The sequence below is a fragment of the Collinsella sp. wc0583 genome (genome assembly GCF_046116915.1).
GTDB lineage: Bacteria > Actinomycetota > Coriobacteriia > Coriobacteriales > Coriobacteriaceae > Collinsella.
In genome coordinates this window covers 345,397-389,521 of sequence record NZ_JBJXBN010000001.1, presented here as the reverse complement: position 1 = coordinate 389,521, position 44,125 = coordinate 345,397, and the positions used below count along the sequence as shown (strand labels likewise).

The window sequence follows — 44,125 nt, the reverse complement described above, 5'->3', positions numbered from 1 at the left end:
CGCCGGGCGCCTGCCGCTCGGGCCCGCTCCGCTTGCGGCCGCCTGGGCGGGCATCGTGCTGGGCAGCCTGCCCCTCTACGCGCTGGGGCTCGGCGTGGCCCTGCGCCTCGGCCGCAACGCCGCCATCGGCGCCGGCGCGGCGGGGGTGCTCCTCGCGTTCTTCTCAGTGGGCGGACTTGCGCACGGCCTCATGACCGGCGAGCTCACCGGTGCCCTGGCGACGCCCCTGAGCTGGGTGCCGCTCGCCTGGCCCGCGCGCCTGGGGTCGCTCGGGGTGGAGGCCTTCATCGACGCCGCACGCGCGGCGGGCCCTCTCCTCACGACTGCGCTCGCTGGCCTCGTGCTCGCCCTGGCAGCCGACGTCGTCCTTCTCGCCTGGTTCTGCCGCTTCGAGGACGGGAGGGCAGATGCGTAGGAGGCCGCTCGCCGCCGTGCTCGTCCTCCTCTCCGCAGCGCTCGTCCTGGGCGGGAATGCCCTGCTCGACGCCGGCTGGGGGTGGGCGCTGCACTCGATCGCCGACCGCGTGCTGCCCAACCCTGAAATCGCCATGTGGGCGCCCGCGCCCGAGCCCGGCAGCCACGCGAGCTCCTACGCCGACGCCACCGGGGCGGGGGCGAACTACGCCTACCTGGTGGACGCGGCGGACGACAGGGGCAATGTCCGAGAGCTCCAGCTTATCTTCTTCGGGCGGGAGTCGGACGGCGAGGGCTGGCTCGAGATCGAGGCGCGCGGCGGCTCGGGCGTGCGCTACCGCGCGTGCGACGCGGCCGAGGCGCCCGCGGCTGCGCGCGGGGCTCTGGACCGCTGAGCGCGGCGCTAGTACAATTCCGACGAGAGTTTCAGGAGGTCGAACATGGCGAGGATACTGGCAGTGGATGACGAACGGGCGATCCTCGACGCGCTCGCGCGCGTCCTCGGCCGCGACGGCCATGAGGTCGTCAAGGCGGCGGACCCGACGGCGGTCCCGGGGATGGACCTCTCGCGCTTCGACCTCGTGCTCTGCGACGTCATGATGCCGGGTCTCGACGGCTTCGAGCTCGTGCGGCAGATCCGCCCGGACTTCGACGGGCCCATCATCTTCCTGACCGCGCGCGTGGCCGAGGAGGACGCCGTGGCCGGCTACGGCCTGGGCGCCGACGACTACGTCCGCAAGCCCTTCGGGGCCGCGGAGCTGCGCGCCAAGGTCGCGGCCCATCTACGCCGTGAGCGCCGGCCGCGCTCGCACGCCCTCTCCTTCGGGGAGGTGCGGATCGACCTCGGGGCGCGCGGCCTCGCCGTGGGCGGCAAGGCCGTGCCGCTCACGCCCACCGAGTATGCCATCTGCGAGTACCTCGCCCGCCACCCCGGGCAGGTCATGAGCCGCGCGCAGATACGCGAGGCGGTGCTCGGCTGGGAGAGCGACGCCGACGACTCGGCCATATCCATGCAGGTCAGCCGCGCCCGGAGGAAACTCTCCGAGGCCGGCGCCGATCCGATCGCGACCGTCTGGGGGATGGGGTACAAGTGGCAGCTCTGAAGATCTGGGCGCGAGGTCGCGGGGGCATGCCGCTCTCCTTCGTCATCGCGCGCTACTTCGCCTACGCGTTCGCGGCGGTCGCCGCGGCGTGGCTCGCCTCGTTCATGGCGCTCTCCGCGGCGATCAACGCGGGCTTCGTCTACGAGGCAAGCTGGGGGCCGGCCAATGCGCGCGAGGTCGCGGAGGGCCTGGCACGCGACGGCGTCTGCGGGCAGCAGGACGTGCCGACGGCGTACCGCTACCTCATCCTGAACAAGGACGGATACGTGCTGATGACAGACCTCGAGGGCACGCGGCTCGAGGACGCGACGGAAATGGCCCGTGCGGCACTCGCCGCTGATCCGGGCACAGTGGAGATCGAGGGCGGGGGCTCGGGCCTCACCTACGCCGCGTTCCCGCTCAAGGGCGGCGGGGCCTGCGCGCTCGTCAGCGAGTACCTGCCGCAGTGGGTCTCGCGCGACCTCGCCGGCCTGCTTCCCAACCCGCAGAACCTCATGCTCGTCGGCGCCGCTGCGGGAAGCGCGCTCGCGCTCGCGCTCGTGGCGCGCCGCGCGAGCCGCGTGATCTCGCGCAAGATGGCGCCGCTCGCGGAGGCGGCGGGGCGCGTCGGCGCGGGGGAGCTCGACTTCGCGGTCGGCAGCACCAACGTGCGCGAGGTGAACGACGTCCTCGCCGCGATGGACGCCATGCGGACCTCCCTCGCCGAGTCGCTCGAGGCCCGCTGGGCCGCGGAGCGGGGGCAGCGCGAGCAGGTGGCGTCGCTCGCCCACGACCTCAAGACGCCGCTCACCGTGCTGCGCGCCAACGCCGACTTCGTGGCGGAGGAGCTGGAAGACGAGAAAGACGCCGACCTCGCGGCCGCCGCGCGCGACATAGCCGGCGGTGTCGAAAGGCTCGACGGCTACGTGCGCCTGCTCATCGAGGCCTCGCGCGGGTCCGGCGGGGCGGAGAGGGTCCCCATGCGGCCGGCCGAGCTCTGCGAACAGGTCCTCGCCGAGGCCGCCCAGATCGCCCGGGCGCGAGGCGTGACGCTCGACGCGGCCACGGGCCCCGCTGTCGCGGGCGCGCCCGAGGCCCCGCTCGACCGAACCGCCCTGGCGCGAGCCGCCGCGAACCTCGTGGCCAACGCCGCCGAGCACGCGCGCTCGCGCGTGGCTGTCTCCTGCGACGTCGCGGGCGGGCAGCTCGTCATCGAGGTTGCCGACGACGGACCGGGCTTCTCTCCCGCCGCCCTCGAACGCGGCTGCGAGCGCCTCTTCACAGACGACTCCTCCCGCTCCTCGCGCGACGGAGGCCGCCACTACGGGCTCGGCCTCCACGCCGCTTCCGAGGCCGCGAGCGCCCACGGGGGCTCCGTCTCGCTCGCCAACAGCCCCTCGGGCGGCGCGGTGGCCACCATCGCGGTCCCCCTGTGCGGGGCCTGACGACTCAGGCCCCGCGCACCGGCGTGGCTCGCAACCAAACGCTTCCCGGATAATTCATGAGGCCGTACTCGTATTCGAGCCTGCCTATCTCTGCGGCAAGCGCCTCCGTCATGTAGAAGGTTTTCGTGCGGCCCGTCGACTTCGCCAGGCGGTCGTACCTGTTCGCGAGGTCCTCGGGGGTTCTCAGGGCTGCGGTGGCGGTTGCCATGATGCACCTCCCGGTTAGATGTAATACGTGTATTACTTTCTATCACATCACCCGAACCCCGCACCGGCGTACGGTCGTATCTGCTTTTTTACCTTACATTTTGTCAACCGGCCCATGCTCGGCTTGTTCAGCCGGATTAAATCAACTGTTAAATCAATCCAGGCCTGTAGGGGGCGGTGGAAATCTTTCGAGGACTGGGGGCGCCGTCCCTGGGTCGGCTCCTCGATGGCCGCGGCTGAATTCCCCTGCCATCGGCTGCGTGGGTTCCGGCACGGGGTTCTGGCGCTGCTCGAACTGGGCGCAAGACTCGGCTGTTGGTCGTACCGGACGGCATACGTTTTGAGACCGGCAAGCTGATGCCGGCTCGAGGACAGCGGCCCGGTGCACCGGGCCGATCGATAGCGGTCTCAGGTTCACAGCGCAGCTTCTCAGGGCTCGCATATATAGGAAGACTTGATTGGCAATCGATTTTAATGAAGTCGGCAGCGCATGTCAGAGTTTTCAACAAATTTAACATGCCACCCTTTATATCCGCACGCGCGTAATTCAACTCATAAGGACCGGCTATCCCTTACCTGTGACACAATCTCAAACGCACAGAACAGAATCATCAGTCCAATCATCGCATAAGAGGCAGCCGAACCTTCAAGCACTATTCCACAAAGAACAATCTCCGCGCCGCCAATAAGAACTGTTATCAGGCGCTCTGCCTTTTTGCTCTCGCCGCTCGCATAAAAAGGCGGCAAAGCGCACAAGATCACATATAGCCCGGGAAGGGAATACAGGATCGATAGTCCAAGCCCCCCATCAACCGCAGTGTTTTGCGTAAGAATCAACTGAACCCAAACGGCAATTATCACTGAGCAGGTTGTCGATAAAAGAAGACTAGAAATATAGCACGCAACAAAGTCCCGTCGCATTCGAACAGAGAAATCCGCGAACTCTCTTCGCCGCGTGGAAACAATAAGGTACACAGAAATTGCAATAGAACCAATCAGAGAAAACAGCGGAACAACCAGCAATTCAAGCTTATTACCCCATCGATCAACCACACCCCCACTCCAATGAGCGGGAATTGTATCAGGGAGGACTGACCAAGCCGCCCATAGAATCAGAAATGGAAGAATAGAGAGGATGAAAGATGATAACACTGCAGTAATTTTTTTTGAGGCTCTCATCGATTCCGCATCTCCTTGCGCGCCCACATTCCACTCCGCCTTAAATCAAGTATACGTTTTGAGACCGGCAAGCTGATGCCGGCTCGAGGACAGCGGCCCGGTGCACCGGGCCGATCGATAGCGGTCTCAGGTTCACAGCGCAGTTTCTTGGGGCTCGCATATATAGGAAGACTTGATCGGCAATCGATTTTAATGAAGTCGACAGCGCATGTCAGAGCTTTCAGCAAACCGCAGGTAAATTCGTATACCAAAAATTGGTACACGGATTTACCTGCGATGTTCATGCTTGGTCAAAAGCCCATCAAGCGATATATCCATTATTTTAATGCGCGCGCCTGAGCTTTTGGCTGAAGTGGCAGTCCGACCGCCGGCAGGCGGCCACGCTATGTCCAAAGGCCACGCCTACTCCCAGTGCCCGGCTACGTCGACGACCCAGTGCTGCCCGTCGAGTTCCTGCCGCAGAGCTACATCAGGGACGTCTTATTGGGGGACGACCACATGGAACCCCGGGAGATCAAGCTGTACGGCTGATCCATCCGTCAACAACATGTCAAAGCCCCAAAATCCAACAGGATCGCGAACGAGGGGATGAATTGACCGCCCGGGTATTTGCGCCCGGGCGGTCAATTTTATCAACCATGGGTTCGATTCTGTGAGGCCATTTTTCTGACATCCGCCGTCTGCTCCGGTCTCAACGCACCCATCGACCGTTCAGTAATCTTTGCGAACGCGACCACGTGCGCATTTGTCGAACAATCAAATGTCCGACAATGTCTGACGGAGCTGTCAGGCATTCACGCACGAACAGGCGAGCTTCGCGAGCGATTGTAGGCAACTAGTAGCCCCAGCTGCGTCTTTGGCGCAGGTTCGACGTCTGACATCTTGAATGTCTGACGTTGAACGAAGCTGGTTGATAACAAGCAGGTGGAATAAACATGGAGCCCGACACCTCTCGCCCATTCGGCGCGCGGCAAGGGTCTGGCCCATCTCATATGTTGCCAACGCTAACGGTGAACCTGAGCACCAGGGCACATTCTTTGTTGGCTGAAACCGGCATAGCAACTAGCGGAAGGCATCATCGAAGGAGTGTGCTGGAAAGCACCCGTCTCCTTAACTGTTAGAAATGCAAGTAAATAATCTATGTGGTCAATATAATACCGTTGAACCCGCATATCGATACCGCTCAGCCATTCGCCTCGCCCCCATCGCACGCATCTTCATTCGGTCTGTCATTATTAATCTAACGATGCTTTGAGAAATGTAGGTGCTTCTAAATGTACTGTCGACTTCTTCTCAAACTAATCCTAAGAGACAGGGCCGTATGGATCTCTACGCTCGTTCTTGCCGCAGCCTTCTCCATCCCCATTGCGTTCAATTCACCCATTTACGGCCCCTTCTTTATGAAGCAGGGCATGCAGGGCTTTGTCGACGCATTCAATACGCGCGCACCCCAAGCCAACGGCATAGATCTATCGCCAGAGCAGCAAGTCGACGCGGAGCTTGCAAGATACGCGAACGCCGCCCTTGCCGCTCAAACCGACGCCGCCTTTCTCGACTCTGCCGAGAGCTACTACGCGCTCATGGACGAAGGCTTCCAATCCGGATCCATCGTGGGAGACCGAGAGACCAATGACGCGGAGCTCGCATATTGCCGTGCCCTGAGCAGCTCCGGCATCACGGATATCCCGGCCTCCGCAAACGACCTGCCATTCCTTTCCTTCCTGCCTTACGCCATTGCCACGGCGCCGTCTTTCCTCCCCTTCATCCCCTTCCTTCTCTCGTCGATACTCGTGCTCGGCGCCACAAGGCCCGGGACCCTGGCGGCGAAGGCGCCCGTGCCCAAATTCCGGCGCCTTATCCAGACCGTGTTTTCGATAATCGCCGCGGGGACCGCGATGCTCCTCGCCAGCCTCGCACCCGGGGGCATTTACGCCTTGGCCCTAAACGGCTTCGGGCAAATTGGGTACCCGATCGCCTTCTTCCATGACGGCGCGCTTGCCACCACGACCGCGGGAAACGTCTTCACAGCCCTGCTTATCGCGCTGCTTGCGGGCGGAACCTTGATATCCGTTTGCTCCGCCGTCCTATCGACCGCAACGAGGCGCGTCCTCGCGGGCCCCCTTACCTCCGCGCTGCTTGTCGCGGCCCCGGCATTCCCGTTACTGTCCGATTCGGCACTGGAGCATAACGCCGCGCTCAATCTCCTGCCGCTGGCCGTATTCTCGCCTATCGAGGCAACGGGTTACGTAGGATGCTTCCCGACAGAATTCATTGGCTCCGGTTCAGGCAGCGCATCGATGCTTGCCGTGGCCCTGGCATACGTCGCGGTCCTTTTTGCGGTCGGCGCCGTTGCGACACGTTCGCCCAAACAGCCTGGACCCGCGAAAAAGCACCATGGGCTCGAGCTTCTGGACGCGAGCGTGGGATACGGAAGCACGACGATACTTTCAATCGGATCGCTTTTCCTGAGCCCGGGAACGGCGGCGGGCCTCGTTGCTCCCAACGGCTCGGGGAAAACCACCCTTCTTGAAGCGCTGTCGGGCCAATTTCCCACCCGCATCCGCTCGGGAAGCCTGGCGGCAGACGGAATCTGCCAACGTCGATCAGCCGAATTTGCAGAACTCGTCTACCTGAGCTCTTCGGGCAGCGCGGATCTCTATCCCACGCTATCGGCCATCGAGCACCTTGCTTTCGTTAGGGAGGCGTGGAAATCGGCCGCCGACATCGACTCGCTCTGCAGCTCCCTCGGAATCTCCCCATATCTCGACAAGCCGACCCGTAAACTCTCGACAGGAATGAAGCAGCAGGTAAAGCTTGCCATGGCGATAGCGACCGATTGCCCGTACCTCATCCTCGATGAACCGCTGAACGGCCTCGATCCGGGAAAACGGAAAACCTCCTGCGACGCGATGCGCAGCGAAGTGGCGCGGGGACGCAGCGTGCTCATTTCAAGCCATCTACTCGACGACCTGGCAGACCTCACCAACTCGTTCTACTTCATCGAGGCCGGCACGCTCGTGGAAAAGATCAAGTCGTCCTCGCAGACGCTCAAGCAGGAATACCTCGATACATACGAGGGAGGTGAATGACATGATAGGCAAGAGCTATGCAAAGATAGCGATTGTTGGCTTTGTACTTTGTCTTGCAATGGTGCTATGTGCATCATTTGCGAGGTATAGGTCCGAGCAGTCGTTCATCGATGGCGCTGAAAATGGGTTTGGCATAGACGGGATGTATGTCAACGATGGCGCGACCAGGCCGTCTATGGCGATTCTTGCAGGCGAAGACATGGAATGGCAAATCTGTAATGACGATGGCTCTTGTCTGAGTGGTCGTTTGGCCGCAACGAGCGACCCGAATTCGTTTGATCTTCTCGACAATGATGGATCGGATTGCGGTTCAGTTCACCTGTCGTATGCATCACGAGATGGGATGGACGGCATTCTCTACGTCTCCCATGAGTCTGGCGATTTCAAGATGCGCAGGACTAACCGAGTGCCGGCTTTTTTCGAGGAGTGAGAATTCCCGGCGGTCTGCCGATCAGGCCGCCGGGGTATTGAACCCCGCATTCATCCGTACACACACGGATGAATGCGGGAAGTGTCCGGATGAAGTTGATAATCAAGGAAACAAAGTCGTTCTTCCTGGGACGGCTTTGGCCTGGACTTTAACTACAACATCGCAATCGACACTTATCAGCTCGCGCAACGCGCATGGCCAGATCTCGGACGCTGGTGCATGGAGGACCTTCGAGATTTGCTGGACATCCAAAACGACGACGCACACCGCGTGCTCGCCGACTGCGAAGACGAGATGGCTGTCTACAATGCGATCAGAAACGGCGTGAAGTCGGGAGAGCTTTCTGTGGAACCGCCGCGCCGTCACGCGAGCCGACCGGGCAACCCGGGCAATCTGGTCCCGGCTCTCCCGGTCGTATTCCTACGATATCGCCCCTAGATCACCAATGTGTCAGATAAAGAATGAGGCAATGGTTATGATCACGCCTACGGCAGATGCAACGACTACGCCTTTTTTCCTCTCCTTTAGTCCGACGAATAGGGTTGCCGTAAAGTAAAGGGCGGAAATGCAGTCTATGGCAAGCAAAACGAGTTCCTTGGGCGGTTTCAGCAAAAGGTCGCTAGCAAAGAGTAATGCAAGCAGGGCAAAGCCGATTGTGTTCAAGTATCTCGATTGATTTTGCGACAACATGGCAACTTCCTTTCAGAACATGCAAATGAAAAGTCGGTACGATGTCATTGCGGTTGCAAAAAAGCCGCCGCTAGGACCGGTTGTCACGAGACCGGCGATAACTTCAGCGGTGCCAACAAGCTAGAGATCGCGCAGGCAAGCCTCCTCCTTCGCGTTCAGCTTGACCTTGTGAGGGACGGGGCGGTTATTTGCAGATCCGTGAGAAACGCCCACGCCTTGGAATATGAATCCGCGCAGCGCTCGCGCTCAAAAAAGGGATATATCGTAATTTTCGTCGTAATTGACTCCGACGTAGATCTCGCTGCTCTCGGCGGGAGATCCCTCGTCGGCATGGGCTGCCGCAACGGGTACAAATGGTGTCATGACAAGGGCGGGGCAAAGAGTTGCTGAGACGATGGAGGGTAGGCATTTCTTCATGGCTGGCTCCTTAATCTGGCCTTTGATAGTTACTCGATGTTGCCTCCTTCCGCTTTATATCCGTTGTATTCGGCGTATTTCTTTAATAAGGCAAGAGGTTCTTCCTCTCCTTCGGATGGGCCGATGATGTTTCCTTGATCATCCAGTATGAATACGGACGGAATATGCTCAAGTTCATATTGGTCATACACGGTCTTATCTTAATCTATGTATATGGGAAAGTCTCCTTCATGGACCGAGGCTTCGTTTTGAAATGGGGTGCCGCTTCGATTCGTTCCGGACGCGGATGTGGACGTAGCTGGTCTCAGTGCCAAGTGCGATTTCAGTGCTGTATATGACTTAACGGGAATGTCCGAGCAGTGCCGGAGTCTCCATCTGGATTGTTCCGACTGGAACATCAGCCCGAATACACTGCATAGCGACTCCGACAAGAACGTCCCCGGCGTAATCCTTCCCAAGGCATGGCAATAGCCAAGATGCCGCAGCGGCAAGACAAAGACAGATTCCCGCGATAACCCTACGCTCAGCTCGTTTCTATTCACCCTGAGCGAAGGGAGTGTCGCATATGCATGCAGCGGCGCAGAACCTCCGGGGGGGGGTATCTCCTAGAGGTATCCGCCTCCGGAGGCCAAGGAATCATCGAGTACGTCCTGATCATCGCGGTCATCGGCCTGGTGATCGTGTTCGCGGGACCCGGCGTGGCCGGAGCCATCCGCAACCAGTTCAACCTGGTCGGCAACACGGTGAACAATGGGACGGTTGGCGGCGTCGAGGGAGGCGCATCCGGCGGAGGGTCTGCAGGTACCGATTCCGCGACCGTCCAGGCGGCTATCGCCAAGGACGCGAAGGACTGGACCCTCGAAGAGCAGAAGGCCGTGGCCGAGGACATCGCCGCGAAGGGCGAGGCATCGTCCGCCTTCGCCAAGGCGGAGGCCGCGATGAATGCAGGGACGAAGTTCTCGATGAAGCTCACCGATGGTCAGACGCTCGAGTACAAGATTATCGGCATCAACCACGATGACTTGGCCGATGGTAGCGGCAAGACGGGCCTGACGTTCCTCGCCGCCTCGACGGGTATCAAATCTCGCGTGAACGCCACCAACACCAATGCCGGTGGCTGGGAGAAGTCGGAACTCCGCGCGAAGATTAACTCCGGCGAGATCTGGAACCTGATGCCCTCCGATTTCCAATCCAAGGTGAAGCCGGTCAGGAAGCTGACGAACAACGTTGATGGAACCGACAAGAATGCCGCCGTGACGGCGACCTCGGACAAGCTGTTCATGCTCAGTTATTCCGAAATCGTCGAGACCCCTTATAGCGGCTGGTCTGGTTATTCTTGGATCGGAAACGAAGGAACCCAGTACGAGGCCTTCAAGGGTAAGGTGACGAACAATTATTCGGGTAACGATTGCCTGAGTGTTGGCGTCGCTTGGTGGGAGCGTTCCTTGAATCCGAGCGCCTCTGCGCTCTTCCTCTATGTCAACAGCAACGGCGATCCGTCGTACAACTACGTCGCGACGAACTCGAATCGCGTCTGCCCAGCTTGGTGCTTCTAGATTCATCTGTTAAGCCCGCACGGCCTGTGCGGGCTTTTCTTTTGGCGGTTACTCGAACGGTTTGATGTTTGTGGCATAGGTTATCGGTTTGAGGAGAAATGGGGTCACACAGCGGCTCTCAGAGCGCCTGCCGCACTCCCCCGCCATTACTCCTGCGGCATCCTCGTATAGAGCCCATCCCGCTTGGCGTTTCGTTGCAACAGCTCACTTGTCCATCGATCAAGTGAACTACTGGAATAAATACAGCGACACGCTTGTTCGTTACAGTCGCTATATCTACGTAAATCGCCGCGATAAATACAGCCTGTATTCGGCTGTATACCAGCTACGCGTATGTAGATTCATATCGCGTTAATAAATCGGCTCAAGCGCGTGCAAAACGCGCAAGTAGCCGCAAAAGGCGATTATCGCGTAGGTAGATTTTTGGCACCCTATTGCTTACTGAAAATTAAACAATTGCTTAAAACAAAAAAGGTCAGGCACTAGGTGCCTGACCTGCAAACTTCTGGTCGGGACGACTGGATTCGAACCAGCGACCCCTTGACCCCCAGTCAAGTGCGCTACCAAGCTGCGCCACGTCCCGAAGCTTTTGTTTGTTGCGCTGCTCTCGCTCGCAACAGGGAGTATATTAACCCGAAACTTTGCCCTTGTGCAAGAACTTTTTTACAAATTTTGAAGCAAGTCCAAAATTGTATCCGCGAGCTGGGGTTTTGTTAGAACGGGAAGTTCTTGCGTACCCGCTGTGCTCACGATCCAGGCCTTGTTGGTATCGGTTCCAAAGCCCGAATCGGCGCGCGAGACATCGTTGGCGATAATGGCGTCGCAACCCTTGCGGGCGAGCTTTCGCCGAGCGTACTCCACGACGTTATCGGTCTCAGCCGCAAAGCCGATCACGCACCGCTCCCCCTTTTGGCGCGAAAGCTCGGCCAAGATATCGACTGTCTCGACCAGTTCAATGCCATCCAGGCGCTCGTTAGCCTTTTTGAGCTTATGGTCGGCAGGGGCTGCGGGGGTGTAGTCGGCGACGGCTGCGGCACAAATGGCCGCATCGGCCGTCTGAAAGGCGCCCAGCGCAGCCTGCAGCATCTCTGCGGCGGTCTGCACGCGCACGCACTCCACGCCGCGGGGAACATCGAGCGATGTCGGGCCCAGCACAAGCGTGACCGCAGCTCCGCGGCGAGTGGCCTCCCCCGCCAGGGCGATGCCCATCTTGCCCGATGACCGGTTGCCGATAAAGCGTACGGGGTCGATCGGCTCGTGCGTGGGGCCGGCGGTAATCACGATGCGCTTACCTGCCAGGTCCTGAGGCGCGGGGGCGAGTACCTCGCAGACGGTCTCGACGATGTCCTCGGGCTCGCTCATGCGTCCCGTGTCCACGTCGCCGCAGGCAAGGTAGCCACTGCCGGGTCCCACCACATGGACGCCACGGTCGCGCAACGTGACCATGTTGGCCTGCGTCGCCGGCGCCTTCCACATGCCGTTGTTCATAGCGGGTGCGATCACGATGGGTCGCGGCGTGGCAAGCAGCGTGGTGGAGATGAGGTCATCGGCGATACCGTTTGCCATCTTGGCGATGATATTGGCCGTCGCGGGCGCCACGACCACCAGATCGGGCTCCTGCGCGAGCGAAATGTGGTGGATGGGGTCGGAGGGGTCGTCGAACAGACCTACAGCGACCGGCTCGTTGGTGAGCGCGCGGAAGGTGAGCGGGCCTACAAACTCGGTGGCATGCTCGCTCATAACGACCTTGATGCGTGCGCCGCGCTTTTGCAGCAGGCGCACGATATTGCACGACTTATAGGCGGCGATCCCGCCGGTAATGCCCAGCAGGATCGTTTTTCCCTCAAGTTGCATTGAATTGTTGGGTGCCGCCGTCATCGTTAGGCTTCCTTGTTGGGGAGTACGAGCAGGCGGTGGCAGTACGGGCAGTGCGTAATCTCACTACCGTCGTGGTTGAGGTCGCTCATGGACGACGCCTGCAGCGCGGTGTGGCAGACCGTGGGGATGTTGCCCTTGATGGTCTCGACGGCCAGGCCGCGGAACTGCTTGAGCAGGTGCTCGTAATCGGCGAGCACATCGGCGGGCAGCGTGGCGGCAAGCGCGGTGCGCTCCTTGGTGGCGGCATCAATCTGAGCCTGGAGGTCGGTGGCCTTGGCGCGGGCGGCCTTGGTATCGGCCTTCACGCCCTCCTCGAACTTGGCGATGATGGCCTGCGCGCGAGCCTCGCGGTCGAGCGCCTCCTTGTGGGCGACGACGACATCTTTGCGGGTGTGCTCAATCTTGTCCAGACGCTTGGCCAGGGTGGCGAGCTCGTTTTCCAGGTCCTGAACCTCGCGGTAGTCAGATCCGTCAACGTGACGCTTCTTGGCGGCCTCGATGGCGTTATTGGTCTGGATCTCGGTAGTGTTGAGGTCGTCGAGCTCAATGTCCAGATCCTTGCGCTGGGCGTAGAGCTTGGTCATCTCGGCCTTGAGCTTAACGTAGGTCTTACGCTTGGAAGCGAGCTCCTTGAGCTCCGGCATATTGGCAAGTTCGCTCTTGTTGCGGGCGAGCTCCAAATCGATCTGTTGCAGCTTGAGTAGCGTAGCGCCGGCGCTCATAAGTTCTCTCCTTTTGTCACAGTCCACCATTGGCAAGGGTTCAGTATTTTAATCGCATGACGGGGGTCGACCCCGGCATCAACTGCAGAGTTCATCAATATATCAACGAACGGCTCCTCGGAGCGGTCGTGGCCGAGCAAGATTACCGGTAGCCCGCGCAAGGCCAGGTCCTGCGCCACGTGGTAGCCCGTCTCGCCCGTCACGACAACGTCTGCGCCCGCGGCGATGGCGAGCTCTCCGAAGTCGCCTAGGGAGCCGCCCAAAATGGCGACGGTCCTGCACGGGCGATTGGCCTCGCCCCACACGCGGGGGTCACTGCCAAACGCCGTAGCGGCGCGCGCGGCAAGGTCGCGCAGGCTGCAGGGGTCGTTGAACGCCGCAAGGGCGCCCAGGCCGCAAGCCTCGGGGTCGTCCACATGCTCCAGCGAGCTCATGGGCTCAGCGCCCAGCAACTTACTTAGGCGAACACGCGCTTCGTGCGAGCGGTCCAGGTTGGTGTGAAGCGAGATGATGCTCACGCCGCAACGAGCTGCCTCGTACAGCGCAGCGCTGCACTGGGGTCGCGCGGAATCGGCCGGACAAAAGGCCTCGGGCGCCTTGATATAGATGGGATGATGCGTCAGCAGCACGTTAGCGCCGGCCTCGAGAGCGCGATGCACGTTGGCCTCGGTCGCGTCGAGTGCGCAGGCAACACCGGTGATCTTGGCAGCAGGGTCTCCCACAGATAGCCCAACATGATCCCAGCCCTCGGCGTACGCCTTGGGGTAGCGCGCCAGCAGGGCACGTTCAAGCTCGGAGACGATCATGCGGCACCTACGATCGAGAGCAGCGTCTGGGCAAATTCGTCCAGATCGGCCGGATTCACGCGGTCATCGAAGGAGATACGCAGTGCGCCCAGAGCCTGCTCGCGACCGATGCCCATCGCGCTCAAAACGTGGCTGGGGTCCATGCTGCCACTCGAGCATGCCGAGCCTGCCGATACCTCAAAGCCGGCGGCGTCAAGCTTGATGATGAGCTCCTCGGAGTCCATGCCGTCAATGTAGATCGATACCATGCCGGGCAGACGGTCGGCCTGTGCGTAGTCGCCCATGGTGGCGTGAATGCGCGGATGGGCCGTAAGCATGGTGTAGAGCTTGTCGGAAAGGGCTTGCAGCTTCTCGCGCTCCTGGGCCACATGGGGCGCGAGCGTGCGAGCGGAAGCGGCAAAGGCCAGCTGTGTGCGCAGGTCCTGCGTGCCGGCGCGACGTCCGGCTTCCTGTCCGCCGCCAAAGATGCGGGGGCGCAGCGGCGTGCGGGTCTTAACGTAGAGCGCGCCGGAGGCAACGGGACCGCCAATTTTGTGGGCTGCGACGGACATGGCGTCGACGCCCAGCTGGGTGACATCGAGCGGAATATGCAGATAGCCCTGGATGGCATCGGTATGGAACAGTGCGCCCACGGTATGCGCGGCGGCGGCAAGCTCGCGGATGGGCTGCACCACGCCGGTCTCGTTGTTGGCGACCATGATGCTCACGAGCGCCACGTCGTCGCCGAGCAAGTCACTCAGCGCGTCAGGCTCGATGTAGCCCGCGCGGCAGGGCTGCACCAGGTCGACGGTAAAGCCGGCGGCACGCAGCAGCGGCAGGTTGTCCAGGATCGAATCGTGCTCGATGGCAGATACGATAACGCGGTTACGCTTGCGGTCGCGCTGACGAGCGCCCTCGGCAAGACCGAGGAGCGCCAGCTGGTTGGCCTCGGTGCCGCCGTTGGTCAGGACGATCTCGGACGGGCGAACGCGTGCGCCAAAGCTGCGGGCGATCTCGCGACGTGCGGCCTCCAGGCGTGCGGCGGCCTTGCGACCGAGCGAGTGCAGCGAGTTGGGGTTGACGCCCGCAAGCTCACTATCGTCGTATTCGCGCTGCGCAAGGAGCGCCTCGGCGCGCATGGGCGTCGAGGCGGCATAGTCAAGATTCACGGGTATGCGGTTTTGACCTGCGGTCATAAGGATTTATGCCTCCTGTGCAGCCTCATTGCCCAGCTTCTGCAGCAGCGCAACTTCGGCGGCGGGATCTTCGGACTTAAATACAGCGGAGCCGGCCACGAGGACGTTGGCGCCGGCCTTGACGACCTCGGCAATGTTCTTGGAAGAAATGCCGCCGTCGACCTCGATGAGGGGCGAAACGCCGTGACGCTCGCACATGGCCTTGAGCTCGTGCAGTTTGGCGATGGTACCGGGGATAAAGCTCTGGCCGCCAAAGCCGGGGTTCACGCTCATGAGCAGTACCATGTCGACAACGTCGATGATGCTCTCGAGCACGCAGACGGGCGTGGCGGGGTTGAGCACCACACCGGCCTTGACGCCGCGCTGCTGCAGATGGGTGAGCGTGCGGTGCAGGTGCGTGGAGGCCTCGTAGTGAACGGTGATCATATCGGCACCGGCGTCGGCATACCAATCGACGGTCTCGTCGGGGTTCGACACCATGAGGTGCGCGTCGACCGGCACGTCGGTGGAGCGCTTGACGGCCTTGAGGATATCGACGCCAAAGGTGAGGTTGCCGGTAAAGTGACCGTCCATGACATCGAAGTGCACAAAGTCGGCACCGGCGATCTTGTCGAGGTCGCCCTTAAGGTTGGCCATATCGGCCGAAAGGATGGACGGAGCGATTTTAATGGAACCCATGGTAGTAGCCTTTCTGCACTAGTCGGTGAGTCCGTAGAACTCTTGCGATGGGACGCGGTCGGTGAGAATTTCGAGCGCCCTATCCAAAGTAACACCGTTGTAGAGCGTTTGCTCCACGGCAAAGGTGAGCGGAATGTCTACGCCCAGTGAACGGGCGAGCTCGCTGACGCTGCGGGCCGCAACGGCGCCCTCGACCACCATGTGCGTGCGTGCCTGGTACTCGTCGAGCGACACGCCGTGGGCAAACTCGTAGCCAAAGGTGCGGTTGCGCGAATGCTCGGAGGTGCAGGTGGCAATGAGGTCACCCATGCCGGCAAGGCCCATGCAAGTCATGGCCTGCCCGCCGCGGGCATGCACCAGTCGGCTGATCTCGGCCAGGCCGCGCGTCATGATAAGGGCGAGTGTGTTGTCGCCCGCACCGGTACCGGCGGAGATGCCGCACACGATGGCGATGACGTTTTTCATGGCGCCGCATACCTCGACGCCGGTCATGTCCTGCGACAGGTAGATGCGGAAGGCCGTGGATAGAAGCAGGTCCTTAAAGGTCTCCCCTATCTGCGGGTCTTCGCTGGCGATGACGGCGGCAGAAAGTCCGCCGCGGCAGATCTCCTCGGCATGGTTGGGTCCCGAGAGCGCCGCCACGCGCCGCTCGTTGCCGATCTCGCTGGCGATGACCTCGCTCATGAGCAGGCCGGACTCGGGCTCAATGCCCTTGGTGAGGCAGAGCACCGGGGTGTAGGCGGCGATGAAGGGTGCTGCCTGATGGCATACGCTGCGCAGGTGCGTGGAGGGCACGGCAAAGATGACGGCCTCGGCGCCGTCGAGCGCCTGCGTCAGGTCCGTCGTGGCGACGACGTTGCCGGGCAGCTCGTAGTCCACCAGATAACGGGGGTTACGGTGCTCGCCATTGATGCCGGCGGCCGTCTGCTCGCTATGGGCCCACATGATCACGCGCTCGGCTCGTGCGGCAGCAAGGCCGGCGACGGCGGTTCCCCAGGAGCCGGAGCCAATCAGCGCAACATTCATGACTCTCTCCTACTTATCGTCGGGCACGGTCACGCGCTTGGTAAACGAGAGCTTGGACTCCTTGCCCGTCATGAGCTTTTTGATGTTCGCACGATGGGCCCACACCACGGTGATGCCGATCAGCGCCATGCAAAATTTGAGACCCAGGCTGCAGTACGGAAAGACCGCGCAGACGGCGATGGGAAGACCGATGGCCGCGGCAAGCGAGCCCACCGACACAAACTTGGTGATGGCGACGGCCACGATAAACATGCCCAACAGCGAAAGTCCGATGGGCCAGTACCAGGCGAGGATGACGCCCAGGCCCACGGCGATACCCTTGCCGCCATGGAAATTGAGGTAGGGCGAGAAGATGTGGCCCCATACCGCAGCCAGGCAGATGACGCCGAGCATCCAGTCGCCGGGGGCTCCAGGCGCCATGATGCTCACAGGGAAGCCATAGCCCACGCCCGCGATGAGCGGACGGGCGATAAGGACGCAGATAGCGCCCTTAAGGCAGTCGAGCAGCAGCGTGAGCGCGGCCACCTTGGGGCCGGCTACGCGCAGGGCGTTGGTGGTGCCGATGTTGCCGGAGCCCGCCTTGCGAATGTCGGTGTGGTTGAACACGCGGCCCAGGATCAAGCCAAACGGAATCGCTCCGATAAAGAACGAGACCACGGCGCAGATGGCGGTCAGCAGAATCGGATTATGCATCCTTTTGCTCCTTCTTCCTAAAGAAGAGTCGAATGGGCGTGCCGGAAAAATCGAAGGTCGAGCGCATACGGTTCTCCACGTAGCGCTGGTAGGTGTCGTTTACCAGGTCGCTGTGGTTGACGAAGAACGTAAACGTCGGCGGGTTGACGCCCGTCTGGGTCACGTAGTGCATGCGCAGGCGACGCTTGCCGTCCACCACGGTGTGGCCGAACTCGCGCAGGTCAGTGAGGAACGTGTTGAGGCGCGAGGTGGTGATCTTTTGCGAGCGCGTCTTTTCGGCTGCGTCGACCATCGCCCAGATCTTCTCGACGCTGCGGCCGGTCAGGGCCGAGATGCGCAGGTACTGGGCCCAGGGAGCCATGACGCCCAGACGGCGGTCGACGGTCTCCATGCAGGCCTCGCGCTTGCGGTCGTCGTCGAGCAGATCCCACTTGTTGAGCAGCACCACGATGGCGCAGCCGCGCTCGATGGCCAAGCCCATGACCTTCTGGTCCTGCTCGGTGACGCCCACGGAGGCGTCGACGACAAGCAGCGCCACGTCGGCGCGGTCGATGGCACGCAGGCCGCGAACCATGGAGTAGTACTCGATGTTCTCGTACACGGTGCTCTTCTTGCGAATGCCCGCAGTGTCGACCATGCGGTAATGCTTGCCGTCGCGCTCGACGACGGTGTCGATAGCATCGCGCGTAGTGCCGGCGATGTTGGACACGATGGAGCGGTCGGCGCCCAGGATGCGGTTGAACAGCGACGACTTACCGGCGTTGGGGCGGCCGATGATGGCAACGTTCAGCGCGTCGGGGAACTCATCGGCGACCTCGTCCTCTTCTTCCGGAAGCAGGGCCACGATATCGTCGAGCAGGTCGCCCGTGCCATGGCCATGCAGGGCCGAGAGCGGCGTGGGCTCACCGATGCCGAGCGAATAGAACTCCCAGATGCTGTCGTTCTCGCGATCGGGATTGTCGAGCTTGTTCACCAGCAGAAAGACCGGCTTGTCGCAGCGCTTGAGCATGCGAGCGACCGACTCGTCCTCCTCGGTGACGCCGGTGCGGCCGTCGACCACAAACAGGATGACGGCGGCTTCCTCGGCGGCGGCGAGGGCCTGGTCGCGAATGGACGTGGCAAAGACGTCATCGCTCTTGAGCGGCTCGATGCCGCCCGTGTCGACGATGGTGAACTCGCGGCCGTTCCAATCTGCCGTGTGATACGAGCGGTCGCGCGTAACGCCGCGGGACTCGTGGACGATGGCGTCCGAGGTCTGGGCCAGGCGGTTAACGAGCGTGGACTTGCCCACGTTGGGGCGTCCGACGACGGCGACGATAGGTTTCATCTGCTCTCCTTTAATGGGTAGGGTCAGCGGGAATAGTTGAATTGGCGGGCGTTATGCCAAGGATGTGCTCCAGGGTATCGAGCAGCTCATGTGGCATGGTCGATACCACATGAACCTCGGCGCCGCGACCGGTAAGGCTTGCGAGTAATTCGTCACGATGATACTCGTCAAGGGTCATACCGTCGGCGTTGAACATGAGCTTAGGCACAAAGAGCATAACCCCCGACAGGTCCTGCGGCAGCTGCTCCAAGATGTCGCAGGCGACGATGAGGCCGGTCACGTCCACGTTGCCGCCAAAGTAGTGGTTTTTGATGGCCGTGACGGTACCGGCAAGGCCGTGCGGCGATTCCACAAAGCGGGCCACGGTGTCGCGCGCGCTGGCGCCCGAGAGGCACAGCAGGCGCTGGCCACGGGCGGCGATTGCCTCGCGAACGCGGCGCAGGCGCTCGGCGTCGGCGGCGAGCACGTTGTCGGTCTCGTCCAGATAGGAGCGGATCATGCCGATGCCGTCGTAGTACTGCGGGTAGCCGTCGTAAAAGTCTGCCTCGGGCGGCTCGATGCCGGCATCCAGGTAGAACTCGTCGCTCATCTGGAAGGTGTGGCGGCCAAAGCGTTCGAAGGCGCGGTCCTGGTAGGGTCGGATCATGGCAATCGTCTCGCGCGCCAGCTCGGGTTTGTCGCTGTAGGACCAGCTAAAACGGTTCTGATGCTTGGTAAAGCCGAGCGGCACAATGCCCAGGCTCGTGATTTGCTCGTGCTCCTCGCAAAAGCGCAAGGTTTTTTCCAGCTCCTCGCCGTCGTTCATGCCGGGACACAGCACGATCTGCGCGTGAATCTCGATGCCGGCGGCCATGATGGCCTCGAGTACGTCCATGCCGCGCTGGGCGTTACGGCCCATCATGCGACGGCGGACGTCGGGGCTCACGGCGTGAACCGACACGTTCATGGGGCTCATGTTGCGATCGATGACGTTTTGCACGTCCTCGTCGGTGAGGTTCGTGAGCGTGACAAAGTTGCCTTGCAAGAAACTCAGGCGGTAGTCATCGTCGCGGATGTAGAGCGTGGAGCGACCGCCCTTGGGGAGCATCGTCATAAAGCAGAACACGCAGGCGTTTACGCAGGTGCGCATGCCGTCAAAGATGGGGCCATCGAACTCAAGCCCCCAGTCCTCGCCGGGAAAACGATCGAGCTCGACGGGGGTGACGGTGCCGTCGCGCGGATCGAAAACCTCCAGCTCGACGGTGTCGTCGTCTGCCTCCCAGAGCCACACGATCATATCGGTCAGCTGCTCGCCGTTGACCGTGAGCACGCGCATTCCCGGCTCGATACCCACATCCCACGCGGGCGATTCGGGACGCACGTTTTTAACGAGCGCGCCCTCACCCGGCTCGGGGTCGCGGCTGCGCCCGTAATCGGCCACCTCGGCGGCGTATGCGGGTACGGTCTGGTCCATGATTAGCGGCAAAGCTCCTTGATGCGCTCGACGGCGCGCTCGATGTGTTCTTGCGGGGTGGAGGCTCCGGCGGTGATGCCGATGTGGCGGGCGTTGACAAACCATGCGGCCTCAAGCTCCGAAGCTTCCTCGATGTGATGCGTGTGCTCGCAAGCATCAGCACAGATCTGCGCCAGGCGGCGGGTGTTGCCCGAGTTCTTTCCGCCCACCACAACCATGCAGTCGCAGCGGTTGGCGAGAGACGCCGCCGCCTGCTGGCGCTCGCTCGTGGCTGCGCAGATGGTGTTGATCACGCGCAGTTCCTGCACGCGTGAGGTGATGGAGGCCACTACCTCGGCCAGGTTCCGTGCGGTCTGGGTGGTCTGCACGACGAGGCCCACCTTGCCCTTGAGCGGTAGCGCGTCCGCATCGGCGGCGCAGCTCACGACCTGCGCGTCATCGCCGGCGTGGCCCAGGATGCCCTCAACCTCGGGATGGCCCGGCTCGCCCACGACGAGCACGCGATAGCCCTCGCGCACCAGGCGCTCAGCGGCCACGTGGACCTTCTTGACGTAGGGGCAGGTGGCGTCGACCACGTCGAGGCCACGCTCGAGAGCGACCTCGATCACCTGCGGCACCACGCCGTGCGCGCGAATGATCACGGTGCCCGATGCGGCATCGTCCAGGGTCTCGGCCAGGCCGACGCCCGCCTCGGCAAGCTCGCGCACCACGATGGGATTATGGATGAGCGGGCCCAGGGTGTGGACCTGAGCGTTCTCCCCCGCTTGCGGGGCGGCCGCCAAGGCCATATCGAGCGCGCGCTGCACGCCGTAGCAGGTGCCGGCGTGGGCAGCGATTTCGATGGTGGGGGCGTCTGCCTTGCCGGTCACAGCCTCGGCAGTGTTCATGACATACTCGCCCATGGCTAGAACCTGCCCGGGTGCTCGGCGCACAGGTCATCGCGCATGGCGTAGACGTGACTCATGGCTTCGGACTCAAACCATGCCAGGCGTTCCTTGCGCTTGAGCTCGGCCGGAGCATCGGCAAGCGAGACGGCCTTGCCGGCACGGATCCAGCACTTTTTGGGGCGCATGATCTTTTTGCCCGCAGGCGTGATATCGGACCAGCCGCAGATGGCGAGAGGGTTGACGGGCGCCTTACCCATCTGGGCGATAAGCGCAAAGCCGCCGTGGACCTCGGGCTTGATTTCGCGCGAGCGGATGCGCGTGCCCTCGGGGAAGATCAAGACGTCCTCGCCGCGCTGCAGCGCATGCTGAGCGGCGCGCAAGCACTTCATGTCGGCGGTGCCGCGCTCGACGGGAATACCGCCCACACGGCTAAAGGCCCAGCGCACGATCTTGCTCTTGGCAAACTCGGATTTAAAGATGGGACGAATGCGGCGGCCGCCAAAGAACAGTGCCGTTTCCACGGCCAGCAACTCGGCCATCGAGGTGTGGTTGCAGATGACCACGCTGCCGCGGCCTTCCTGTCGCTCAAACAGCAGGTCGGCGTCCTCGACCTTCCAGCGCCACATAAGCTTGGAGAAGGCCCACAGGATGCCCATGACCACGAAGACGGTGCCGCGGATGAGAGCGGGGAACTCAGCGTAGGGGGCGTTGTAGTAATCCTCGGGCGTCTGTTTAAACAGGCGCATGGGCTACCTCCTTTGGTTGATAAGGTCCTCGATGATCGAGACGACCTCGTCGATGGTGTGAGCGGTGGAGTCGACGTGCACGGCGTCCTCAGCGGGCACGAGCGGCGCGACCTCGCGGCTGCTGTCGAGCTTGTCGCGTTGCTTGAGTGCGTCGAGGGTTTCGTCGACCTCGGCCTTGCGCTGCTCGGTGGTGAGCGGCTGGACGTCGTTTTGGTGGCGCTGCAGCACACGGCGGCGGGCGCGCTCACGCGGGTCGGCGGTCAGGAACACCTTGACCTGCGCGTTGGGAAACACGACGGTGCCGATGTCGCGACCCTCGGCGACAATGTCGCGGTCCTCGGCGGCGCGGCGCTGATGGATAAGCATGGCGGCGCGCACACCCGGGTAGGCCGAGACCTTGGACACGTTGGCGTCCACCTGCGGGGTGCGGATGGCGGCTGAGGCGTCCTTACCGTCGATGGTCAGGCGCGTGTCCTCGCCGGTGCCGTTGGTAAAGCGAATCTCGATCTGCTTGGCGAGGGCGTCGATGGCCGCCTCGTCGTCCAGGTCGATGCCGCGGTCGAGCGCGGCGAAAGTGACGGCGCGATACATGGCGCCCGTGTCGAGCTTGTTAAAGCCCAGCTGGCGGGCGATCTCCTTGGCGATAGTGGACTTGCCGGATCCGGCGGGGCCGTCGATGGCGACGATCATGCAATGCTTCCTTTCGGTGGTTGACGTGCTGGTATGGGACGCGAGCGCTGTTGCTTGGTGTACTGGCTAACCCGTGTAGCGCTCGCGGTAGGTGTTGCGCTTGGGCGCGGAACCGTGGCTGCCGTGGTGACGCGTGCGGGTCGCGGGGTTGACCGCTGTCGCGTTGGGGTCGCCCTGCTTGGAGCTGGCCTGCTTGGGCGGGATGCCGCCGGCCTTGAGAATCTGCACCTCGCGGTCGGTGAGCTCGCGCCACGAGCCCTTAGCCACGTCTTTGAGCTCCAGGCCGGCAAAGTTGCAGCGATGCAGGCGGATCACCGGATGGTGAATCTTGCTCAGCATGCGCTTGACCTGGTTCTTGCGGCCCTCGCGGATGATGACCTCCACGGCGGTGGTGCCGGGCTTGATGCCTTGCGGGGCTACGGCCTCGGCCTCGCGCGCGTTAATGACGCGGCAGATCGCCGGTTGGCATAGGCCATCGTCGAGCTCGATGCCGCGGCGCAGCGGCGTGAGGTCGCGATCGGTCAGGTTGCCGTCCACCAGCGCCTGGTAGGTCTTGTAGACGTGCTTGCTGGGATGCAGCAGGTCCTGCGACAGGTCACCGTCGGTGGTAAAGAGCAGAAGGCCCGTGGTGTCGCGGTCCAAACGACCCACCGGAAAGAGCCCCGGAAAGCGGTCGCGCGGGACCAGGTCGGCCACGCAAGGGCGTTCCTGTGGATCGCTCATGGTGGTGAGGTAGCCGGTCGGCTTGTAGAGCATCAGGTACACGGCACCCTGGTTGAGCTTGACGGGCATACCGTCGACCTCGATGTGGTCGCGGTCGACATCGACCTTGGTGCCCAGCTCGGTCGCGACCTGGCCGTTGACGGTTACGCGGCCGGCAGTCATCAGGTCCTCCGAGCCGCGGCGGCTCGCTACGCCCGCGCGCGCCAAAAAGCGCTGCAGGCGCATAGTGTGCGGGTAGACGGGCTGGGCGTCGCCCGTGGGCGCTGCGTTGTCCATGGCGCTTGCGAAGTGCGTTTCCTCTGCTTCGTTAGTCCTCGTCATGTATATCCTCCGAGGTATCTACGGTGGGCAGAAGCTCCTCGCCATCGGTGTCCTCAACATCGGTATCGATCAGTTCGCGCTCTTCGTCCAGGTCCTCGGCCTGCTCCTCGAGCGTGGACTGAATGCTGCGGCCGCTCAGGCGCTCGCGGATAAACTGGCGCGACTGCTCGTCGGGGGCAAACTGCTCCAGATCGGGCAGGTCCCGGGTGGAGCGCAGGCCGAACTTTTCCAAGAAGGCGTTGGTCGTGCCGTAGATGATGGCCTGACCGCGCTCGGGGTCGCGGCCGAGTTCGCGCACCAGGCCCTTATCCACGAGCGACGCGATGACGCCGTCGGAGTTGACGCCGCGGATGCCCTTGACCACCTCGCGCGTGACGGGCTGGTGGTAGGCGATGACGGCCAGGGTCTCAAGCGCCGCCTGAGACAGCTTTTGCGTGTCCCAGCTCAGCACGTAGGCCTCGACCACATCATGGTAGGCGGGGTGTGTAAACAGGCGCCAGCCACCGGCGACCTCGCGCAGCTGAAAGCCGCGGTTGGCCTCTTCGTACTCAACCTTGAGCTCGGCCAAAAGCGACGCGCACTCGCCCGGGGCGATATCCAGCGCAGCTGCCAGCGCGGGTGCGTTCACGGGGTCGCTCGACACCAGCAGCAGCGCCTCGAGGGCGCCTTTGAGGCTGTTTGCCTCCAGCGTGGAAAGGGTTGACATGGTTGCCGCTCCTATTCGGTGAGCTCGGGGCCCTCGCCAGGCACGTATGCCTCGGCGCCCTCGACGCGGTTGATTTGAATGGTTCCAAAGATCTCGTCCTGGCTTAGCGTAAGCGAGCCACGCTTGGCGAGCTCGAGCATGGCCAGGAAGGTGACGACGAGTTGCTCGGTGGTGGCGTCGCCGTCCAGCAGCTCGCGGAAGGTGCAGGTTTGGTGTGCCATGGTAAAGCGGTCGACCGAGGCCACCGTCAGGTCGAGCGGCACGCGATGTGGCGCCACGTGCTCGGCCTCCAGCAGGAAGGTCTGGCGTTTGCCATCCAGGTCGGCGCAGATGACGGCGAGGCCGCGCAGGGTAATGCCGGCCAGATAGTCGGGCATAAGGCCTAGGAACTCGGGGTCGGGGCCGGCCACGCGCGGATGCATGCGGCTCTCGGCCTGCATACGCGCGCCAAGGGCTGCCGCCGCGCCCTTAAACTGCTTGTAGGCGATCAGGCGCTGAATCAGGACCTCGCGCAGGGCGTCGCCGTCGAGCGCACTGAGCTCCTCGAGCTCATCGTCATCCTCGTCATCGTCGTCTGTCTTGCGCGGGGCCTCCTGGGGCACCAGCGAGGCGGCCTTGATGTCCAAAAGGGTTGCCGTGACCAGCAAAAAGTCGCTCGCCACGTCCAGGTCCAGCGCCTCGATGCGCTCGGCCTCGGCCAGGTATTGCTCGGCCACCTCGCTGATCGAGATGGCTCCGATATCAACTTTTTGGCGGGTTACCAGCTGAAGCAGCAGGTCGAACGGTCCGCTGTAGACCTGCGTCGACACGCGATACGACATCTTCGACCTCCTTTGACGGCGCCTTCGCGGCGCGGTTTGGGTGCATGTTGCGACCGTTTTGCACGGTCGACCTGTAAGTTTACCTTAGATGCCGGCGATTGCGAAGTTGAGCAGCCACTCGGCCAGCGGATACACGGTAACGTCGAAATACCGTCCGATCACGTCGATGCCGGTCCACATGGGCAGCAGATACAGCACTAGGATGAGGATGGGCATGGCGTATTGCTGCAGGCGGTAGTAGTTGGTGAGCGCCTTGCCCTTGAGGAACGGCACGATAATCGACGAGCCGTCGAGCGGCGGGATCGGGATGAGGTTGAAGAACGCGAGCGACAGGTTGACCACAATAAAGGTGGCACCGAAGTTCATGATTTGTGATGCCACAGCAAAGGACATGCTGGCGTAGAGGTTGCCGTATGCCGCGTGCATGAGTGCGGCCGCAAGGCATGCCAGCGCAATGTTCGATGCGGGGCCGGCCGCGCTCACCAGGACTTCGTCGCGCTTGGGGTGCTTAAGGTTATTGAGGTATACGGGCACCGGCTTGGCGAAGGCGAACACCGGGCCGCCGGCCGCGAGCATCAGCAGCGGCAGGAGAATGGTGCCAAATGGGTCGATATGGTTGAGCGGGTTGAGCGAGACGCGGCCGCGCGAGCGGGCCGTCTTGTCGCCGAGCGCCCAGGCCGCGGCGGCGTGCGCACTCTCGTGGATCACGATGCCGACGATGACGGCAACGGCGCTCGCGAGCAGGTTCATGAGGTAGCTGCTGGACATGTCACTCCCCTAGCGGACGCGGCGCGAGGCGCGCGTGAGCAGGTGGTCAATCACAAACAGGATCACGGCGACGATGGCGTAATCCAGGCGGAACACGCCACCAAAGGGCGATGTGATGACGCCGTAGCCGGCGATGGCGCTCGGCAACGCACGCGAAAGCTCGACGACAAAGCCCACGATCTGCAACTTGGCGGTGAGGCCGCTAAAGCACAGCAGCACGGTCATCGCGCTCATAAAGATGCCGCAGATGCGGCACGCGATGGCGATGATGCTCATCGCCACGGCGGTGGCCTTACGAGAGTTCACGCGCGGTCTCCTCTTCGATCTGGGTGGAAAGTTCCAGCCATTCGTCCTCGAGCTTGGGCAGCTCTTGCTTAAGGCCGTTATATTCCCCCAGCGCGGCGTTGAACTTATCCTGATCGGCATAAAGCTCTTCGCTTGCCATCAATTCCATAAGCTCGTCATAGCGGGCACGCTTTTTGTCCAGCTCTGTCTCGATCTTCTTGAGCTGGTTGCGCACGCCCTTGAGCTTTTTGTTGAGCGCGGCACGGGCCTGGGCCTCGGCGCGCTTTTGCTCCTTGGTCTTTTTGCCCTCGGCCGGCTTAGGGGCCGCGGCTGGGCTGCTGTCCTGGGCCGCGTTGGCTTTGGTGGACTTGGCCGCGGCAGGTGCGCTCTCCCCTGCTGCCTCGGCGGCGGCGCGGGCTGCGAGGTCCTCGCGCTTGTAGAGGTAGTAGTCGTAGTCGCCGTCGTAGACCGTGACCTTGCCGTCGCGGATGTCGATCACGCGGTTGGCCACGGCGCGTACCAGGTGCTCGTCGTGGCTGATCAGCACGATGGTACCGGGGAAGTTTTGCAGGGCGTTCTCGAGCATGTCCACCGAGTCGATGTCCAAGTGGTTGGTGGGCTCGTCTAGGCACAGGAGCGCCTCGGGCGCCACGAGCATCTTGGCCAGGGCCAGACGCGCCTTTTCGCCGCCGGAGAGGACTCGAACCTGCTTCTCGATGGAATCGTTGTCGCTAAATAGGAAGGCGCCCAGCAGGCTGCGCTGCTGCGGTACGGTCCACTTGGGCGTGACAGTGTCGATCTCTTGCAGGACGGTGTTGGACTCGGTCATGCCCTCTAGCGCGTGCTGGGCATAGTAGGCCACACCCACGTTGGTGCCCAGGTCGCGCGTGCCGGTAGTGGGCGGCTCCAGGCCGGCGAGGATCTTCATGAGGGTGGACTTGCCGGCGCCGTTAGGGCCGACAAGCGCCACGTGCTCGCCGCGGTAGAGCTTAAGGTCAATATCGCTGTAGATGTGCTTGTTGCCGTAGGACTTGGACACGCCCTCTAGGCCCACGACCATGTCGCTCGAGCGTGGCGGGTCTGGGAACTTAAAGTCGATGTGCTTGTGGCCCTCGGGCAGGATGACGAGCTCCTTTTTGATCTGCTCGATCTTGCGGATGCGTTCCTGCGCCTGGGCGGCCTTGGTGGGCTTGTAGCGGAACTTGTCGACGAAGACCTGCATATGGGCGATGTCGCGCTCCTGGGCGGCACGCTTGGCGCGCATCTGCTCCAGGTTGTCCTCGCGCTGCTTGAGGTAGCTGCTGTAGTTGCCGGTGTAGGTGGTCACGCGGCGGTTCTCGAGCGCGGCGACGTGGTCGACGCAGGCGTCCATGAAGGCGCGGTCGTGGCTGACGATGAGAACGGCGCCGTCGTAATTGGCGATAAAGCCGCGCAGCCACTGGACGCTCTCGAGGTCTAGGTGGTTGGTGGGCTCGTCGAGCAGCAGCAGGTCGGGGTGGCGCAGGAAGAGCTTTGCCAGCGCGATACGCATCTGCCAGCCGCCGGAGAACTCGGAGCACGGGCGCTCAAAGTCGGTAACCTTGAAACCCAGGCCGGACAGGATCTTGCGGGCGTTGCTCTCGAGCTCGTAGCCGCCCAGGTGCTCAAAGCGGTCCTGGACCTGGCCGTACTCGTTAAGGAGCGCGTCGACGTCCTTGCCCTGCTCGGAGAGCTCGGTGATCTGGGCTTGCAGCTCGTTGGCGCGCTCGCCCATGCGGCGGATTTCCTTGGCGGCGGCCATGACCTCGGCAAGGATGGTGGTGTCCTTTTGCTCCAGGTTGGTTTCCTGCTCTAGGTAGCCCACCTGGCAGTCCTTGGCGTACTGGACCTGGCCGGCGTCGGGGCTGTCGATGCCCATGATGATCTTGAGCATGGTGGTTTTGCCGGCGCCATTGGGTCCAACGAGCGCAAAGCGCTCGCCGGGGTTGATCTGGAAGGACGCGCCGCTAAAGAGGACGCGCGCGCCGAAGCTTTTTTCGATCTTGTCGACCAGGAGGATCATGGTGCCGCCTTTGACCTTGTGTGCCTATATGAAAAAAGGCCCCAACTTGCGTTGGAGCCTCATTCAATGCTCGGGTGGAGACGAGGGGGATCGAACCCCTGACCTCTTGACTGCCAGTCAAGCGCTCTCCCAGCTGAGCTACGCCCCCGTGCGAAGAAGTACTATACGGGAACTCGGACGGCGATGCAAGGACAATTTCGGAAAAACTTTCGGCGGCGGGGGCGAGGACGCGGGTCGGGCTCGAGACCGAGGGGCCGCGATGCCCGATCCGGCCCGCGGGGCGCGCCCCGCGGGCGGGCGGCGTCAGCGCCGCACGCCTTCCCGTCTCCAGTCCGGCCGCCCCCGGGAACCTCCCGCCACGGAACCGGCCCATCTACTACGTTTGGGCGGCATCCCCCGACCATGGCGTCTCGGGCAAAAATAAAACCGCAGGTAGACGGCCTGCGGTTTTCGCGAAATACGGGGTATGGTCGAGGGGTCGGGGCTAAACGTAGTAGATGGGCCGGTTTCGCGGCGGAGACCATACCGGGAACCCGACTCAAAGCGTTCGGAAGTGGGCAATCAGGCTACTTGTAGGAAAATGTTGCCGTGAAAAAGAAAACAGGCCAGACATATTGCCTGACCTGTTGAAAAACCTGGTGGGCCCTCCGGGATTCGAACCCAGAACCCAGGGATTATGAGTCCCCTGCGCTAACCGTTGCGCCAAGAGCCCTTGTGATTAGTGGTTGCAAAGGTAATGGAGGACTTCCATGTAGAGAAGCGTTGCACCACGACGTGAAATACTATCATGCACGCGGCGCCCGTTCAACGCACGATCTTGTCGACCGGGAGGATCATGGTGCCGCCTTTGACCTTGTGTGCCTATATGAAAAAAAAGCCCCAACTTGCGTTGGAGCCTCATTCAATGCTCGGGTGGAGACGAGGGGGATCGAACCCCTGACCTCTTGACTGCCAGTCAAGCGCTCTCCCAGCTGAGCTACGCCCCCGTGCGAAGAAGTACTATACGGGAACTCCCCCGCCGATGCAAGGACAATTTCGGAAAAACTTTCGGCGGAGGGGACGAGGACGCGGGACGGGCTCGAGACCGAGGGGCCCGCGATGCCGGATCCGGCCCGCGGGGCGCGCCCCGAGGGCGGCGGCGAGGCCGCCGCCCTCCTTCCCGCCGCCCTCGGGGCCGCCCCCGGGGGCCTCCCGCCATGGAACCGGCCCATCTACTACGTTTGGGCGGCATCCCCCGACCATGGTGTCACGGGTAAAAATAAAACCGCAGGTAGACGGCTTGCGGTTTTCGCGAAATACGGGGTATGGTCGAGGGGTCGGGGTCAAACGTAGTAGATGGGCCGGTTTCGTGGCGGCGGCATCGCAGACAGCCGACCGAGGGCGCCCGGAAGTGAGCAGGGCACCCATTTAATGACCAATTTCCAGCCAATTGCACAGTACGTTGGCCCTTAGCTCCGTTTCCGCTGCCCTTTGAGCCTTTATTTTGCACCTATAGCGCAAACCCAAGCGTGAGCAAAGACTTCGCACGATCGCATCAAGCTGTTCGGCCTCATTAAGCATATCGTGTGTAACCAGGAAGACGTCATACCCCATACTTTGCAGCGCCGTCATGCGTTTGGCATCGTGGTCGAGCACGGCGCCTGATCCGTGGATGACCTCTCCCTGAATCTCCACGATGCCTGCCTTCATTATGGTTGGATTCACGATCACGATATCCCCGTAGCAGACTTTTTGCCCTGCAATGCTCTGCGCCGATGCGGTAAGCGGCGTAAAGTCGTTGACGTAAACGTTTCTAAAGCCGGCACCGCCGCGAGAGCGAGGAAGCGATAGCAATATAATTCCTGCAACTTCGAGCGGAGAAGCGGCTATACCCGTCACCAGCTGCGCGGCGTTGTAAAACTTCGTACCCCACTTGCGGCTTTTCATCTTCCTGGCGTATTCATGAAGCTCGTTCAATTCGATGAGCGGCTTTCTCATCCAGAGCGATGTGCCCTTTAGCTTTGTGACCTCTTTCGTTTTCTTTTGCCCGTTTGGTCCCTTTGCATTTACCTGCTCCTTGGTTTTTACGCGCGCATAAACGCGTTTCCATTGCGCTTCGTCTTGGCTCTCATCTAGTTCAAAGAGGGATTCGGTCGTGGAATCTTGAGCGGCGTCATCAGCCTTGCTCAGTTCTGCTTCGGCTGCGGCGGTGGGCTCAAAGACTGAGAACCATCCGCAGAATTCGTACATGGCAAGGACAAGATCGGTTGGAGACACAAAGCGCGCCATGGTAAATAGCGTCGCAAGTGGATTGGTAACCCTAAAGCTCATCGCGGTTTCCAGCGTGCTGTCCACCTCAGAAGCATCATCACAGCGGATTGTTGTTCGTAATCCCGAATGGTAGTTAACGCCACCGGGCACTGTTGTAGTAATAATCGGGGTCTTGAGGACGTCGACCACAAAGGGCGATTGGGCTAGGGCTCTCCAGCCGTCTTCGGCGTTGGGTAGGCGCGGGTAGAGGTCGCGCACCTGTTGTGATCCGAGCACAAATGTGGAGACAGGGACCGTATGCCCAGAGCGCCTTCCAGCGGATATCTATCACACGAAGGTTTTCCGGCGAAACCCGTCAAGCTTTTGGTTTGCTTCCGGTACTTACCCGCATGATGCCCCGGTCGATAATCGGCCATGTCCGCAATCCGCATGGCCCACGGCCGATACCAGGGGAGGCGCAAATGGACGAAATCGTCTGCGCAAACACCGCATTCCGCTACTGGCGCTGCCCACAGGGGGAATTCAATGAAAATACGCATGCGTTTTATACAAAATGGGCAATGGCGTCAGCAAAAAGGGTGCGATAAAAAATAGCGCCCTAGACAACTAAGATTTATTTTTGGTGTCAGCCTTGGTGTCAAAAAGAAAAAGGCCAGAGGCTTAACACCTCTGACCTGTGCTTTAGATGGTGGGCGATACAAGATTCGAACTTGTGACCCCATCCGTGTGAAGGATATGCTCTACCCCTGAGCCAATCGCCCGTCGCCTTTCGGCAAAAGAGATACTATCATAGCCGCGCGTGGTTTACCAAGAACTTTTTGCCCCCGATTTTAAATTCGTGGGCACAAGCCGCGCCGCTGCAATTAGGGCAGCCGACAAACCACCAGCTAAACCGGCCTCTATCGCTTGATCCATGAAGTCTCGGGGCGGCAGATAAGTCGCGCGTTGTTGTAGGCCATGTCGAGCGTGAGACAGGTACGCGCGGCGTAGAAGCCGTCCTCGCGCTGGATAGTCAGCGCCAGCTCGGGCTTGTCGCCGGTCAGGCACAGCGGCAGCAGCAGCTGGATCCGGCCGCCGTAGAACTGCGGCACCGCGAGCGTGTAGTTGGCGGCGGCGCGGCGGGCGGCCTCGACGACGGCGCCCTCAAAGGCGCGGCGCAGCAGCAGCGAGTTGTCCTCCCCCATCAGGCTGGCGGGGATGCGCGTCAGGTTCTCCTCGTCGCCCAGAATATGGTCGATGTTGGAGCGGATGGGCAGGCGGTAGTCAAAGACCAGCTCGGAGGGGTCCTCGGCAAAGCGCACGCGGCACGGCAGGTACTCAAACGAGACCAGCATGGGGTCGCTCTCCTTAAAGAAGCCCTTCAAAAACCAGCGCTGGCGTGCGTCGGGCTTGGTATTGGGCTCAAACAGACCGTAGATGGTCTCGTAGCGGCGTGTATACAGGCCGGTGTTAAACAGGCAGCGGTCGTCATCGAACACCAGCGGCAGGTTTGACGGTGCGGTCTGGTCCACGTCGCGCTCGGTCAAAAATACCGCGCGGCTAAACGAAAACGACAAGTAGTTTTTGAGGATGCGGTTGCTAGGACCCCAGTCCTCGGGATCGGCGAGGTCGACCAGGCGGTCGTAACAAGGCTCGGGGCAAAACGCAAACTCGTACACATTGCTGCATAGGGTGCTAGGGATTTCCATGTGGTGTCCAATCCATTCAATTACTGGCGTGCGGATGCTTAGATTCTATACGTGCGATGCAATTCCGGGGAGCACAACACAGTGACATTAGGAGTCGTACTCCAGAGCAATCGGTTGCCAGACGAGGTCTTCGATAGTGCAGTTTAGGGCATTTGCGAGCGCTAATGCCGAGGAGACCGAGGCGCGGCGTAGGCCGAGTTGGTTATGCTCGTAGAGTTGTATGGCGCGAAGCTTAACCCCCGATTGGACGGCGAGCTGTTTTTGCGTTAGTCCGGCCGCCTTTCGTGCCGCTTTGAGGCCCTTTTTGTCTGCCTGGGCGTTGTTCCATTTATCGATGACAATCTGGGCGAATTTGTCTTCGGAGGCCTCGTGAAGCGGATGGTACGAGCCGATGATCCAATCGAGCGGGGCGACTTCGAGTAGCTCATTAAAGCCCAAGCCGCACATCCATTGCGTATAGGCCAAAACCCAGCCCGCCCAATACTGAGGCGAACGATCGAAAGGATAGGTCTCCCTGCATTCGACGGGGGTCAGTCCCGCATGGGCGATAATATCGCGCGCGAGCTCGTCGCCCGCCATGCCGCAGACGACGCGAGGCGTACCGCGCTCAAACTGTTTCATCTCAAAAGCGTTCGACAGGATGGCCGTCAACTCGGCCGGAGTCAGCCCTTGGTCACAGAGGGCAAAATCGACCGCCTCGCCCAGCGTTCTCATGGCATCCTCGAGATACATCTCACTGTAGGCGTGGATCATCGTCCGTCATCCCCTCTCGAATGATATCGACGATACGGATTCCCTCAAATGGATTTTCGGCAAGTAGCTCCCGATATTCAATACTGGCTTCTAAGACTCTCCGAGTTCGGAAGTGCGGGGAAAGACCGAGTTCCGCCAACCAGACCCCGGTTATACCCTTTCGTGACCTGCGGTTTTGACGCCAAAATTTGGTTTGTGCTCGGCTGGTTGCGATTTTTCCCCGCACTTCCGGAAATGGGCGTTATGGCTGTGTTGTGCACGGCAAGAAAAGCGCCGAGAAAAGGGCAATCAAGCGGCAGCCGGTAGTCTTGGGAAGCGTTATGGGTATTGCGGTGGCTGTAAGCCTTTACCGGATGAGGTCTGCCAGGCACAACTCGCCCTTGGGGATCTTCGAAAGTCGCTTGTATTCCCTGGCGGCTGCCGTAAGCGAATCGGCATCCCAATAACTTTTGAGGAAGCCTTCCCTCTTTACCTCGTGCATGCCGAGCTCCTGTTTGCAGAAGTCGCTCGGTTTCATGCGTCCGCCGTGCCAGCGTCTCCACGAGCCCTCTCGAATAATGGCCAGCACCTCTATCTCGGGATGGGTCACGTAGCTAACCACCGGGAAGCGGCCGGCGTACAGGTTGCCGAGTTTGAAGCGTTCTCTCCTCGAGTCCAGCACCCTGACGATGCAGACTGGCCAGTCATAGTCTAAGTTGAGGTAGTTATCTTGGATATCGGAGGCTTTGCGCAGGCGGGTGACGTCCACGACGTCGGCCTCTGAAAAGACGAGCGCATCCGCCTCGAGGAGAATGTCCACGGCCACCTGTTCCGCTGTTCCCTCGCAGGAGATGATCGGATGATATCCCGCAAAGCGAAAACCGTTATCACCGCTCATCGGACACCTCCTCTGCGACGAGCTCTTTAAGCGCGCGCACGTCGGCGTAGCGCGGAGCGGTCCCCTTCACAAAGTTCGAGGCGAATACCTCCGATTTCTTGTTCTCGATGCGTTTCACGCGGTCGGCGTACTTCACCACGCGCGCACCGCTGTTGCGTCGGGCGAGAAAGAACACGTTGTCCTTGCGGTGCACGTGATCGAGGAGCTGCGGGTAGTGAGTCGTGAAAACCAGCGTCGCGCCGTTGGGGTTGGTCCCGCGGGCGGCAAACAGATCAAGCACGACGTTAACCAGTTGGCGGTTAAGGTGGTTCTCCACCTCGTCGACTAAAAGGTAGCCGCCGGAGCGCAGGACCCTCATTGCGCGCTGCACCAGCCCTAGGCCACGTACAGTGCCAGAGGAGAGCACCTCGGTGAGCCCCCGCTCGGAGATCGTGATGGGCTCGCGACCTGTAAACGTCAGTACGAAGGCGCGACCGGAGTCCCGGACCTCGAGGTGCTCGATGCCAGAGTCGAAAACACGAAGCACGTCGTCGAGACCGTTGAATTGCTCAGTGAGGCGGAAGCCACCGTCGCGCAATGCTATCGCTCGGATGCGATGGCCGAAGTCCTTGGCGAGCACAGCGGCTGCGACGGAAACGTCAGGCGGCGTAAGCGCCGCCCAAGAGTCCGGCATCTGAGCACGGTCGCACAGCGGGGATGCGAGTTTCTTGATTTCGGCCCAGGATGCCAGGGTCGAGCGCTTGAGGGCCTTGGCTGGCAGCGAAGAAATCACCTCATCGGAGAACGTCAGCTCGGGACCGTCGTCGCCTCCTTCGACAGTCTGCAGCACCGACTCGAGCAAGTAAAGACGATCTGCGTGCCATATGACGCACTTGAGCTTGGACGGGCCGTCGAACGCGGCGGGGAACGTTGATGGGAGCCCGCCGCCGCGCGCCGGAGAGCCGTCAACAATGCGGCAGGCGAGCTCCAGCAGGTTCAGTGCTGTTGTCTTGCCCGTAGCGTTAATGCCCGCCAGCGCAACGACGCTATTCACGTAGAGATGGTCCGCCAGTTCGAAAGCCGACTCATCGGAGGCCGTCACGCGGTCGGAGGCGAACAGGTCGATTTCGAATAACCCGTCTTCGAACATCGAGAGATGGTCGAAGCAAACCTTTAACAACTTCATCTCAAGCCTTTCGAATACTTGAAACAGAATTTATGGCTCAAGTATAACACATGAAGGATATCGCGAATTAAGCCTGTCACTAGGCAGAAAAGGCTTATCCGCATTGCCGACCTCGTCGATATGCAGGTTCAAATGCTTAGACATTTGATCAAATCGTACAAAAATGGCGAGGTACGTACCTCGCCGATCTGGCACCTCCAAGACGACAGTCTCTTCGGTGGTTAAATTCTCTCACGCTTCAGGAGCTTTTAGAGCTGCATCGATTAGATCGGCGCCGTTGTCGAAGCGACCGGACTCCCCCGTCACTAAGAACGCATCACCTTCGCGAATGGCCTGGAGGGTCACCGGGCTGGGTTCTCTGGAAGGGAAAGGCCGCGGGCTGGCATTCGCAAGCTCCTCGTCCTGCTTGCAGTGCTTCATAGACACGCACCTCATCCTGCTCGATGCTTTTGCGGAAGGCAGGGCGCATGTGCTCTGGTGGGTTGGTGACGATATCAACCTTTCGCCCAAGTTCTATCTCGAGCTCATAGGAGAGTTCGTAAAGCATGCCGAACGTCATGGTGTTGCCGCAGACTAGGCGCAAATCAATATCGCTATCGGGCGTTTGCTCGCCTCGGGCAAACGAGCCAAATAAATATGCTTCGCTGACGTCGTATTGAGCTAGCACGCGGGTGGCGGCAGTGGATATGTCGGTAGTCGAAATCATGGGTTATTTACCGTTCAACAGTAGAATATCAGAGGGCCAGCGCCGAAACATAGTCCTTGTTTCGGAAACGCATATGGCTGTACGTTAGACATTATATGCACGAAAAAGCAACGCTCCCTTGCCGAAAGCGTTGCCCTTAAAGCTCCTACAGCGCTCTTGTATCGCAGCCAGGTGCATCGTACCGCATCAGCAGTGATATGCGGCGCTCAGAAGCACTGTCCCCAGCAGGAATAGCGTTATGGAGGCAGCTATCCAGTAGTTGTCGCCGGTCTTGGGAAGCGCCGGTGTTGTTGCCGTAGTGGATTTGGGCTTGGTCGTCTTGCTGACTGTGGTCTTGGTGACCGATGTCTTGAGCGACGTAGTCGCGGGTTTCACCGCAGGATCCGTCGCCGGCCCCGCACTGGGTTGCCCCGCAGCGGGGTCGGCGCCACCAGTAGGCTCGCCTGTGCCATTACCTGGCACCTCGCCGCCGGGTGCAACGGTCTCCGCCGACGGGGCGGTGGAGCCGTCGGGCTCGATCACCACGTGCGGTGCCACTGCCCCGTAAGCATCAACCACGCTGGCAGCGCCAAAGGCCCCGCCTGCGGGCGTTACAAAGTGCGCGGCCACGAGCGACCCGCGATCGCAGGCAACGCCGGCATCCGTACCGGTCGCATCCAGCCAGGACGCATCCATGACAAGCATCTCGCTCGCAACGTCAACACCAAACCCCTCGTCGAGCAACCGCACGCCATAAAAGCGCAAGCCCGCATCGGTTCCCGCGCCCGCGGCAACAACGCGCCCGCCGCCACGTACTGTCAAGCTGCCTGCGGCAATGCCGGCAACGGTCTGGTCAAGAACGCCTGCTCCGTCGGCCCTGGCATCGACCGTGCAGCCGTCCACCATCAGCACCTGGGCCACATGGATCCCGCATTGCGAACCCGTAGCCGTGAGCGAGCCGGAGCCGATGAGCGTAAGGTTCCCCCACACCTCCATGCCGCTCATGGAAATGTCCGCATCGGGCGCATGCGTCTCGACCACGGAGTTTTGCCCCGCAAGCGTCACCACCAGGTCGCCGTCGGCGCCGATGGCCTCGCCCGCATAACCGTTTAGCTCCAGATGGTCGGCAGCGGTCCAAGCCCAACCGGGACCCGACGCGCCCGGTTCGTAGTACGTGGCGCCCGCAATGAACAGGCTGTCCGCGCCCGCGGCATAAGAAGGCCCGCCCAGCAAAACGCATAGGCAGGCCATGACAGTAAACAGGATGTAATGACGGCTGTTGTGGAACGCGGTAGCAAACATAACCGCTCCGATCTTCGCAAGAGCCAATGGAAACTACACCAGGAAATGACCTGATAGCAGCAGTTATTAGTGTAGCGAGATCGGGCAAGTGGCGAACGAATTACCTGTAAACGAACCCAGAAATTAGGTGTAAATCGTTTTGCCAATCGGTGAAAGGAAGCTTCGGAAACGTCGAGCAAGCGCGCGGCAGCAGAAAGCCATTGAGCGACTAAATGCAATCACATATATACATCGGAATCAGTCGATATATCCTGCGCCCTTTCATTTAACGTTGCTATTGCCTGCTTGATGTCATTGCGAATCCATTTGGTTCTCAGTCCGCCCATGCGAGATTTAGACCCCACTTTGACAAGTTGAGTGTCAATCATTTTTAACCATTCAATGGCTTCATTCAGGCTATGCTTGTCTGTATATCTCTTCATGCCGGTATGAAAAAATGAATGTAGGGAATTTTGTGAGTCGGCTGTTCCTTCATAGGTTGACATGGCCACTGTCTCAGCTGGTACATTCAGTATTCTATTTTGGTACTCGGATTTTATGGCTTCTTCAAAAAACGCAGAGATAGTTTTACCTGTACTCTGGTCAACTTTAGAAAACTCAAGACTGATGCGATTTAAATCTCGCCCCCTTTCATCTTGTTCAACCTCAGTTATAAGTTTGTCCATTATGAGATTAGCATCTGTACCATAAAAATCATTTATATTTGCTCGTTCTTGCCTCAAGGCGGCAGCGTCGCACTTGGGGTCATGATTAGCGGCTAGCCGAAGCGAATCGAGAAGCTTCTCGCGAAATGAATCATCCCAGAACCCAAGATTAATAAGATCGAGCGAATGTCTAATAATCTTATAGAACCATCCTTGAGAATACTGTCCCTTAGCTAGCATGTTTTTAAGATCGTTCGCGAGCAATTCAACCTGACCGTCTTCCAAGCTCCGTAAAGCGCCCCAATGGTGTTCCATTTCTTGGGCCTCGACACCTGCGGCAGAATTGGGATTTTTCTCTTGTACAAATTTGTTGAAAGAACTCTTAACAGTTTCTGGGTCTATATCCTTCCCTTCAGTTAAGGGAGCAAGGGCCTTTGATAAAGTAAGATAATAATCGTATTCTTGGAGTTCGGATTCGTCGAAAATGCTCATTGAGCTATTTACGTCTTTCGGCCTATTAGGAACTATTCCTGCTGATGCTTGAACTGCATATCCAACAAAATCTGAGAACGCTTTTACTCTTCCATGAAAATCTATGGACTCATCGACAAGAGTCGACGAGCTTAATACGTAGTTAATACACGGGATTGATCTTGATAGAGCTCTTGCATTGATAAGGGAGTCCTTAAGTCCGTCGATAACTGCATCCTTGACTTTGAAGTCAATCTGTTTGGGAATGGACAACTGATCCTTTACTATTGCCCGGTAAAGCACTTGTAGATCTGGCTCATATTCAATTTGACTAATAACCGCTTTTTCTATAGAGCAGTCATCCTCAAAAGACAGCGGCTGATTTCTGATAAGCATCACATGCCAGCCATGGTTTTCGACCATATTGTTAACAAAGCCAAGAAATGAGCGGTCATCATGAGCGAAGCTGCTACGTTCGCAATCGTCCAGTATTACGAGAACTTTATTCATTCCAATTAAAGATAGTAATAAGTCAGGTTTAATGGAAACCTGAATTCCAATTTTTGCTAGCCGCTTGCTTGCAATTGACTTACTAACGTCAATTGCGCCTTTCTTAAAAACATTTTTTGCGGCATCAGTGCGCATCGTTGGGTTTTCAGAAAAATGAAGCCAAGAGGCTAGGACCCTATTGCAAATCTCGTCATAATCGGAAACGCCGAATAGCGATACACGGCATACCTTTATACCTAATTTCTTAAGCGCAGGCTTAAGATCGTTCTCGCAATAATACGTCTTCCCCGAACCCCATTCGCCATGCAGGACTAAAGCTTGAAGGCCAATGGTGTCACATTGCATGTAATTTTTAATTGTCTCGGTGATTTCTTTGGCATGCATCGCATTGTTCTCCAATCGACTGTTTTTCGCTTTGCAGTGCTAAGTCAAGTGTTTTTTAGCGACCACGTCTCTAACAATTTTTATTTTGCCTCATGCCAGCCAGTGTTCAATTCGTGGCTGTGGTATCTGACATTGTATATTCGAGTTAACAAAGGACGGGGGTGTATCGGCGCTGGCCGATACACCCCCGTCCTAAGGTACGATGATCGTGCTGTGATCTTGCCTTAATCTGAGTCCGCCCACTGCAACCAGACGCCTCTCCCCTAGTCCCTCTTAAACAGATCCCTCGTGTACACCTTGTCCGCCACGTCCGCGAGCTCGTCGCCCCAGCGGTTAGCGACGATCACGTCGCAGCCGGCCTTGAAGGCCTCCGGGTCGTGGGTCACCTAAGAGCCGAAGAACGCCGGCGCGTCGAGTGTGGAGTCGTAGACCACCACGGACGCGCCCTTGGCCTTCGCGCACATCATGACGCCCTGGATGGAGCTCGCGCGGAAGTCGTCGGAGTTGGACTTCTAGTGGTGTACGCTGACGTGCACCTCGGGGCCTTTGATTGCAGCTGTCTAATCGGCAGGGCCCTCTTTGACCAACAGCGCGTACTCATCAAGTCTGACATCAAAGAGGAGGAACTGGGCGCGGCAGAGGCCTCAAGGTCCATCCGCTTTACATCAAGGACCCCACTAGGCGCCATCGTTGACCACCGACGAGATCGAACACGCGTTATTCTTATGCAGTCGACATTACGCGAGAAAGGTTGGCGTTGCGAGAATTTAACCACACTAGGATCGTTTCCTATGACCGCAGTGACTGGGCCGTAGGATTTTTCATAGACCGTTGTCTTTATATCCTGAAGGAGGGACCTCACAATCAAATCGCGACGATTAACGACGCAATAGAGGCACATCAACTCAAGCTCACATTCGAAACGGTCCCTGAATTGTTCGAGAAAGCTGAAGACATCGATGTTGCAAGGGTTGTTTCCGCGCTCTTCGCGAGTGCTTGCAAGTATACGAGGGAGACGCTCAAGTCTACGGGGATCCACGATATTTATGAGGAAGTCGAGATGCAATACGCCGCTCAGTTTTGGGGCTTGGTGCACGCCTGCGGCGCAGAGACGCTGATCTCCGGCGAGGAAATTGACGAACTTCTCTCGCGACATGTCGAATGCTTAGCTTCTATCTTGGAGAACGACAAACTCGTCAAATTATTCGATACTGAGCTAGGAAAATCACTGATCGACAATCCGTGTTATTCCGCTGAGCTGATCATCCACGAGTACGCGACGGAATCAAGGAACCAGAACGCAATCTACCTCCCGAAATGCCTTTCCCAGGGCGACTTCGATTCAATAATGGCAGGCTACCTTGACGACCAGCGCGCCAACCCGAATTATATGGAGGCCCTTTTCAATTGGCCTTCCGGCGCAACAAAATGCAGATTCTCTCCGTCGCCGGACGTCAAAGTGCGTGCAAAGCAGGCCCACGATAAGGCTATGGATGAGCTATTTCGACAAGGCACCGGGCTTAAGTACGGAGCCGGGGTGCAGATCGACCCTGAACAGATTGCTTGCAAGGGTGTTAAGGTCGAAGGCCTAACCTTGACCTACAGCTTTAGCGAAACCTGGCTCGACAAATACACCGATCACGCAAGCATCATGAACAATTGCAGATACCTACTGGACGTAGTAGACCGAAGCGGTCTCATGGCCTCACCTGCTCACTCCCACGAGGAGAGCGGCCTGCTTGCGACGCTGGGGCCCCACGTGATGGGGGAATACCGAATGAATACGATATCCAACACCCGGGAATCTCTCGCCAATGTCGAAGTTGTCGCATACGCGAATTTCCTCGAAAGCCGCGGTACAAGGCTCGAAGATGCACTCGAATGGACGTACAACGTTTATTTTGCAGAGGAGTACTCAATCAGTGGTTTCAGTTTGGCGCTGCCGTCAAGCGGAGCTTCGTGGCTCGACAAATGCAAGTCGATAGGGCCAGAGATCGAGCGCGCCGTTAAGTCCTATTCAATATATTCGAGGATTGGAAAATCGACGGCGACTATTTCCCCTATGAAAGCTTTAAAACTTTTGGCACCCTCAATGCGCTCTCTGAGAAAAAGTACGCAATCGACGGAGCCAACTTTAACAGGTGGGGATTCTATCTGTTCTCCGACCAGTGCATGCTGACATACAGAAGAGGCCATAACGACCATGCTCGCTGCTTCTTCGATTTAATTTCGAATGCTATGGTCACCTTCGACGATTATGATGCTGTAAAAGCCGAGATGCTCCAGCAATTAGTCGACCGACAGCTGGTAAGTGCGTGCGAAGAAACAGGCGCCCTCTCCCCAACCCCTCGATCAATTTGCCTGAAGGCCGTTTGGGATAATGGCGCAATTGCGCTTGGGGGATGCGGAGACGGTGATTTAGCGCTCATCGATGGCCTTGTCTCAGACGAAATGCTGTCGTACTGCGGCAAGCTGTTCACACCCGACGAGGCTGCATATCTCGATTACATGTTCAACGACGCCTCTTTCCCTAACTCACAGGGTCTCAGGAACAGATACGACCATGCGCATTCACCGATCGCCGACCCTGATGCGGCGAACATTCGATCCGATTACTATCGCATGCTGACCTTGCTCGTCGCGATTACACTCAAGATAAACGATGAGCTGTCGGCCGCAACGGGCCGTGGGCACATCGAAAACTTCGTAGATTGGCCATATTACGACAAAAGCGTCTTCGAACTCGCTAAAAAGCTGATCGAAAAGAGGCGTGATACAGGCTGTGATGCTGAGCCTGAATAGCTCCAATTACGACAGATCCAAATCGGGTTGATTAAGAGCCATCTGCCCGGACTTCTCTCGAGTGACAACACTAAGAGCACTTCTGCCGGAATCGAAAAACCTATTGCATGGAATGTAAGCACCAAGATCAGCCAGCAGTAGTATCTCCTTTTATCCTGGTCAATTGAGGGCTAACCAATCGTCAGCGTAATGAAAAGCTCCTCATTACCTAACTTAAAAAGATACTGAGATAGTTCTTGAGAAGTCTTCGTTCCAAAGCACCCTCTAGTTAAATAGGGGACTGAACAACCGTGCACCCGTTGCAGATCATCAGTAAGCTCCGTTCTCCTAGTCAAATGAGCGATATCAGTCAAATCGCCAAGCTTAAGAATTAGAGGCTCATATGACCGTTCTTTCCTATTAACGGCGATACGCCATTCAACCTGGTTTGCATAACGAATACTCTTTACAAACACTCCTGCATTAAAATGTGGAATCCCATTTGGAAATACCATATAGGCAGGTAATGGATTATGAGATTTTAAATCCATTGTTGATTTAACAACTTCTGAGGGATTCAACTGAACGCTATCTCTATATTCAACTGGAGCAGCTACAAAGTCATAACCCAATTGCAGAACGGCTGTCCTAAGCCTAGATATAAGTTCACAGGGATTGTCAATAACCACAATCCATGAACCAAGGTCAAGGCCCGGATCGGGCAATTCAATTAAGTCGACTCTCGTATCTACTTGCTTAATGAGGACACACGAAAAGCAGCACACATTACAGTAGCCTGCGCCTCTCGGTAGTGCATACGATTCTTTTGCAAGGACATCGAGTAAATCTTTAGGAAAGCCCCGCATGATATGGGGGTCAAAAGATGCGCAGGCCCCCTCAAGAAAGTCTTGCTGCTCCACGTTTCCCTCATTCCAAAAATACCCTAGGGTATTCATGTATATATCGCCACGCAAAAACTGCTTAGCCCACTTTTGTTCTTTAAAACCACGGATAAGGCGAATCATAGGGAGAACAGACCGGCAGGATAAACGGTGCATAGACCTCTTCTTTCACATCGAAGGTTAAGACGTCAAATATAAACAAAGGCAACATCCGTGTTTAGTTTAACAACCCGTGCGGACCACCCTGACGATCCGTATTCTTGTTCAGCTCATCCGTCTCTTCCAGCTCCGACATATCCGGATACCCCCCTCCTTTCACACTCATGCTCCGCCATGTACTTCAACCTCGTCGTCACCAATCCGAGCATGGAACTTTTACAAAATGTCTGGGATGACCCACACGTAGTTGACGCATTGGCTGAGCCACGACGTTGGAAGACTGTCGGGCTGGATTAAGAGGCCCCACGCAGCCGATTGCAACACAGACGACGTCCCGTTCTTGGTGCATAAGGCTAAAAGCAGGGAAAATGGTGTTCGATGCTTAACGTGCTAAAAACAACGCATCGCCCACCAGCTGCAAAACCCACCAGCTGCAAAAGGAACCGGACTTATACCAAAAGAGGTCATATCGGCGTTAGCCGATATGACCTCTTTCTTGACAAAGCGACTTGTAGATAAGGCTAAAAATCGCGGTTGGGAACCCTCTCCCCTAATCCCTCTTAAACAGATCCCTCGTGTACACCTTGTCCGCCACGTCCGCGAGTTCGTCGCTCCAGCGGTTGGCGACGATCACGTCGCAGCCGGCCTTGAAGGCCTCCGGGTCGTGGGTCACCTCGGAGTCGAAGAACGCCGGCGCGTCGAGCGTGGGCTCGTATACCACCACGGGCACGCCCTTGGCCTTCGCGCGCTTCATGACGCCCTGGATGGAGCTCGCGCGGAAGCTGTCGGAGTTGGACTTCATCGTCAGGCGGTAGACGCCCACGACCGGTTCCCTTTTAACTTCGTAGACGCGCCGCAAATTAATTACACGTTCTGTTTAATCCGCTTGAACAGTTCCGTTTCCTTTAATTCAGACATAGAACATTGGCCTGTTTTAATCTGCTTCCAAAGTTGGCCGACTTCTTCTGCCGCATTTCGGCCAAGCTCAACTTCATTGTCATCAAGAAGCTTATCGGTCTCAATGCAAATAGAATCTGACGCAGCAGAAAACGAAGTAATGAATGAGCTAACGGGAGAAAACTCATGAGATGTATCAAGACTAGCGAGACGACAAATTTCAGCGAGCGGAACATTGACTCTGCCAAGCTGCTCGGCGTAAGCGCTCATGTCTGAAAGGTATAGACCGCTTGATGGTCTTGCCGAATTGCCAAACGCATCAAGCGTGCCTGTTATATGAATGGCAATTACTTTCTCTGAGAATAGTGCTGTGAATAAAACAGCCGTCGCCTCATATAAAGT

The 44,125-nt window shown here is 59.3% G+C and carries 42 protein-coding genes, 5 tRNA genes and 1 pseudogene (1 of these 48 cut by a window edge); 11 read left to right on the top strand and 37 right to left on the bottom strand.

Going from position 1 to position 44,125, the window contains the following annotated elements; all coding sequences use genetic code 11:
• From ACKUUJ_RS01730 to ACKUUJ_RS01715, 4 genes and pseudogenes are all read left to right on the top strand, one after another.
• Positions 1 to 415, top strand: a pseudogene (locus tag ACKUUJ_RS01730) (lantibiotic ABC transporter permease); the annotation flags it as partial.
• 16 nt (positions 416 to 431) lie between these two features.
• Complete coding sequence (locus ACKUUJ_RS01725) at positions 432 to 809, top strand: hypothetical protein (RefSeq protein ID WP_409064456.1); 378 nt, start codon at positions 432 to 434, stop codon at positions 807 to 809.
• A gap of 45 nt (positions 810 to 854) precedes the next feature.
• Positions 855 to 1,517 carry a response regulator transcription factor gene (locus ACKUUJ_RS01720; RefSeq protein WP_409064455.1) on the top strand — a complete coding sequence of 221 codons (663 nt, stop codon included), beginning with the start codon at positions 855 to 857 and terminating at the stop codon, positions 1,515 to 1,517.
• Positions 1,505 to 2,941 carry a sensor histidine kinase gene (locus ACKUUJ_RS01715; protein WP_409064454.1) on the top strand — a complete coding sequence of 479 codons (1,437 nt, stop codon included), beginning with the start codon at positions 1,505 to 1,507 and terminating at the stop codon, positions 2,939 to 2,941. The genes ACKUUJ_RS01720 and ACKUUJ_RS01715 overlap by 13 nt, the downstream gene beginning before the upstream one ends.
• A 4-nt stretch (positions 2,942 to 2,945) precedes the next feature.
• Here ACKUUJ_RS01715 and ACKUUJ_RS01710 read toward each other — a convergent pair whose 3' ends face one another.
• Both ACKUUJ_RS01710 and ACKUUJ_RS01705 read right to left on the bottom strand, forming a co-directional pair.
• Positions 2,946 to 3,149, bottom strand: coding sequence for a hypothetical protein (locus ACKUUJ_RS01710; RefSeq protein WP_409064453.1), 204 nt, complete (start codon positions 3,147 to 3,149; stop codon positions 2,946 to 2,948).
• Between the two features lie 551 nt (positions 3,150 to 3,700).
• On the bottom strand, positions 3,701 to 4,354 hold the full coding sequence (locus tag ACKUUJ_RS01705) for a DUF1648 domain-containing protein (protein WP_349076881.1): 654 nt from the start codon (positions 4,352 to 4,354) through the stop codon (positions 3,701 to 3,703).
• A 1,385-nt stretch (positions 4,355 to 5,739) separates the two neighbouring features.
• Here ACKUUJ_RS01705 and ACKUUJ_RS01700 point away from each other — a divergent pair.
• The 3 genes from ACKUUJ_RS01700 to ACKUUJ_RS01690 all read left to right on the top strand — a co-directional run bounded on the left by ACKUUJ_RS01700 (position 5,740) and on the right by ACKUUJ_RS01690 (position 8,284).
• Positions 5,740 to 7,416, top strand: coding sequence for an ATP-binding cassette domain-containing protein (locus tag ACKUUJ_RS01700; protein ID WP_409064452.1), 1,677 nt, complete (start codon positions 5,740 to 5,742; stop codon positions 7,414 to 7,416).
• 1 nt (position 7,417) lies between these two features.
• Positions 7,418 to 7,846 carry a hypothetical protein gene (locus tag ACKUUJ_RS01695; protein WP_195535155.1) on the top strand — a complete coding sequence of 143 codons (429 nt, stop codon included), beginning with the start codon at positions 7,418 to 7,420 and terminating at the stop codon, positions 7,844 to 7,846.
• A gap of 219 nt (positions 7,847 to 8,065) precedes the next feature.
• Positions 8,066 to 8,284, top strand: coding sequence for a hypothetical protein (locus ACKUUJ_RS01690; RefSeq protein ID WP_409064451.1), 219 nt, complete (start codon positions 8,066 to 8,068; stop codon positions 8,282 to 8,284).
• A gap of 12 nt (positions 8,285 to 8,296) precedes the next feature.
• Here ACKUUJ_RS01690 and ACKUUJ_RS01685 read toward each other — a convergent pair whose 3' ends face one another.
• Positions 8,297 to 8,536: a hypothetical protein gene (locus ACKUUJ_RS01685; protein WP_409064450.1), complete on the bottom strand. Its 240-nt coding sequence runs from the start codon at positions 8,534 to 8,536 to the stop codon at positions 8,297 to 8,299.
• 1,115 nt (positions 8,537 to 9,651) lie between these two features.
• Between ACKUUJ_RS01685 and ACKUUJ_RS01680 the strand changes: the two genes are divergently transcribed.
• On the top strand, positions 9,652 to 10,509 hold the full coding sequence (locus ACKUUJ_RS01680) for a DUF6273 domain-containing protein (protein ID WP_409064449.1): 858 nt from the start codon (positions 9,652 to 9,654) through the stop codon (positions 10,507 to 10,509).
• Positions 10,510 to 11,015: 506 nt separating this feature from the next.
• On the opposite strand, the gene ACKUUJ_RS01675 is transcribed toward ACKUUJ_RS01680, so the two are convergent.
• From ACKUUJ_RS01675 to ACKUUJ_RS01565, 23 genes are all read right to left on the bottom strand, one after another.
• Positions 11,016 to 11,092: transfer RNA gene (locus ACKUUJ_RS01675), tRNA-Pro, on the bottom strand.
• Between the two features lie 80 nt (positions 11,093 to 11,172).
• Positions 11,173 to 12,387, bottom strand: a complete 1,215-nt coding sequence (coaBC, locus tag ACKUUJ_RS01670; RefSeq protein WP_409064448.1) for a bifunctional phosphopantothenoylcysteine decarboxylase/phosphopantothenate--cysteine ligase CoaBC — start codon at positions 12,385 to 12,387, stop codon at positions 11,173 to 11,175.
• A 2-nt stretch (positions 12,388 to 12,389) separates the two neighbouring features.
• A complete protein-coding gene (locus ACKUUJ_RS01665) occupies positions 12,390 to 13,109 on the bottom strand; it encodes a zinc ribbon domain-containing protein (RefSeq protein WP_409064447.1) in 720 nt (239 codons plus the stop codon).
• On the bottom strand, positions 13,106 to 13,915 hold the full coding sequence (locus ACKUUJ_RS01660) for a Nif3-like dinuclear metal center hexameric protein (protein WP_409064446.1): 810 nt from the start codon (positions 13,913 to 13,915) through the stop codon (positions 13,106 to 13,108). The genes ACKUUJ_RS01665 and ACKUUJ_RS01660 overlap by 4 nt, the downstream gene beginning before the upstream one ends.
• Positions 13,912 to 15,090 carry a cysteine desulfurase family protein gene (locus ACKUUJ_RS01655; RefSeq protein ID WP_409064445.1) on the bottom strand — a complete coding sequence of 393 codons (1,179 nt, stop codon included), beginning with the start codon at positions 15,088 to 15,090 and terminating at the stop codon, positions 13,912 to 13,914. The genes ACKUUJ_RS01660 and ACKUUJ_RS01655 overlap by 4 nt, the downstream gene beginning before the upstream one ends.
• A gap of 6 nt (positions 15,091 to 15,096) precedes the next feature.
• Entirely contained in the window at positions 15,097 to 15,768 is a 672-nt protein-coding gene (gene rpe / locus ACKUUJ_RS01650) for a ribulose-phosphate 3-epimerase (RefSeq protein ID WP_409064444.1), read from the bottom strand.
• A gap of 18 nt (positions 15,769 to 15,786) precedes the next feature.
• Positions 15,787 to 16,794, bottom strand: a complete 1,008-nt coding sequence (locus tag ACKUUJ_RS01645) for an NAD(P)H-dependent glycerol-3-phosphate dehydrogenase (protein WP_409064443.1) — start codon at positions 16,792 to 16,794, stop codon at positions 15,787 to 15,789.
• A gap of 9 nt (positions 16,795 to 16,803) precedes the next feature.
• Positions 16,804 to 17,487 (bottom strand): glycerol-3-phosphate 1-O-acyltransferase PlsY, encoded by a 684-nt coding sequence (gene plsY, locus ACKUUJ_RS01640; RefSeq protein WP_409064442.1) that lies wholly within the window; start codon positions 17,485 to 17,487, stop codon positions 16,804 to 16,806.
• The gene (gene der / locus ACKUUJ_RS01635) at positions 17,480 to 18,814 is read right to left on the bottom strand and encodes a ribosome biogenesis GTPase Der (protein ID WP_195521512.1); all 1,335 of its coding nucleotides are present in this window, start codon (positions 18,812 to 18,814) and stop codon (positions 17,480 to 17,482) included. The genes plsY and der overlap by 8 nt, the downstream gene beginning before the upstream one ends.
• Before the next feature lie 10 nt (positions 18,815 to 18,824).
• A complete protein-coding gene (locus ACKUUJ_RS01630) occupies positions 18,825 to 20,267 on the bottom strand; it encodes a DUF512 domain-containing protein (RefSeq protein ID WP_409064441.1) in 1,443 nt (480 codons plus the stop codon).
• 2 nt (positions 20,268 to 20,269) lie between these two features.
• The gene (locus ACKUUJ_RS01625; RefSeq protein WP_409064440.1) at positions 20,270 to 21,169 is read right to left on the bottom strand and encodes a 4-hydroxy-3-methylbut-2-enyl diphosphate reductase; all 900 of its coding nucleotides are present in this window, start codon (positions 21,167 to 21,169) and stop codon (positions 20,270 to 20,272) included.
• Positions 21,170 to 21,171: 2 nt separating this feature from the next.
• Entirely contained in the window at positions 21,172 to 21,900 is a 729-nt protein-coding gene (locus ACKUUJ_RS01620) for a lysophospholipid acyltransferase family protein (protein ID WP_409064439.1), read from the bottom strand.
• Between the two features lie 3 nt (positions 21,901 to 21,903).
• Entirely contained in the window at positions 21,904 to 22,590 is a 687-nt protein-coding gene (cmk, locus tag ACKUUJ_RS01615) for a (d)CMP kinase (protein ID WP_409064438.1), read from the bottom strand.
• Between the two features lie 66 nt (positions 22,591 to 22,656).
• Positions 22,657 to 23,589, bottom strand: coding sequence for a pseudouridine synthase (locus ACKUUJ_RS01610; RefSeq protein ID WP_390399380.1), 933 nt, complete (start codon positions 23,587 to 23,589; stop codon positions 22,657 to 22,659).
• 31 nt (positions 23,590 to 23,620) lie between these two features.
• On the bottom strand, positions 23,621 to 24,340 hold the full coding sequence (gene scpB, locus ACKUUJ_RS01605; protein ID WP_409064437.1) for an SMC-Scp complex subunit ScpB: 720 nt from the start codon (positions 24,338 to 24,340) through the stop codon (positions 23,621 to 23,623).
• Between the two features lie 11 nt (positions 24,341 to 24,351).
• A complete protein-coding gene (locus tag ACKUUJ_RS01600; RefSeq protein ID WP_409064436.1) occupies positions 24,352 to 25,161 on the bottom strand; it encodes a segregation and condensation protein A in 810 nt (269 codons plus the stop codon).
• 84 nt (positions 25,162 to 25,245) lie between these two features.
• A complete protein-coding gene (locus ACKUUJ_RS01595) occupies positions 25,246 to 25,929 on the bottom strand; it encodes a site-2 protease family protein (RefSeq protein ID WP_409064435.1) in 684 nt (227 codons plus the stop codon).
• A gap of 9 nt (positions 25,930 to 25,938) precedes the next feature.
• Positions 25,939 to 26,235, bottom strand: a complete 297-nt coding sequence (locus ACKUUJ_RS01590) for a hypothetical protein (RefSeq protein ID WP_349090387.1) — start codon at positions 26,233 to 26,235, stop codon at positions 25,939 to 25,941.
• Positions 26,222 to 28,255, bottom strand: a complete 2,034-nt coding sequence (locus ACKUUJ_RS01585; RefSeq protein ID WP_409064434.1) for an ABC-F family ATP-binding cassette domain-containing protein — start codon at positions 28,253 to 28,255, stop codon at positions 26,222 to 26,224. Before ACKUUJ_RS01585 ends, ACKUUJ_RS01590 begins: the two co-directional genes overlap by 14 nt.
• Positions 28,256 to 28,330: 75 nt before the next feature.
• Positions 28,331 to 28,403 (bottom strand) — tRNA-Ala (locus ACKUUJ_RS01580).
• A gap of 488 nt (positions 28,404 to 28,891) precedes the next feature.
• Positions 28,892 to 28,967 (bottom strand) — tRNA-Ile (locus ACKUUJ_RS01575).
• A gap of 201 nt (positions 28,968 to 29,168) precedes the next feature.
• A tRNA-Ala gene (locus ACKUUJ_RS01570) sits at positions 29,169 to 29,241 on the bottom strand.
• A gap of 421 nt (positions 29,242 to 29,662) precedes the next feature.
• Entirely contained in the window at positions 29,663 to 30,763 is a 1,101-nt protein-coding gene (locus tag ACKUUJ_RS01565) for a hypothetical protein (RefSeq protein WP_409064433.1), read from the bottom strand.
• Between the two features lie 203 nt (positions 30,764 to 30,966).
• On the opposite strand from ACKUUJ_RS01565, the gene ACKUUJ_RS01560 reads away from it, so the two are divergent.
• On the top strand, positions 30,967 to 31,092 hold the full coding sequence (locus ACKUUJ_RS01560; protein WP_409064432.1) for a hypothetical protein: 126 nt from the start codon (positions 30,967 to 30,969) through the stop codon (positions 31,090 to 31,092).
• A gap of 99 nt (positions 31,093 to 31,191) precedes the next feature.
• Here ACKUUJ_RS01560 and ACKUUJ_RS01555 read toward each other — a convergent pair.
• From ACKUUJ_RS01555 to ACKUUJ_RS01520, 8 genes are all read right to left on the bottom strand, one after another.
• Positions 31,192 to 31,266, bottom strand: a tRNA-Val gene (locus ACKUUJ_RS01555).
• Between the two features lie 138 nt (positions 31,267 to 31,404).
• A complete protein-coding gene (locus ACKUUJ_RS01550; protein ID WP_409064431.1) occupies positions 31,405 to 32,193 on the bottom strand; it encodes a DUF3825 domain-containing protein in 789 nt (262 codons plus the stop codon).
• Between the two features lie 87 nt (positions 32,194 to 32,280).
• Complete coding sequence (locus ACKUUJ_RS01545) at positions 32,281 to 32,946, bottom strand: helix-turn-helix domain-containing protein (RefSeq protein WP_409064430.1); 666 nt, start codon at positions 32,944 to 32,946, stop codon at positions 32,281 to 32,283.
• A gap of 346 nt (positions 32,947 to 33,292) precedes the next feature.
• Complete coding sequence (locus tag ACKUUJ_RS01540) at positions 33,293 to 33,823, bottom strand: hypothetical protein (protein WP_409064429.1); 531 nt, start codon at positions 33,821 to 33,823, stop codon at positions 33,293 to 33,295.
• Complete coding sequence (locus ACKUUJ_RS01535) at positions 33,813 to 34,988, bottom strand: AAA family ATPase (RefSeq protein ID WP_409064428.1); 1,176 nt, start codon at positions 34,986 to 34,988, stop codon at positions 33,813 to 33,815. The genes ACKUUJ_RS01540 and ACKUUJ_RS01535 overlap by 11 nt, the downstream gene beginning before the upstream one ends.
• A 316-nt stretch (positions 34,989 to 35,304) precedes the next feature.
• Positions 35,305 to 35,694: a nucleotidyltransferase family protein gene (locus ACKUUJ_RS01530; protein ID WP_409064427.1), complete on the bottom strand. Its 390-nt coding sequence runs from the start codon at positions 35,692 to 35,694 to the stop codon at positions 35,305 to 35,307.
• Positions 35,695 to 35,880: 186 nt separating this feature from the next.
• Entirely contained in the window at positions 35,881 to 36,975 is a 1,095-nt protein-coding gene (locus ACKUUJ_RS01525; protein WP_409064426.1) for a hypothetical protein, read from the bottom strand.
• A 218-nt stretch (positions 36,976 to 37,193) separates the two neighbouring features.
• The gene (locus tag ACKUUJ_RS01520) at positions 37,194 to 38,984 is read right to left on the bottom strand and encodes a hypothetical protein (protein WP_409064425.1); all 1,791 of its coding nucleotides are present in this window, start codon (positions 38,982 to 38,984) and stop codon (positions 37,194 to 37,196) included.
• Between the two features lie 757 nt (positions 38,985 to 39,741).
• Between ACKUUJ_RS01520 and ACKUUJ_RS01515 the strand changes: the two genes are divergently transcribed.
• Together ACKUUJ_RS01515 and ACKUUJ_RS01510 are read left to right on the top strand one after the other, a co-directional pair.
• Positions 39,742 to 41,163, top strand: a complete 1,422-nt coding sequence (locus ACKUUJ_RS01515) for a hypothetical protein (protein WP_409064424.1) — start codon at positions 39,742 to 39,744, stop codon at positions 41,161 to 41,163.
• A gap of 59 nt (positions 41,164 to 41,222) precedes the next feature.
• On the top strand, positions 41,223 to 41,786 hold the full coding sequence (locus ACKUUJ_RS01510) for a hypothetical protein (protein WP_409064423.1): 564 nt from the start codon (positions 41,223 to 41,225) through the stop codon (positions 41,784 to 41,786).
• Positions 41,787 to 41,956: 170 nt separating this feature from the next.
• Here ACKUUJ_RS01510 and ACKUUJ_RS01505 read toward each other — a convergent pair whose 3' ends face one another.
• The 3 genes from ACKUUJ_RS01505 to ACKUUJ_RS01495 form a co-directional block, all read right to left on the bottom strand.
• Positions 41,957 to 42,823 carry a hypothetical protein gene (locus tag ACKUUJ_RS01505; protein ID WP_409064422.1) on the bottom strand — a complete coding sequence of 289 codons (867 nt, stop codon included), beginning with the start codon at positions 42,821 to 42,823 and terminating at the stop codon, positions 41,957 to 41,959.
• A gap of 553 nt (positions 42,824 to 43,376) precedes the next feature.
• Positions 43,377 to 43,649, bottom strand: coding sequence for a UDP binding domain-containing protein (locus ACKUUJ_RS01500; protein WP_409064421.1), 273 nt, complete (start codon positions 43,647 to 43,649; stop codon positions 43,377 to 43,379).
• A 41-nt stretch (positions 43,650 to 43,690) separates the two neighbouring features.
• Positions 43,691 to 44,125, bottom strand: the 3' portion of a protein-coding gene (locus tag ACKUUJ_RS01495) for a hypothetical protein (RefSeq protein WP_409064420.1). Its footprint extends 882 nt past the window's final position; 435 of the gene's 1,317 nt are visible here — the last part of the coding sequence; the start codon falls outside the window, past its right edge; it ends in the stop codon at positions 43,691 to 43,693.

Excerpts from the sequence above, each read along its gene's own strand:
- ACKUUJ_RS01720 (WP_409064455.1), top strand. The coding sequence starts at position 855 with ATGGCGAGGATACTGGCAGTGGATGACGAACGGGCGATCCTCGACGCG.
- ACKUUJ_RS01710 (WP_409064453.1), bottom strand. The coding sequence starts at position 3,149 with ATGGCAACCGCCACCGCAGCCCTGAGAACCCCCGAGGACCTCGCGAAC.
- ACKUUJ_RS01700 (WP_409064452.1), top strand. The coding sequence starts at position 5,740 with ATGCAGGGCTTTGTCGACGCATTCAATACGCGCGCACCCCAAGCCAAC.
- ACKUUJ_RS01695 (WP_195535155.1), top strand. The coding sequence starts at position 7,418 with ATGATAGGCAAGAGCTATGCAAAGATAGCGATTGTTGGCTTTGTACTT.
- ACKUUJ_RS01690 (WP_409064451.1), top strand. The coding sequence starts at position 8,066 with ATGGAGGACCTTCGAGATTTGCTGGACATCCAAAACGACGACGCACAC.
- ACKUUJ_RS01685 (WP_409064450.1), bottom strand. The coding sequence starts at position 8,536 with ATGTTGTCGCAAAATCAATCGAGATACTTGAACACAATCGGCTTTGCC.
- coaBC (WP_409064448.1), bottom strand. The coding sequence starts at position 12,387 with ATGACGGCGGCACCCAACAATTCAATGCAACTTGAGGGAAAAACGATC.
- ACKUUJ_RS01665 (WP_409064447.1), bottom strand. The coding sequence starts at position 13,109 with ATGAGCGCCGGCGCTACGCTACTCAAGCTGCAACAGATCGATTTGGAG.
- ACKUUJ_RS01660 (WP_409064446.1), bottom strand. The coding sequence starts at position 13,915 with ATGATCGTCTCCGAGCTTGAACGTGCCCTGCTGGCGCGCTACCCCAAG.
- ACKUUJ_RS01655 (WP_409064445.1), bottom strand. The coding sequence starts at position 15,090 with ATGACCGCAGGTCAAAACCGCATACCCGTGAATCTTGACTATGCCGCC.
- rpe (WP_409064444.1), bottom strand. The coding sequence starts at position 15,768 with ATGGGTTCCATTAAAATCGCTCCGTCCATCCTTTCGGCCGATATGGCC.
- ACKUUJ_RS01645 (WP_409064443.1), bottom strand. The coding sequence starts at position 16,794 with ATGAATGTTGCGCTGATTGGCTCCGGCTCCTGGGGAACCGCCGTCGCC.
- plsY (WP_409064442.1), bottom strand. The coding sequence starts at position 17,487 with ATGCATAATCCGATTCTGCTGACCGCCATCTGCGCCGTGGTCTCGTTC.
- der (WP_195521512.1), bottom strand. The coding sequence starts at position 18,814 with ATGAAACCTATCGTCGCCGTCGTCGGACGCCCCAACGTGGGCAAGTCC.
- ACKUUJ_RS01630 (WP_409064441.1), bottom strand. The coding sequence starts at position 20,267 with ATGGACCAGACCGTACCCGCATACGCCGCCGAGGTGGCCGATTACGGG.
- ACKUUJ_RS01625 (WP_409064440.1), bottom strand. The coding sequence starts at position 21,169 with ATGGGCGAGTATGTCATGAACACTGCCGAGGCTGTGACCGGCAAGGCA.
- ACKUUJ_RS01620 (WP_409064439.1), bottom strand. The coding sequence starts at position 21,900 with ATGCGCCTGTTTAAACAGACGCCCGAGGATTACTACAACGCCCCCTAC.
- cmk (WP_409064438.1), bottom strand. The coding sequence starts at position 22,590 with ATGATCGTCGCCATCGACGGCCCCGCCGGATCCGGCAAGTCCACTATC.
- ACKUUJ_RS01610 (WP_390399380.1), bottom strand. The coding sequence starts at position 23,589 with ATGGACAACGCAGCGCCCACGGGCGACGCCCAGCCCGTCTACCCGCAC.
- scpB (WP_409064437.1), bottom strand. The coding sequence starts at position 24,340 with ATGTCAACCCTTTCCACGCTGGAGGCAAACAGCCTCAAAGGCGCCCTC.
- ACKUUJ_RS01600 (WP_409064436.1), bottom strand. The coding sequence starts at position 25,161 with ATGTCGTATCGCGTGTCGACGCAGGTCTACAGCGGACCGTTCGACCTG.
- ACKUUJ_RS01595 (WP_409064435.1), bottom strand. The coding sequence starts at position 25,929 with ATGTCCAGCAGCTACCTCATGAACCTGCTCGCGAGCGCCGTTGCCGTC.
- ACKUUJ_RS01585 (WP_409064434.1), bottom strand. The coding sequence starts at position 28,255 with ATGATCCTCCTGGTCGACAAGATCGAAAAAAGCTTCGGCGCGCGCGTC.
- ACKUUJ_RS01560 (WP_409064432.1), top strand. The coding sequence starts at position 30,967 with ATGGACGAAATCGTCTGCGCAAACACCGCATTCCGCTACTGGCGCTGC.
- ACKUUJ_RS01550 (WP_409064431.1), bottom strand. The coding sequence starts at position 32,193 with ATGGAAATCCCTAGCACCCTATGCAGCAATGTGTACGAGTTTGCGTTT.
- ACKUUJ_RS01545 (WP_409064430.1), bottom strand. The coding sequence starts at position 32,946 with ATGATCCACGCCTACAGTGAGATGTATCTCGAGGATGCCATGAGAACG.
- ACKUUJ_RS01540 (WP_409064429.1), bottom strand. The coding sequence starts at position 33,823 with ATGAGCGGTGATAACGGTTTTCGCTTTGCGGGATATCATCCGATCATC.
- ACKUUJ_RS01535 (WP_409064428.1), bottom strand. The coding sequence starts at position 34,988 with ATGAAGTTGTTAAAGGTTTGCTTCGACCATCTCTCGATGTTCGAAGAC.
- ACKUUJ_RS01530 (WP_409064427.1), bottom strand. The coding sequence starts at position 35,694 with ATGATTTCGACTACCGACATATCCACTGCCGCCACCCGCGTGCTAGCT.
- ACKUUJ_RS01525 (WP_409064426.1), bottom strand. The coding sequence starts at position 36,975 with ATGTTTGCTACCGCGTTCCACAACAGCCGTCATTACATCCTGTTTACT.
- ACKUUJ_RS01520 (WP_409064425.1), bottom strand. The coding sequence starts at position 38,984 with ATGCATGCCAAAGAAATCACCGAGACAATTAAAAATTACATGCAATGT.
- ACKUUJ_RS01510 (WP_409064423.1), top strand. The coding sequence starts at position 41,223 with ATGGTCACCTTCGACGATTATGATGCTGTAAAAGCCGAGATGCTCCAG.
- ACKUUJ_RS01505 (WP_409064422.1), bottom strand. The coding sequence starts at position 42,823 with ATGCACCGTTTATCCTGCCGGTCTGTTCTCCCTATGATTCGCCTTATC.